We start from the raw sequence: 57,671 nt of genomic DNA on the forward strand, positions 1-57,671 counted from the left end.
AAAATATAAAATATGATTATAAATCAATATGATAAGTTATTTTGGTGCAATGGAATGTTATTATTGTGTTAATGCTATGCCTCAGCATAAATAGCGTGCTTCAACGGGGAAGTAAAGGGCGATAATAATAGTGGGGATAGATAACAAGATATTCTGCATGATTATGCAAACCATGCAGAATATTGGCAGGTTAATTCACGTCAACTTGCTTAATTTGCGGGTCTTTGCGGATGGTGAGCGTAGAGCCCATTGACGCAGCAATAATCGCGCCCAGAGCCAGCGTCTGGATAAACGTCAGCGTTTCACCGAGGAAAATCATCCCAGACACCGCCGCCAGTGCAGGCTCCATACTCATCAGTGTCCCAAAGGTACGTGTAGGCAGTCGCGTTAATGCGATCATTTCCAGCGAATAGGGAAGCGCAGTTGAGAGGACCGCTACCGCTAAGCCCAACGGGAGAATAGACCAGTGCCACAGCGCATCACCTGCCTGAATGACGCCAATCGGCACAAAAACCAGCGCTGCGATTAATGAACCTACTGCGACCGTTGCCGGACCATGTTCTGCGCCTGCGCGTTGCCCGGTAAGAATATAGATAGCCCAGCAGGCACCAGCCCCCAATGCCAGCGCGGCACCGGTTAAATCAACGTGAGAAACGTCCTGACCTAACGGCAGCAGGAACCAAAGTCCGAGTACGGCCAGAGCAACCCAAATAAAATCTACCGGGCGTCGGGAGGAAAATAACGCCACTGCAAGCGGGCCGGTAAACTCCAGTGCTACGGCAATACCCAGCGGTACAGTCTGAATTGACAGGTAAAAGAGATAGTTCATCCCACCCAGAGACAAACCATAAAACAGCAGGGGAAGACGTTGCGCTTTGGCAAAACGTAAACGCCAGGGTTTAAAGAATGCAATAAGGATGAGCGTTCCCAGCGCGAGGCGCAGGGCAGTAACGCCTGGCGCACCGACGAGAGGGAACAGCGATTTCGCCAGCGATGCGCCGCTTTGAATAGAGGACATAGCTATCAGCAAAACCAAAATAGGCAACCAGACTGGCGCTTTACGTGACGACCCCGGCATCCTTTCTCCTGTCAAATGATGGTTACACACCTTCCCCACAGGACGCCGCAGATTTGCTGCGTTGCGCGTGAGTTTGTGTATAGAAAAGTAAAACAGCGAGTGTAATGGAAATACGCTCGGCTGGTTGAGTATTCGTTGAAAAAAAAATTACTGAGATCCGTACAATGGCATGAAAACGATGGATTAATAATCTGCGCGATTAGGAATCATCTGGATGAATGTGCCGTGTTGTGCGCGCAATAATGGCATAAATCATTAGAAAAGTGATGTTAATTGAAAGAGATAGCGGGTTTCTGAAATGTTCTGTTACATGAAAAGCTCCGTTAGACATCGCGAATCGCAAAGAGTTTCCCATCAGTTTTTGGTATATTTAAAACTTAAGATTTACTTGAAGCACATTTGAGGTGGTTATGAAAAAAATTGCATGTCTTTCAGCACTGGCCGCTGTTCTGGCTTTCTCCGCAGGTACCGCTGTAGCTGCTACTTCTACCGTTACGGGTGGTTACGCTCAGAGCGATGCTCAGGGCGCAGCGAACAAAATGAACGGTTTCAACCTGAAGTATCGTTATGAGCAGGACAACAGCCCGCTGGGCGTGATCGGTTCCTTCACTTACACTGAAAAAGATCGTACCGACTCGTTTGGCGATTACAACAAAACCCAATACTACGGCATCACTGCAGGTCCTGCTTACCGTCTGAATGACTGGGCAAGCGTCTACGGTGTTGTAGGTGTTGGCTACGGTAAATTCCAGGATGCAGCAACGCCTGCTGACAAACACGACACCAGCGACTACGGTTTCTCTTACGGTGCCGGTGTGCAGTTCAACCCGATCGAAAACGTTGCTCTGGACTTCTCTTACGAGCAGAGCCGTATTCGTAGCGTTGACGTAGGTACCTGGATCGCGGGTGTTGGTTACCGCTTCTAATCACTTCGGTGATATAAAAAATCCGCCTTCTGGGGCGGATTTTTTTTGCCTGTAATACAGGAAGGCGTGTCGTTGCAGGCCTGATAAGCGCAGCGCATCAGACATTATTTCGTGCCGGATAGCGGCTAAATGCCTTATCCGGCCTGGAAGGGGACTATTTGGTCTCGAAGATATCAGTGCCCAAATGGTTGTAGTCCACCTTCTGCAATTTAAAGTTGGTGATATACACTGGCCCGGCTTTTTTCTCAGAGATAAAGCGGTAGCTGTTGGTAATTTCCTTCGCGCTGATCCCCGTCCACTGTGAGAAAAAACTCAGGAAATCATTCGCCGAGCGGCGGGCTTTAATCACCCGATGCGCTTTGTCATCGCTGGACAGTACCATAAAGGGGACCTGGAAGTTCTGCTGGAACTGGTCGTCATGGGCAAGGTACTGCACCTCTTTTCCACGCTCTTTAAAGGCGAGGCCATGATCGGAGAAATAGACCATGGAGAAGCTACTGCCGCTGTTACGCAACTGCTCGTAAAGCTGGCGCAGCAGATCGTCGGTTTGCGTCATGGTGTACAGATAACAGGAGGTCTCTTTCGACTGGACGAACGTGTCATATTTCCCTTGAGTACGATCGCAGGCCTGCGGGTGAGAACCCATTAAATGCAGCACAATCAGTTGCGGCTGGGTGCGTTCGGTGGCCAGCACCTGAGCGGTCATTTTCAACAAGGCTTCATCACGGGTGTTTTTATCGGCTTCGAAGTCACCGTTTTTCAGGAAGTGCACTTCATCGGCCCGTTTCGCGATGCTGGCTATTGCCGTATCGTATTCACCGATCTGCCCCTGATTGGAAAACCACCACGTCTGGAACCCCGCGCGGTTGGCCAGCGTGACAAAGTTATCCTGGAACTGAGGCTTATTATCGACGACCCGGTTTAGCGTTAAGCCGAGCGATTTTTGCGTGGAGCCGCTGGCAGCAATGTAATCAGTAAAAATGTAGCCATTAACGGTGCTGGAAAACGGCGTGTTATCCCAGTGACCGCCAAACGCGCCTAACGCATCGCGTCGGGCACTTTCACCGATGACCACAACATAGGTGTGATATTTCGGCTTCACTCCGGTGACTGTCCAGCTGTCTTTCACGCTCGACAGCTTTGCCATGCGCTCTTGCTCGTCGAGCACTTCGTTATTGTTGACGATAACGTCCTTGGCAAAGCGGAAAACCGGGTAACCGGTATCTTTTAACTTGAAAACGCCGCCCCATGCCAGGTTTTGTACCGGAGTAACAAAGAATGCAACGATGCTAAACAGCAAACACAGGCTGTCGTACTTGTTCCAGCGACGTTTCTGCTCGTCTTTTTTACGCCGTACGGCGATAACGCCGAGCGCAAAAATAAACACGCCAACCAGGTAATTGTACCAGGGGAAGATGGTCAGGATTTCGGTCGACTCTTCCATGTTAGTCGAGTGCAGCGCCAACAACGTATTGAAGTTTGGCGAGCCGTAAGCCTGGCCGAATGGGAAATACATCGCTGCAATCAGTGAACAGATGCCAATCAGCGTTTTTTGCGCGCGCGGCGCAGTACGCCACAACAGCATCAATACACAGGTAAAGGCAACGCTATAAAGAAGGCTTAGTGGGTAGCCCAGCGCGAGGTTGATCAGCAGAGACTGTAAAAAATAAAAGCCAGTCCACGGACTAATAGCCCGGCTACGAGCAATAAGTGAATCTTTGAGGGTTAAATTCATATGCCACTGTTGCAAAAACGCCATGTGCTACCCCTGGCGCAAAGGGTCATGCCTGCCTGAGAGAGCGAGAAGAGGGAATGGGTCCGCATCCGCGAGCCGCAATATATGCAGGGCTGCGAAAAGATAGAGTGTGTGCATGAGAAGGTCAACTACTACAAAGAAATTGTTTTGAGAGGGCAACTGCAAAACAGATAAAAAGAAGGGTTATTTGGACGAAACCGATCACCGTAATCAGGTTACGACAAAAAAATGAAGCGGCGTACCGCGACGCCGCATTATTTTGCTGAGGGTTTATCCTGCTCTGGTTTGCCGTTAATCATGTCACACAGCATTGAGATCAGCATCAACCGTACTTTAAAGGGAGAGTGGCTAAACACGCGTATACACCTCTTAAATTCATTCATATAAACCTCCTGACTTCACGATCCCATCAGTCCTTGAGGGATGTCTTTATTATATACAGATATAGCACAGGCTATATTATATAGCTATTGCTAAAACGTTAATTTTTTGTGCCCGCGCAACTCTGGTTTACAATGAGCGTTCTCTAATCAGATGCTGTTAACGCGTCACAGGAACGAGGAAGCAGAATGAGTCGTCGCGCAGGTATGCCAACAACAAAAAAAGTGACGCAATTGGTGAATGTCGAAGAACACGTTGAAGGATTTCGTCAGGTCCGCGAGGCACATCGCCGTGAGCTGATTGATGACTACGTAGAGCTGATTTCCGATCTCATTATCGAGGTGGGGGAGGCGCGGCAGGTGGATATGGCCGCCCGTCTTGGGGTTTCCCAGCCGACGGTTGCCAAAATGCTTAAGCGCCTTGCCTCCGTTGGGTTGATTGAAATGATCCCCTGGCGTGGGGTGTTTTTAACTGCTGAAGGTGAGCGTCTGGCGCAGGAGAGCCGGGAACGCCATCAGATTGTGGAAAATTTCCTGCTGATATTAGGTATCAGCCCGGAGATTGCCCGTCGCGATGCGGAGGGAATGGAGCATCATGTCAGTAAGGAAACGCTGGAGGCTTTTAGTCGGTTTACGCAACAGCAAGGAACAGGCTCTGAATGAGTTTTCCTTTTCTTCGCGCCTTACAGCGCGATCGTTTTTTCCAGCTGTTAATCCTCATCGGGGTTGTTCTGAGCCTGTTTGTGCCATTTACACCCCGCACCTGGCCTGGGGCAATTGACTGGCACACAATTATTACACTAAGCGGCCTGATGCTGCTAACCAAAGGCGTGGAGCTAAGCGGTTACTTTGATGTATTAGGGCGCAAGATGACCCGCCGCTTCCACACGGAGCGTCAGCTAGCGATATTTATGGTGCTGGCGGCGGCGCTGCTGTCGACCTTTCTGACCAACGATGTCGCCTTATTTATTGTTGTTCCCCTTACCATTACCCTGAAAAAACTGTGTGCCATCCCGGTAAACCGCCTCATTATTTTTGAGGCGCTGGCGGTGAACGCAGGCTCTCTGCTGACACCGATAGGTAACCCGCAGAACATTCTGATGTGGGGGCGCTCTGGCCTGTCATTTACTGCGTTTACCTGGCAAATGGCGCCGCTTGCGGGGGCCATGATGCTGACGTTGGTGGTGCTGTGCTGGTTCAGTTTCCCACATAAAACGCTGCACTATCATAGCGGTACGCGCGCACCTGACTGGCAGCCTCGGTTGGTGTGGAGCTGCCTGGCGCTGTATATCGTCTTCCTGATGGCACTGGAGCTCAAGCTTGAGCTGTGGGGCCTGGCGATTGTGGCGGCTGGATTCATGATATTGGCTCGTCGTGTGATTTTAAGCGTGGACTGGACATTGCTGCTGGTATTTATGGCGATGTTTATTGATGTGCATTTGCTAACGCAGTTACCAGCGTTACATGGAGTAACGAGTCAGATTGGCACGCTTTCAGCACCGGCGCTCTGGTTGACGGCAATCGGCTTATCGCAGTTTATCAGTAACGTTCCCAGCACTATTTTGTTGCTCAACTATGTTCCACCGACGCTATTGTTGGCATGGGCGGTTAATATCGGCGGGTTCGGCCTGTTGCCGGGGTCTCTGGCGAATCTGATTGCTTTACGCATGGCGAATGACCGACGTATCTGGTGGCGTTTTCATCTGTATTCGGTGCCGATGCTGATATGGGCGGCGCTGGTGGGGTATGGTTTGTTGTTATTACTGTGAAAGCGGCATTGAGGCAATAAAAAAGGCGGATAATTCATCCGCCTTTTTCGTTTCAGGTATGTGCTTAGTTCAGACGAACCGGCATACCTGAGCGGTTCTGTACCGCCTGCTCAACGACGGCCTGATCGACGTCAGACTGACCGGTGATGCTGGTAATGCTCTTGTTCAGCGTAATCGGTACGATTTCGCCGCCTTCGAACTGCGCTTCAGTGGTAGACAGTGGGTTATGTACCTCAATGTAACGGCTACCGTCTGGTTCAGTGGTGGCTTTCACTGGCTCATCGATAAACTGGACGCGCGTACCGACCGGCACGTTTTCAAACAGGAATTTGATGTCATCGTTACGCAGACGCACGCAGCCATGGCTGACGCGTAAGCCGACGCCGAAGTTAGCGTTGGTACCGTGGATAGCATACAGACGGCCGATATACAGCGCGTACAGACCCATCGGGTTATCCGGACCTGCCGGAACAACGGCTGGCAGCGGTTCGCCCGCAGCACGGTATTCCGCATGCATTTTAGCGGTTGGCGTCCAGGTTGGGCCCGCTTTCTTACGTTCAACTTTGGTGGTCCAGTTGATAGGGGTGTCTTTACCTAACTGGCCGATACCGATCGGCAGAACGATGACGGTGTTGGTACCTTTCGGGTAGTAGTACAGACGCATTTCGGCGCTGTTAATCACAATACCTTCATGCACGGTATCCGGCAGGATCAGCTGCTGAGGAATGTTCAGTACGGTGCCGCCTTTTGGCAGGAAGGTATCCACACCTGGGTTAGCTTCCAGCATGTTGGACAGACCCATCTGGTACTCTGCCGCATAGTATTCCAGCGGCTGGGTGTTGCCTTCAGGAATGGTGATAACCTGGTTTTGGCCAATTAAACGACTACCATCGGTAGGCAGCGGGTACGTGACGGCTGAAGCAGTGTTACAAAAACCAACTACCGCGAGCGCCGCCGCGAAAAGCGTTGTCAATTTCATATTCATTTTTGCGAGATTCTGAAGCCAAGCAGGCTAGTGGGTTGAGATTTATGTAGTGTTGGGCACGCATTATATGTGCATTCTGAGCAACAAGGAATTCGGATGTGTACTAAATCACACTTTTTTCCTTTTGCTTTCACTTTATCTGTGCAGCATGAACGGCGCGATCTTATTGCAGACTTATGGCATAATAAGCGGTTTGTCACATATTTCTTTCTCTTTTCAGGATACGCCAGTGTTAGTTTCCAGCAACGTCACTATGCAGTTCGGCAGTAAGCCGCTGTTTGAAAATATTTCCGTCAAATTTGGCGGCGGCAATCGTTACGGCCTGATTGGCGCGAACGGTAGCGGTAAATCCACATTTATGAAAATTCTCGGCGGCGACCTCGAACCGACGCTGGGTAACGTTTCACTCGATCCGAACGAGCGCATCGGTAAGCTGCGTCAGGATCAGTTCGCCTTTGAAGAGTTCACTGTTCTCGACACCGTTATTATGGGTCACGCTGAACTGTGGGAAGTGAAGCAGGAACGCGACCGTATCTACGGCCTGGCCGAGATGAGCGAAGAAGATGGCTATAAAGTGGCTGACCTCGAAGTTCAGTATGGTGAAATGGACGGCTACTCTGCGGAAGCCCGTGCGGGTGAACTGCTGCTGGGCGTCGGTATTCCGGTAGAACAGCATTACGGCCCGATGAGCGAAGTCGCACCCGGCTGGAAACTGCGTGTCCTTCTGGCACAGGCGCTGTTCTCTAACCCGGACATTCTGCTGCTCGACGAACCAACGAACAACCTGGATATCGACACTATCCGCTGGCTGGAGCAGACGCTGAACGAGCGTGACAGCACCATGATCATCATTTCGCACGACCGTCACTTCCTGAACATGGTCTGTACGCATATGGCGGATCTGGACTACGGCGAACTGCGCGTTTATCCGGGCAACTACGACGAATACATGACGGCGGCGACTCAAGCTCGTGAGCGTCTGCTGGCTGATAACGCCAAGAAAAAAGCGCAGATTGCCGATCTGCAATCCTTCGTCAGCCGCTTTAGCGCCAACGCATCTAAATCTCGACAGGCGACCTCGCGCGCGCGTCAGATCGATAAGATTAAGCTCGACGAAGTGAAAGCCTCCAGCCGTCAGAACCCGTTCATCCGCTTCGAACAGGATAAGAAACTGTTCCGTAACGCGCTGGAAGTGGAAGCCCTGACTAAAGGATTCGAGGAAGGCCCGCTGTTTAAAAACTTTAATCTGCTGCTGGAAGTGGGAGAGAAGGTTGCCATCATTGGTGCCAACGGCGTGGGTAAATCCACCATGCTGAAAACGTTGGTTGGCGATTTGCAGCCGGACAACGGTACCGTTAAGTGGTCTGAAAATGCCCAGGTCGGTTACTACGCGCAGGATCACGAATATGAGTTTGAAAACGATCTGACCGTATTCGAGTGGATGAGCCAGTGGAAACAGGAAGGCGACGATGAGCAGGTTGTGCGCAGCTTCCTCGGTCGTCTGCTGTTCAGTCAGGATGACATCAAGAAGCCTGCCAAGGTGCTCTCCGGTGGTGAAAAAGGGCGCATGTTGTTTGGCAAGCTGATGATGCAGAAACCGAATATCCTGGTTATGGATGAACCAACCAACCACCTGGATATGGAATCAATCGAATCGCTGAACATGGCGCTGGAAATGTATCAGGGTACGCTGATTTTTGTTTCTCACGACCGTGAGTTCGTCAGTTCGCTGGCAACCCGTGTGATTGAAATTACGCCGGAACGCGTGATCGACTTCACCGGGAACTACGAAGATTATCTGCGGACTAAAGGCGTCGAATAACGTTTCCGTCTTTATGCGCGTTACAGGTGTGTTGGCTGCACCTGTAACGCGAAATACTTAGGGGGAATTGGGGTTATTACAAATTAGATAATCCCCAGCGCGCGCTTACCGTGGATATTCAGATCCTCCAGTGTAAAGCGGCCTTCCCAGTTTGTTTCATAATCCTCACGCGGGAAATCACCCGGCGACGCGCCTTTTTCCAGGGCCGCCTTCACTTTATGGGCGTAGGCCAGATTCTTCTCACACATCGGTGCGGCAGGGATGTACATCACATTACCCCAGCCCTGTTGATTTTCTACCGGCGCAACGGCGTGAATGACATCACAATGCCACCACACTGAATCTCCGGCCTCCAGTTGTGGAATGCTGGTTAACGCTTCTATCAGTAACGGGTGCCACTGTTCTGACACCGGCAATACTCTGCCTGGCGCGACGCCACACAGTTCATCATCCGGGACATCGTCCAGCAGGGGACGCAACAGCACATAAGCCATCGCTTCCGGAATAGGAACAACATGCAGTAGCCCCTGGCCTGGCAGCATATCGGACAGTGCAGTCCAACCCTGGAAAGTCCGAAACACTGAGCACTTCGTGGTGTTATCTACCGTGTACTCTTCAACATCGGTGCGATGTGCAGCATGCCACGGATCGTACTCTGCCAGCTTGCCGTTAAAGACATTGGCGAAAACACGCTGATAAGCCGGAAGCAGCCAGCGCTCCAGTGCTCCGGAGTCGGTGTGTGCGCCCAGCCCTTTTGAGGTGGTTCCTGGCGGGCGGCGGCGAATACGGTCAGGATAAATGACGCTGACATCCGGGTTAAACCACTGCTTACCGTCACTTTCAAACGTCCATAAGCGATTGAGAAAGGACTGTGCATTCGCCATCTCCTCACTCTGACGGGCCTGCATTTGCGCCTGTGACCAGTAGATCGGATAGATCTCTGGACGCGATGCGCTCAGGGTACCGAAGAAATTATCCCCTGGTCCCTTATAGCGTTCATCAAAGTGATTGCGATCCAGATAGTCCAGCATCGATTGATCCCAGCCCAAAGCCTGTTCGCGAGGGAAATGGCCTTTAATAACAGCACAACCGCGACGCTTAATGTCTTCACGCTGCTCTGCACTCACGCGACCTGCTTTGATATCGGCATATGACAACACCGGCCAGACCGCGGAACCTTGCGCTTTAAGGTCGTTGATTTCCGCCACACGGCTGGCAATGCCCTCACTAAGCTGATTGAAAATCAACTGGACGTCCCCGAGCTGTGCCCGCAGCTGCTGCTTCATCTGACGGATTGCCGCTTTGTGGTCGGCGGGCAATGTGTTGCTGGTAAAAGTAAAAGCCATAACCACCTCGCATAACTTTCATTTGAAACTTATTTAACTTACAAATGCAATATAAGTTAAAAATAAGTTAATGCAAGTTTAAAAACTTGATGGCGTGCACGAAATGCAAAAACGGTGAGAACCGGAGCAGGTACTCCGGTCGGCAGGATCAGACGTTGAAAGGGGAGGTGTTATCCAGCACGGCCTGAATCACGTTCAGTGCACCTTGATGGTTATTATCGTCGGTCTGATAACGGGCAATAAATTTGATGTTCTCGGCTGCATTGGCCATGGCGAAAGAGTAGTGCGCCATTTTCAACATTTCCGCATCGTTGCCACTGTCGCCGATGGCGACGACGTTTTGTGGTGACAGGTTCCAGCGTTTTAGCAGGCGGCTGATACCGTTGGCTTTATGTAAACCTGGAATAATCAGATCGATAAACCCAAAGCCGCTGGTGACGGGTTTCATAATACCGTCGAGAGCAGTATGCAGGTGATCGATAACCAGCGGGATTTGCTGGTCTGGTAAATTTAGCGAGAACTTGAACAGCACATCGTCGATATCCTGATAATCCTTTACGGGCTTCAGGCGATGGTAGTGTTTTGACATCAACGCCACAAAGGACTCCGGCGCATTTTCGCTAACGTAAGCGCTTTGCAGCCCACAAGCCACAAAGTTGAGCTGTTTATCTTTTAGCAGTTCACCAATGACAACTTGCGATTCATGGCGAGTCAGTTCGCCGTGAAACAGCTGTTTACCATGTTCAAACACCAATGCACCGTTCTCGGCGACAAAAGAGATCTCATCTTTGAGTTCCGGGAAAAAAGAGATGAGCTGGTAATACTGGTTGCCGCTGGCCACGACAAATTCAATGTTGCGTTTTTTCAGTTCCTGATACTGCGCCATAAATCGTACGCGATCGTACTTTTTGGCGTCGTCGAGAAACGTTCCGTCCATATCAGTGACGATAACGTTGATGGTCATACTGGCTCCTGGCTCATAACTGCGACCAGAAATATTCTAATAACAATGTGACCTGAAGCACAAATTTAATTTCGAATGAAAGTCAGAAAGCCGGGTGGCGGCTTTGCCTTACCCGGCCTACGGAGAGAGGAGTAGGCCCGGTAAGCGCAGCGCCACCGGGCGGGGGAGTTACAGCATATGTTCAGTACGGGCGATGATATCGTCCTGCGCATCCGGAGACAGCGCAGTGAAGAAAGCGGAATAGCCTGCGACACGCACCACCAGGTCACGATACTGATCCGGGTGTTTTTTCGCGTCCAGCAACGTTTCACGAGACACGATGTTGTACTGAATATGCCAGCCTTTGTGCTCTTCAAAGAAAGTCCGCAGCAGGAAAATCAGCTTCTGTTTATCAGATTCATTTTCCAGCGTGGCCGGATTCAGCTTCTGATTGAGCAGTACGCCGCCGAGAATCGAACCGGTCGGCAGTTTACCTACCGAGCCAATGACCGCCGTTGGGCCGAGGTGGTCAGTACCGGAAGCCGGGCTTGCACCCTCCGCCAGCGGCGTATGTGCTTTACGTCCATCCGGTGTTGCCATGGTTGCCGCGCCAAAGGGTACGTTTGCGGAGATGGAAGAGGTCCCGGCATAGTAGTTACCGCCAACCGGGCCGCGGCCGTAGCGCGGATTATGATACTGCTTAAGTTCGTCGATGTAAGTCTGATAAGCGCGAGCCAGCAGCGTATCAACAGTGTCGTCGTCGTTACCGTACTTTGGTGCACCGTTGATTAAACGCTGGCGCAACTGCTCGTGGGTCAGACCGTCAAAATCGTCGGCCAGTGCGGCCGCCAGTTGCTGCTGACCGATTGTTCCTTGTTCAAAGACCAGTTTCTTCACCGCAGCCAGACTGTTGCCGAGGTTGGCAATCCCAACCTGTAATCCGGATACCCAGTCATATTTTGCGCCACCTTGCTTAATGCTTTTCGCGCGCTCAATACAATCGTCTACCAGTGCGGAACACAGAATGTCATGCACGTTCTCTTCCAGCATGGTGTCGACGACATATTCAATCTCAATAGATTTACGCGTGTAGTAGCGGATCTGCGTATCCCAGGCATCCATCACCTCATCGAAATTATTGAAATTACCGGCTGAGAGCGCTTTTTCCTGTGGCAGGAACACCTTGCCGCTGGTGGCATCACGACCTCCTTCCAGCGCCGCCAGCATAACGCGGGCAAAGTTAATAAAGCTCATGCCCGTGCAGCGGTAGCCCCATTTGCCTCCCACGGCGGTTTCGATACAACCGATGGCCGCATAGTCATAGGCATCCTCGGGTTCAATGCCGAGTTTGATAAATTCCGGGATAACGATTTCATCGTTATTGAATGCTGGCATGCCAAAGCCGCAGCGGATCACCTGTACACAGGCGTCCAGGAAGTCATTACTCATTCCCGCGTGATAACGCACGCTTAGATTGGGTTGCGTCGAACGCAGGCGGCCGCAGGACTCCAGAATGGCGTAGGAAAGTGGATTGACGGCATCCACCGCCTGACCATTGACCAGATTCTGACCACCAATGGTGACGTTCTGATACAACGGGCTGCCCGCCGAGGCTTTCGAGTGAGAGCCGGAGCGGATTTTGTTCACTTCCAGCAGCTTCAACCAGCAGCTGTGCAGCAGCTCAATGGCGTGCTCGCGGTCTAGGCTCTGGTTCAGCTCAACGTCGCGACGGTAGTACGGATAGAGATATTGGTCCATTCGGCCAAACGATACTGAGTGACCATTGGACTCAATCTGCAGGATCAACTGAATGAAATAGCACAGTTGCAGCGCCTGCCAGAAGGTTTTTGGCGGTTCGTGGGCGATCGTCTCGCAGTTTTCCGCTATGGTCAGCAGTTCATCACGACGGCTGGCGCGAGTTTCTGTGGACGCCATTTTACGTGCCAGCGTGGCAAAACGCTCAATGTGCAGGCTGACGGCCTCCAGCACAATATCAATTGCTTTCAGGAACTGTTCGCCATGGAGATCTTCAAGGCGGGTCAGATTGATGCGGGAACGGCGCTCATCAACTTTGTGGCGCAGGCCATCAATCCCTTTTTCCAGTAGCAGCGGGAAGTTCACCGCCAGGTGCGCATCCCCGGAGGTCATATTGCCCTCGGCTTTGATAATGCCGGTTTCCAGCAGCCCTTTTTGCTCGTCGGTAAACATCCCGTAGCAGCGATCCTGAACGGTCTGACCCCTCCACCACGGACACACTTCGTGTAATACGCGTTTATTCTCCTCGCTTACCGCGAAGCCTGCGCCCGGTCTGTCGGCGAGGTCGTCGATCTCTTTTTCGATCCACGACACGGTATATTCCGGGAAGATGGGGGCGGCGCGCACTTCGCTTGCCTGGTTGCCGATGATCAACTCGTCATGTTTGATCCAGATAGTGCGCTCCGCCAGGTGATGAGCCAGTGCCAGCGCACGACGTACCGGGATGGGTTTATCCAGGTGCTGCTGGTACATCTCGGTATAGTGCTGGGCGCGTTCAGTACAAACCGGTGGCTTCACGATGTGGATCAGTGCTGTTTTATGCGCGTTGATGCGGTCGCTGAGTGTGTCCAGTTTCAGAGTCGTCATGGCGGTTATCCTCGTAGGGTCGCGGTTAAACCTTTAAGGCTGGCGTACTGCTGGGCAAATTCGAGCAGTGCAGGCGCATCAAGCGGTTTTTCCGGGGCGTTGTAGGGTTGATTGAGTAAGAGGTATTTGTTGATGCCCAACGTGTGATAGGGCAAAAAATGGATCTCATCGACGTGCAGTTCGTCGGCAGCAAAATCGGTAATAGCCTGAATATCGGCTGCGTTGGCATTGAATCCCTGAATCAGCGGTACGCGGATAATCATTTTTTTACCCGCGGCGGCCAGTTTTTTCAGATTTTCCAGCACGCGTGCGGCACGCCCATCGGTCCACTGTTTAAACGGGGCGTCAGCCACATGTTTTAAATCAGCAAGAAACAGATCGATATGGGGTAATGAAGGCGCAATATATTTCCATGGGACATGCAGACAGGTTTCGACCGCTGTATGAATACCTGCATTATGGCTGGCTTTGAATAGCTCTGACGCTAACGTCGGTTGCATAAACGGTTCGCCGCCGGAAAGGGTGATTCCACCGCCGCTGCGATCGTAAAACGGTTTATCACGCAGGACGGTTGCCATAATGTCTTCCACGCTTTTTATCTCTCCGCAGACGGTCAGCGCCTGAGTCGGACAGCAGTCGGTCAGCGCAGTGAGAGCGTCATCGGTCAGTTTTTCACGGTGAATAAGCAGGCCATTCAGCGCACGTTCAACCACTTCCGGTGCAGCCTGCGCACACAGATCGCAACCCTCGAGGCACAAACGCGCGTCATAGAGCAGATCCTGCGTGCGGGCGCGGCTTTCCGGATTCTGGCACCAGCGGCAGCCCAGTGAGCATCCTTTAAGAAACACCACGGTACGAATACCGGGGCCATCGTGAGTGGAATAGCGCTGAATATTAAAAATCATAAGCGGCCTCTTTTCTTTCGTATAAAGATTAAATTACTTTCGAATGAAAGTTATATTGACGTGCGTCAACTAACCGTGAGGTTTCGCCGTGCTACCTTTTATTCATGCTAATTATTCGTTTGAGGAAAGGTTATGGAACTCTATTTGGATACGTCTGATGTGGCCGCAGTAAAGGCCCTGGCGCGTATTTTTCCGCTGGCGGGGGTGACAACCAACCCGAGCATTGTGGCGGCAGGTAAGCAGACGCTGGACGTGCTACTGCCGCAATTGCAGGAAGCGATGGGAGGGCAAGGACGTCTGTTTGCTCAGGTAATGGCGACGACAGCGGAAGGTATGGTCAGCGATGCGCGTAAGCTACGGACGATTATTCCTGAGATTGTGGTGAAAGTGCCGGTCACAGCTGAAGGTCTGGCGGCGATTAAGTTGCTGAAGGAAGAGGGTATCCCGACATTGGGGACGGCGGTATACGGTGCGGCACAGGGGTTGTTGGCCGCGCTGGCTGGCGCAGAGTATATTGCACCCTATGTTAATCGCGTGGATGCCCAGGGTGGAGATGGCATCCAGACGGTGAACTCTCTGCAGCGCTTACTGAAAATGCATGCGCCTCACGCCAAAGTGTTGGCCGCCAGTTTTAAAACCCCACGCCAGGCGCTGGACTGCCTGCTGGCAGGCTGTGAAGCCATTACGCTGCCGCTGGATGTTGCACAGCAGTTGATTAGCTCCCCGGCTGTTGATGCTGCCGTGGCGAAGTTTGAACACGACTGGCAGAGCGCGTTTGGGCGGACGTCTCTCTGATGCTGTTGCCGGGTGGCGCTAACGCTTACCCGGCCTGCGTTCGGGCCGTTGTTGGTCGGGTAAGGCGAAGCCGCCACCCGACTTTTTTTACCGACTACAAACCTCACACCCTGGGTTACGCATCAGCTTCATTTCGCGAAACTGACAGGTCATGGCGTCATACATCACGATTTTACCGGATGCCGGTTTACCGTAGTTTGCCAGCAGCTTAATGGCTTCCATCGCCTGAAGTGAACCTATCACACCGATGAGCGGAGCCATTACACCCGCTTCTACACAGGTCAGGGCATTTTCACCGAACAGGCGACTCAGGCAGCGATAGCAGGGCTCACCCTCCTGGTATGTGAAGACCGTAATTTGTCCTTCCATGCGGATTGCCGCGCCGGATACCAGTGGAATCTTTGCGGCGAAGCAGCCGGCATTAAGCTGATTGCGGATACTGACATTATCGGTGCAGTCCAGCACCAAATCATGTTCGGCGATCAGCGCATGAATCGCGGTATCGTCGAGAAGCGCATTCACAGGCGTAATGGCGATATAGGGATTAATCCGCGCCAGTGCGTCGCGTGCCGACTCTACTTTGGGTTGGCCAATGGTTGCGTCACTATGCAGCGTCTGGCGTTGCAGGTTTGAAACGGACACGGTGTCAAAGTCGAGCAGGGTTAACTGCCCGACGCCAGCGCCCGCCAGATACTGGGTGGCAGCACAACCAAGCCCACCCAGACCCACGACCAGTACCCGCGCTTCCTTGAGCGCTTCCTGGCCTTCAAAATCGAAGCCGCGCAAAATGATTTGCCGGTTATAGCGCATCATCTCCTGGTCGCTGAGTTCCGCCATTACAGGCCTCCAAACAGGGCGTTAAACGGCTCGACCTCAACCCATTCTCCTGCTTCGACATTACCGCGATCGCGCTCCAGCACGATAAAGCAGTTGCCCAGGCTAAAGGAGCTAAAAATATGCGACCCCTGATGTCCGGTGGTGGTGACTTCCAGTTCGCCTTCTGCGGTACGCTGTAATACTCCGCGCTGAAAATCCAGACGGCCAGGCGTTTTCTTCAGGCGTGATGCGGTGCGCACACGCTGGCGTGGTGGCAGTCCGCAAGCGGTGTTACCGCTGAGTTTCGCCAGCAACGGTTGTACCAGTTGATAGAACGTGAGTGCCGCGGAGACCGGATTTCCTGGCAGGCCGCAAAACCAGCTGTTGCTTAATTTGCCGAAAGCGAACGGTTTACCCGGTTTGATGGCCAATTTCCAGAAGGCAATCTCTCCCAGCTCTTCCAGAATGGTTTTGGTGTAGTCTGCTTCACCCACCGACACGCCACCGGAGCTGATGACAACATCGGCCTGGCTGTCGGCTTCGATAAATGCGGCGCGTAGCGCGTTAGGATCGTCGCGGATAATCCCTAAGTTGATTACTTCACAGCCCAACTGTTGCAGCATCAGATGCACGGTCAGGCGATTGGTATCATAAATCTGCCCGTCGCCCAGCGGCTGACCAGGCAGTTGCAGTTCATCACCGGTGGAGAACAACGCCACGCGGACTTTACGCACAACCTGTGCCTGCGCAATACCCAACGAGGCCAGTACCGGAAGTTCTGCGGTTGTCAGGCGTGTTCCCGCCGGAAATACCACCGCGCCGTTGGCGATATCTTCACCGCGCAAACGAATATTTTGTCCTCTGCGGACGTCGGCGGTAAAACGAATACCGTCGTCAGTTTGTTCTGTCTGCTCCTGCATGACGACGGCTTCACAACCGGCAGGTACCGGGGCGCCGGTCATAATTCTAATGCAGGTTCCCGCAGGCCATTCACCATGGAAAGGCTGGCCGGCAAAGGCTTTACCTGCAACGGAGAGCGGCTGGCCGGATTGCAGGTCGGCCAAACGCACCGCATAACCATCCATTGCCGAGTTATCGAATCCAGGGACATCAATGGGAGAGACGATATCGGTCGCCAGAATACGGCCAAAGCATTGAACCAGTGGCAGCGTTTCGACGGCGGTGAGCGGGGTAATACGCGAAAGCATCTGAGAGAGAGCCGTTTCAAGCGGCATCAGTCCGGCGGTAAATTCCATGTGAAGACTCCTGCGGGGCAAAATCGAATCCGGTTATTATGTCAGAAAATGGACGCGGACAGTATGCCACCTCAGGCTTAGAATCCGATCTGCTGAAGGTTTTACACCCGAGAGTCACGCTGCAGGAAAAATGCGGTATAAACTCAATATTTCCGTTCTTTTTTGCCGTGGGGCTAAATGACGAATACGATCCCGGACTCAATTCGACGACAGGTGAATGCCGCCAGAGTGCTGATTGCACGGATTATCGAGGGCAATCTGGTTGCTATTCATTTGTATGGATCTGCTGTTGAAGGGGGATTAAAACCCCAAAGCGACATCGATTTGCTGGTTACCATCAGGCAACCGCTGGATATGCAGCAAAGAAAAGAATTGATGCAGGGTTTTCTGGAAATATCAGCACCGCCGGACAGTGCCGATAGCTATCGGGCACTGGAAGTGACTATCGTGGTCTATTCGCAACTGGTGCCGTGGCGATTTCCACCATCAAGAGAAATGCAATTTGGTGAATGGCTGCGTGATGATATTGGTGCGGGAATTTATGAGCCCGCACAGCCAGATCCTGATCTGACTATTCTGCTGACGCAAGCCCGTCAGTGCAGCATTTCGGTATTTGGTGAGTGTGCAGAGACGTTATTCCATGCTATCCCGGTACGCGATGTCTTACAGACTTTTCGTCATATTCTTGAACTGTGGCGCGAGCCGGCGGATTTACAGGGGGATGAGCGCAATATTATCCTGACGTTGGCGCGTATCTGGTATAGCGTCGTGACCGGTAATATTGTTGCTAAAGAGACGGCTGCATCCTGGTTGATACCGCAATTGCCCGCTGAACATGCCGCCATGCTGCAGGCTGCGCGTTCGGAGTATCTGGGGTTAACCACCGTGGATTGGGCCGAATCGATGCCGTCGGTTGAACGTTTTGTCGGGTACGCAAAAACACATATTGCCGGGCTACTGAAATAGTTTATCTAACCGCATCGGGAATAAGCCAGGCGTATTCGTGAACAACTGCCGCTTATTTCACCGCTATCCGTAGGTTAATAGGATTGGCTCTGTAGAAGGGGCCTTTACCTTTACATGACGTCTGCATCTTTCTATATTCAAAAATCGAATCAATAACTCACAGAAATTCTGATATTTATAACCCCGTTACCTGCCACCTTAATGGATAAAAAAAATGGGCAAAGCAGTCATTGCAATTCACGGCGGCGCAGGGGCAATAACCCGCGCAGCGCTAAGCCAGGAGCAGGAGTTGCGTTATATACAGGCACTGTCAGATATCGTTGAAACCGGTCAACGTATGCTGGAAGCGGGCCGTAGCGCGCTGGATGTTGTCACTGAGGCTGTGCGCCTACTGGAAGAGTGCCCCTTGTTTAACGCCGGAATTGGTGCTGTGTATACCCGTGATGAAACCCATGAACTCGATGCCTGCGTCATGGATGGTAATACCCTGCAAGCGGGTGCTGTTGCCGGAGTCAGCCATCTACGTAACCCGATCCTCGCGGCGCGTCTGGTGATGGAACACAGTCCTCACGTCATGATGATTGGCGAAGGGGCGGAAAATTTTGCGATTTCACAGGGCATGGAACGCGTTTCTGCTGATGTTTTCTCTACCCCTGAACGCTATGCGCAACTGCTGGTGGCGCGTGCTGAGGATAAAACGGTACTTGATCATAGCGGCACACCGCTGGACGAAAACAACAAAATGGGCACCGTCGGCGCGGTGGCGCTGGATGTTTTCGGCAATCTGGCTGCGGCGACTTCGACTGGCGGAATGACCAACAAATTACCGGGGCGGGTGGGCGACAGTCCTTTGGTTGGCGCGGGTTGCTATGCCAACAATGCCAACGTTGCGGTTTCATGTACGGGAACCGGAGAAGTATTCATTCGCGCGCTGGCGGCCTATGACATTGCGGCGCTGATGGATTATGGCGGCCTGAGTCTGTCAGAGGCGTGCGAGCGCGTGGTGATGGAAAAGTTGCCGGCGCTGGGCGGCAGCGGTGGATTAATTGCTATCGATCATGAAGGGAATGTGGCTTTGCCGTTTAACAGCGAAGGTATGTACCGCGCATGGGGATACGCTGGCGATACGCCAACCACCGGTATTTATCGGGAAAAAGGAGATAGCGTTGCCACACAGTGATGAGCTTGATGTCAGTGACGTACTGGCCGTCAGCAACCTGAATATCGCCTTCGAACAAGAGCAGCAGCGTATCAGCGCCGTACGAAATCTGTCGTTTCGCCTGAAACGTGGTGAAACGCTGGCGATTGTTGGCGAATCCGGTTCCGGAAAATCGGTAACGGCCTTGTCGCTGATGCGTCTGATTGAACAGGCGGGCGGCGAGGTAAGCTGTGATGCGATGCTGCTACGGCGGCGCAATCGGCAGGTGATTGAACTCGGCGAGCAAAGCGCAGCCCAGATGCGCCATGTGCGCGGCGCTGACATCGCGATGATTTTTCAGGAGCCGATGACGTCGCTTAACCCGGTGTTTACCGTCGGCGAGCAGATCGCAGAGTCCATTCGTCTACACCAGGGGGCCAGTCGCGAAGAGGCAATGGTGGAAGCCAAGCGCATGCTTGACCAGGTTCGAATTCCCGAATCGAAGGCCATCTTATCGCGCTATCCACACCAGCTTTCCGGCGGAATGCGCCAGCGAGTGATGATCGCCATGGCGCTATCATGCCGACCGGCGGTGTTGATTGCTGATGAGCCGACAACGGCGCTGGACGTCACTATTCAGGCGCAGATCCTGCAACTGATAAAAGTGCTGCAGCAAGAGATGTCGATGGGGGTCATTTTTATCACCCACGATATGGGGGTGGTGGCAGATATCGCTGACCGTGTGCTGGTGATGTATCAGGGTGAAGCGGTCGAAACGGGCAGCGTTGAGCAAATTTTTCATGCTCCTCAGCATCCTTACACTCAAGCGCTGTTGGCGGCTGTGCCGCAACTTGGGGAGATGCGCGGGCACGACCTTCCGCGACGCTTCCCGCTTATTTCTCTGCAGAATCCTCATCATGTTGAACCTCAAACCGAGCAGGACACGGTGGTTGAGGGAGAGCCGATTCTGCGGGTTCGCAACCTGGTGACACGTTTTCCCCTGCGTAGCGGCATCCTAAATCGCGTGACCCGCGAGGTGCATGCGGTGGAAAACGTCAGTTTTGATCTCTGGCCCGGCGAAACGCTTTCACTGGTTGGCGAGTCGGGTTGCGGTAAATCAACGACCGGGCGGGCATTGTTGCGTCTGGTGGAGTCCCAGCGTGGGGAGATTTTCTTCAATGGACAACGCATTGATACCCTGGCCGCCAGCAAGTTGCAGCCGCTGCGTCGGGATATCCAGTTTATCTTCCAGGACCCTTATGCGTCGCTCGATCCCCGCCAGACGGTGGGATATTCCATCTTAGAGCCATTGCGGGTGCACGGTTTGTTACAAGGCGATGCGGCGACAAAACGGGTCGCGTGGTTGCTGGAGCGTGTCGGGTTGCTACCTGAGCACGCCTGGCGCTATCCGCACGAATTTTCCGGCGGTCAGCGGCAACGTATCTGTATAGCCCGGGCGTTGGCGCTCAATCCAAAAGTGATCATTGCCGATGAGTCCGTCTCGGCACTGGATGTCTCTATTCGCGGGCAAATTATTAACCTGTTGCTCGACCTACAGCGGGAAATGGGTATTGCGTACCTGTTTATTTCCCACGATATGGCGGTGGTGGAGCGTATTAGTCACCGCGTGGCGGTGATGTACCTGGGGCAGATTGTTGAGATCGGCACCCGACGGGCGGTGTTTGAGAATCCACAGCATCCCTACACGCGAAAACTTATGGCGGCAGTCCCGGTTGCCGATCCATCGTATCAAAGGCCACAGCGCGTGCTGTTGTCGGATGATATCCCCAGTAATATCCGCAAACGCGGTGAAGAGATCCCCCCGGTTTCACTCCAGTTAGTGGGACCGGGGCATTATGTTGCGCGTGCGCCAGCGGAAAATGCGCTTTCGCGTTTATGACAGGCAGGCAGGGTTTAAGGAGAATAACATGGCAAAAATTGTTGCTCGTAAATGGCTGGTTGCTCTGGGGGTCGCCTCAGCGCTGGCTGCATCCCCGTCCTGGGCTGCCAAAGATGTGGTGGTTGCGGTAGGGTCCAATTTCACCACGCTCGACCCTTATGATGCCAACGACACGTTGTCGCAGGCGGTAGCCAAGTCGTTTTACCAGGGACTGTTCGGCCTTGATAAAGAGATGAAGCTGAAAAATGTGTTGGCGGAAAGCTATACCGTTTCTGATGATGGCCTGACGTATACCGTTAAACTGCGACAGGGCGTGAAGTTTCAGGATGGGACTGACTTCAATGCGGCTGCGGTAAAAGCCAACCTTGACCGCGCCAGCAATCCGGAAAATCACCTTAAACGTTATAACCTGTATAAGAATATCGATAAAACCGAGGTTGTTGATCCCGCTACGGTGAAGATTACGCTGAAGCAGCCATTCTCTGCCTTTATCAATATTCTGGCGCATCCGGCTACGGCGATGATATCTCCGGCCGCGCTGGAGAAATACGGGAAAGAGATCGGTTTCCATCCGGTAGGGACGGGGCCGTACCAGCTTGAAACCTGGAATCAGACCGACTTTGTCAAAGTTAAGAAGTTCGCGGGCTACTGGCAGCAAGGGTTGCCAAAGCTTGATACGATTACCTGGCGTCCGGTAACGGACAACAATACGCGTGCGGCAATGCTGCAAACCGGGGAAGCGCAGTTTGCTTTCCCCATTCCGTACGAGCAGGCCGCGTTACTGGCGAAGAATAAAAACCTGGAACTGGTCGCCAGCCCGTCTATTATGCAGCGTTATATCAGCATGAACGTCACGCAAAAACCGTTCGATAATCCGAAGGTGCGCGAGGCGTTGAATTATGCCATCAACCGTCAGGCGTTGGTGAAAGTGGCGTTTGCGGGTTATGCCACGCCGGCAACTGGCGTTCTTCCGCCATCGATAGCCTATGCGCAAAACTACACGCCGTGGCCTTACGATCCGGCAAAAGCACGCGAATTACTGAAAGAAGCGGGTTATCCCAACGGCTTTACCACCACGCTGTGGTCATCCCATAACCACAGTACCGCGCAGAAAGTGCTGCAATTTACCCAGCAACAGCTGGCGCAGGTGGGCGTGAAGGCTCAGGTCACGGCGATGGATGCCGGGCAGCGGGCAGCAGAAGTCGAGGGCAAGGCGCAGAAAGAAAGCGGGGTAAGGATGTTCTACACCGGCTGGTCGGCGTCTACGGGCGAAGCGGACTGGGCGCTGTCGCCGCTGTTTGCGTCACAGAACTGGCCGCCAACCTTGTTTAATACCGCGTTCTACAGTAACAAGCAGGTGGACAATGATTTAACGGCGGCATTGCAGACCAACGATCCGGCGCAAAAAGCGCAGTTGTACAAAGACGCGCAGGATATTATCTGGAAAGAGTCGCCGTGGATCCCGCTGGTGGTGGAAAAACTGATCTCGGCGCACAGTACGAATTTGACCGGATTCTGGATCATGCCTGACACCGGGTTTAGTTTTGATGACGCGGATTTGAAATAAGCTATTCATTCGGCCCCGCATGGACGGGGCCGGCGAAGGGAGTCTGATGCTCAACTATGTTTTCAAGCGCCTGCTGGGGTTGATTCCGACGCTGTTAATTGTGGCGGTGCTGGTGTTTTTGTTTGTTCACTTGCTACCCGGCGATCCGGCGCGGCTTATTGCCGGGCCGGAGGCCGATGCAGAGGTGATTGAGTTGGTACGTCGGCAGTTGGGCCTGGATCAGCCGCTGCACGTTCAATTCTGGCATTACATGACCAACGTATTACAAGGCGATTTCGGTACCTCGATGGTTTCTCGCCGTCCGGTTGCCGACGAGATTGCCAGCCGTTTTATGCCGTCGCTGTGGCTGACGATCGCCAGCATGGCGTGGGCGGTTTTGTTTGGTATGACGGCGGGGATCATTGCCGCTGTTTGGCGCAACCGCTGGCCTGACAGGTTGAGTATGACGCTGGCGGTCACTGGGATCTCTTTCCCGGCCTTTGCGCTTGGCATGCTGTTAATGCAGATCTTTTCCGTTGAGTTGGGTTGGCTACCGACCGTAGGCGCGGATACCTGGTTGCACTACATTCTCCCTTCAATCACGCTAGGGGCGGCGGTGGCGGCGGTACTCGCCCGTTTTACCCGCGCCTCGTTTGTCGATGTGCTTAGCGAGGACTATATGCGCACCGCGCGGGCGAAGGGAGTGAGTGAAACCTGGGTGGTGCTAAAACATGGTCTGCGTAACGCGATGATCCCGGTTGTCACGATGATGGGGCTGCAGTTTGGCTTTTTGCTGGGTGGCTCGATTGTGGTTGAGAAGGTATTCAACTGGCCTGGGCTTGGGCGATTGTTGGTCGACTCAGTTGAAATGCGTGACTATCCGGTGATCCAGGCTGAAGTGTTGTTGTTCTCCCTGGAATTTATTCTTATCAACTTAGTGGTGGATGTACTCTATGCCGCCATTAATCCGGCTATCAGGTACAAGTAAGGATGCGATTTTTTAACTGGCGCCGACAGGCGATTTTAAATGCGATGCCCCTCGTTAAGCCAGATCAAATACGTACGCCGTGGCATGAGTTCTGGCGTCGTTTTCGTCGTCAACATGTTGCGATGATCGCTGGGTTATTTGTGCTGGCCCTGATCCTGGTGGCCATCTTTGCCCGTTGGTTGACCCCGTTTGATGCTGAAAACTACTTCGATTACGACCGGCTGAATGACGGACCGTCGATGCTGCACTGGTTTGGCGTGGATTCGTTAGGCAGGGATATTTTTAGCCGCGTACTGGTTGGCGCACAAATTTCGCTGGCGGCCGGGGTCTTTGCCGTCTTTATTGGCGCGGCGATTGGCACGGTGCTGGGGCTGCTGGCCGGGTATTACGAAGGCTGGTGGGACCGACTGATTATGCGTATCTGCGACGTGCTGTTCGCCTTTCCGGGGATATTGCTGGCAATAGCAGTGGTGGCGGTGTTGGGAAGCGGGATTGCGAATGTGATTATTGCGGTTGCGGTATTTTCCATTCCGGCTTTTGCGCGACTGGTTCGTGGCAATACGTTGGTGCTTAAGCAACAAACATTTATTGAGTCAGCACGCAGCATTGGTGCCAGCGACGCGACCATTATCTTTAACCATATTTTGCCGGGTACGGTCTCTTCAATCGTGGTTTTTTTCACCATGCGCATCGGGACGTCAATCATTTCTGCCGCAAGTCTGTCATTCCTGGGTTTAGGGGCACAGCCGCCGACGCCGGAATGGGGAGCCATGCTCAATGAAGCGCGGGCTGATATGGTGATCGCGCCCCACGTGGCGATTTTCCCGGCGGTGGCGATATTCCTGACGGTGCTGGCGTTTAACCTGCTGGGGGATGGGTTGCGCGACGCGCTGGATCCGAAAATTAAAGGGTGAACCGTAGGCCTGATAAGACGCATCAGCGTCGCCATCAGGCGTTGCCGGATGCGGCATAAATGCCTTATCCGGCCTACGTTGGGTTACGATTATTTAAACGCGCGTGCCCCACAGGTCGTATTCATCTGCGTTCTCGACTTTCACGCGGATGATATCGCCAGGCTTCACGTTGGTTTCGCCATTCAGATATACCGCACCGTCGATTTCAGGAGCATCAGCCATACTTCGACCAATCGCGCCTTCTTCGTCAACTTCATCAACGATGACCAGAATCTCGCGGCCTACTTTCTCCTGCAAACGTTCAGCAGAGATCTGCTGCTGCAGTTGCATAAAGCGGTTCCAGCGTTCTTCTTTTACCTCTTCCGGGATTTGATCTGGCAGATCGTTGGCTCCTGCACCTTCTACCGGGCTGTATTTAAAGCAGCCGACGCGGTCAAGACGCGCTTCTTTCAGGAAGTCGAGCAGCATCTGGAAGTCTTCTTCGGTTTCGCCCGGGAAGCCAACAATAAACGTTGAACGCAGGGTCAGTTCAGGGCAGATCTCACGCCACTGTTTAATCCGTGCCAGCTGTCGGTCCACAGAACCAGGGCGTTTCATGAGTTTCAGAATACGCGGGCTGGCGTGCTGCAGTGGGATATCCAGATACGGCAGGATTTTCCCTTCCGCCATCAGCGGGATCACATCATCGACGTGCGGATACGGATAGACGTAGTGCAGACGGGTCCAGATGCCCAGTTTTGACAACTGTTCGCACAGGTCAACCATGCTGGTTTTAACCGGCTCGCCGTTATGGAAACCGGTACGATGCTTCACATCCACACCGTAAGCAGAAGTATCCTGGGAGATCACCAGAATCTCTTTCACGCCTGCATCGACCAGACGTTTAGCTTCGCTAAGAACGTCGCCAATCGGACGGCTCACCAGATCACCACGCATGGATGGAATAATGCAGAATGTGCAGCGGTGATTACAGCCTTCAGAAATCTTCAAATAGGCATAATGGCGCGGGGTCAGTTTGACACCCTGCTCTGGAACCAGACTCTGGAACGGGTTGTGCTTCGGCTTCGGCACGTAGTGATGCACGTGCTCCAGAACCTGTTCGTAGCTGTGCGGTCCGGTAATTTCCAGCACCTTCGGGTGGACTTCACGGATCTGATCGACTTTCGCGCCCAGACAGCCGGTGACGATCACCTTACCGTTTTCGTTCAGCGCTTCGCCAATGGCTTCCAGTGACTCCTGAACGGCGCTGTCGATAAAGCCGCAGGTGTTAACGATGACCATATCCGCATCGTCGTAACTTGGCACAACATCATAGCCTTCGGTACGAAGTTCGGTCAGGATGCGCTCAGAATCGACGAGGTTTTTCGGACAACCTAGTGATATAAAACCAATTTTTGCCATTTTCTTATACTGTACATTGCTCGTAATCGGGGGATTATACAGATGCCTTCACACGACATCTATATCTGATCGGCATAATACGCAGAGAATACCCATTGCGTGTTTCTGTTAGTGAAAGGTGTTTAGCGAGTCTAATTCCGGCTTTAAGTGCCACTTCTTGGCTATAGAAACTTATTATCGTAAATTTTATCTCGTCGAGCGTTATTAATGAGGTTTATTTTGAAAGAGATTGTTTTGAAGTCGAAACTTGAAATGGCTAAAACACTGTATGCTAACGGAGTGAGTTTATATTATATCTCCCTGGCTACGGGGCTGAGTTGGCGGGTATTAATGTCGGAATTAAGTTTTCTCGCCAGTCATGAAGTCATTCGAAATAAAACTGACGTTCGCAAAGCAGATTTTAAATAATTCACCTGTCTGTTACGTATCCTACAATATTATGAAAGGTAATGCCCATATGTATATTTCACCGCTTCCGGTCGCCCCGGATTCTGATGTTGATAAGCTGAGAGATGATATCGCCAATAAGCTTTTATTTACTATCGGTAAAGATCCCGCCATTGCCACGAAACGGGAGTGGTTGAATGCAACGTTATATGCTGTACGCGATCGCATGGTTGAGCGGTGGCACCGCTCTAATCGGGCACAATTCTCTCAGGATGCCCGCCAGGTTTATTATCTGTCGATGGAGTTTCTCATCGGCCGTACGCTCTCCAATGCGCTACTCTCTTTGGGCTTATATGATGAAGTCCGGAGCGCGCTGGAGGCCATGGGGCTGGATCTGGAAGAGTTGATCGACGAGGAGAATGACCCTGGGCTCGGAAATGGCGGCCTGGGTCGTCTGGCGGCCTGTTTCCTTGATTCGCTGGCAACGCTGGGCTTACCTGGATGCGGTTACGGTATTCGCTACAACTACGGTATGTTTAAACAAAATATCATCGATGGTGTTCAAAAAGAGTCTCTGGACTACTGGCTGGAATACGGGAACCCATGGGAGTTCAAACGTCATAATACGCATTATAAAGTGCGTTTTGGCGGACGCGTGCAACTGGAGGGGAATAAAGCCCGCTGGATTGAAACCGAGGATATTCTGGCTGTTGCACATGACCAGATTATTCCCGGCTATGCGACCGACACAACGAATACGCTGCGGCTGTGGAATGTACAGGTGAATAGTGAGGTCAATGCCGGGAAATTAAATCCACATGATGACTTTGCCACCGAAGTGGAAAATAAATACCACTTTGATCGGATTTCACGGGTCCTGTATCCGGATGATTCCACCGATGCAGGGCGTGAACTGCGCTTGCGGCAGGCTTATTTTCTGGCCTCGGCAACGATTCAGGATATCCTGAGTCGCCATTACCAGTTACACCGGACTTACGATAATCTGGCGGATAAAATTGCGATTCACCTCAATGATACTCACCCGGTCCTGGCGATTCCGGAGCTGATGCGTCTGCTAATTGATCATCACCAGTTCAGTTGGGATAACGCGTTTGATGTGACCTGTCAGATTTTTTCATACACCAATCACACGCTGATGAGTGAGGCGCTGGAGACATGGCCGGTCGAGATGCTGAGTCGACTTTTGCCGCGTCACTTGCAGATTATTTTCGAAATTAACGATCGCTTTCTGAAGACGTTGCAGGAGCGATATCGTGATGACAGTGAGCTGTTGAAACGTGTATCGCTCATTGATGAATCCCATGGTCGAGTGGTGCGCATGGCCTGGCTGGCAGTCGTGGTTAGTCATAAGGTAAACGGCGTGTCGGCACTCCATTCCAAATTGATGACGGAATCACTGTTTGCTGACTTTGCACGCATCTTTCCGCTGCGTTTCACCAATGTGACCAATGGTGTCACGGCTCGCCGCTGGCTGGCGCTGGCTAATCCTCCGCTTGCAAAAGTGCTGGATGAGAATATCGGTGATAGCTGGCGGACCCGGTTAATGCAGTTGGGCGAGCTGAAGCAGTATATTGATTATCCGTCGGTGAATGAGGCGGTATATCGAGCGAAACGAGTAAACAAGCAGCGACTGGCGCACCATATTGCAACACGGTATGGGGTGGTGGTGGATTCTGGTGCGTTGTTTGATGTGCAGGTGAAGCGTATTCATGAATATAAGCGGCAGTTACTGAATGTGCTCCATGTCATCACTCGCTATAACCGCATTAAAGCGGCACCGGATGCTACCTGGGTGCCGCGTGTGAATATCTTTGCGGGCAAAGCGGCGTCGTCCTATCACATGGCGAAACAGATCATTCGCCTAATTAATGATGTGGCGAGATTAGTGAATAACGATCCGCAAATTGGCGGCAAGCTGAAGGTGGTGTTTATCCCGGATTACAACGTTAGCCTGGCGCAAATGATCATTCCGGCAGCCGATCTTTCTGAACAAATATCCCTGGCCGGGACGGAAGCATCCGGTACCAGCAACATGAAGTTTGGGCTGAATGGGGCGCTAACGATCGGTACGCTGGATGGTGCGAATATAGAAATGCGTGAATACGTTGGGGAAGATAACATCTTTATCTTTGGTAATACGGCGAGTGAGGTTGATGCGCTACGTCGCGATGGCTATGACCCGCGCTGTATTTTTGAAAACGATGCGGAGTTACATCAGGTACTGACGCAAATTGGTACGGGTGTGTTCAGCCCGGAAGAGCCCGGACGCTACAGAGATGTGCTGGATTCGCTAATCAACTTTGGCGACTACTATCAGGTATTAGCGGATTACCGCAGCTATGTGGACTGCCAGGATTCGGTAGATGAGTTATATCGTTATCCCCGCGAGTGGACGACAAAGACGATGCATAATATTGCTAATATGGGGTATTTCTCGTCAGACAGAACGGTACAGGAATATGCTGACCATATCTGGCGTATCGCTAAAATCCGTGTGTAGTTATTAATGGCGACATCTGGCCTCCCGGGAATTTATCACCGGGAGGTCGTTTGTAAATCAGTCAGAATGGGTGACAGTATTTTATGGGCCGCACCATCTTTGCGTGAAGAAGAAAATACACTAAATTGCGGTAACGGAAATGGTGTGTTTATCTTTTTAAGACCATACAGATGCGCGTGTGTTTCGAATACCTTTTCCGGGATCACCCCTAAGCATTGGGTTGTGGACACAATAGTCAGTATTGCCGTAAAAGAAGAGGTCAGCAGACAACGTTCACCGGTTCTGAATTTTTTATCCACAATACTCCGGTGGTAAATTATTTTTTCATTCTTGGTATTGTAACCCACCAGATTGGCACTTCTGAACTGCTCCTCTGTAATTGCATTTCCGTATAACGTATTATTCTGCGAGGCGACAAGGACCAGTCGCATATCAGATATTTTCTGGCAGGTGATATTTCCTGATTCAACGGAAAATGTTGAAAACACCACATCGGCCTGGCGCATGTTTAATAACTCAACAATGCTCTGCTCGTTTAAATCAGCGGTGAGGTGCAGGAGGCTGATATCCGCATCGGTATTGATTATTCTGGCTGTGACATCGGGAATAACAATCGGGGAAATAAATGACTCGGTATACAGCGTTAGCCTTTTTTTCGCCGCCGGAGAGGAAAGCGGCATCAGCGTCGATAGTTTGTCGATAATTGGGATCGTATTGTCATAAAGTTCATCAGAGTAGACGGTCGGCAACAGCGCGTTTCCGCTACGGACAAAGAGATTATCTCCCATCATTTCTCGCAGTTTTCGTAGTGACTGGCTAACGGCAGAAGGTGAAATGTTCAGCATGTCAGCGACTCTGGAAATACTACCCACGCTATAGATCAAACAGAAAATTGTCAGCAAATTCAGATCGATTTTGGATAGTGTACGTATTTTTTCTGCATCACTTGCTTTTGACATACATCCCTCATAATCAGCGCTATGGCAGTAATCACTTCAGGTATAGCAAAAAATGTTCGGTATGCCAGAAACGCGATGTTTTGTGTAAGTGCAACACCTGCATTAGGCCGAAAGTTGTAACATTGTAAATTATGTTAATCAATTAGGCTTTATTGATATAGAGCATCAATTTGTGCAAAAAACAACCATACTATTAAGTTGCACCATGGTTGGAAAGAGGAGGAACAAGGTATGGTTGTTGACAGACTGAGAACCGATCTTCTCAACAAATTGATAAACGCCCGTATCGATCTTGCCGCTTATCTGCTGTTGAGAAAAGCGAAAGGCTATATGTCAGTCAGCGAGAGCGATCGTCTGCGTGATAGCTTTTTTGAACTGAATCGCGAATTGCACGATCAATCACAGCTCCACGGTATGCATCTTGATCAGGAAGAGTGGAATGCCCTTCGTCGTGCTGAAGGGGCGTTAGCCGCCACCGCTGTTTGTCTGATGAGTGGACATCATGATTGTCCGAACTTTATTGCCGTTAACGCAGAGAAACTGGAAAACTGCCTGACAACGCTGACGCTGAGTATCCAGAGTTTGCAAGCTTATTCAACGCTGGAACACATCTGAACCAGGGGGAGAGCGCTCCCCCTTTTCGTTAAGATTATGTAAAGGTGGCGGGATAATTCCCCTTGCTGGCTACGCTTTAAGCAGAGCCATTAAGGAGGTGCTATGCGTCGACTCTTTCTCTGTGTTGCCTCATTGGCGTTGCTTTCCCCCTATGCCGCTGCCGTCAAGGTGGAGGTCCTGCAAACCAAGCTCGACCACCCGTGGTCGCTGGCCTTTTTACCGGATAATCGCAGTATGCTGATTACGCTCAGAGGAGGGCAGCTTCGGCTCTGGCAACCCGATAAGGGGCTTTCCGATCCACTGACTGGCGTCCCTAAGGTTTGGGCGAATGGCCAGGGCGGCTTGCTCGATGTGGTGTTAGCGCCAGATTTTGCCCAATCCCGGCGGGTATGGCTTAGCTTTGCGGAAGCTGACAGTGAAGGGAAAGCCGGAACAGCAGTGGGCTACGGACGGTTAAGTGACAATCGTCAACACCTGCAGGGCTTCCAGACGGTATTCCGCCAAATGCCTAAGTTATCAACCGGGAACCATTTTGGCGGGCGTATGGTATTTGATGGCAAAGGTTATCTGTTTATAGGCCTTGGCGAGAATAACCAGCGCATAACCGCTCAGAAGCTGGATAAATTACAGGGCAAAGTGGTTCGACTAACAGACGAGGGCAAAATTCCACCGGATAACCCGTTTGTGAATCAGACTGGCGCGCGGGCTGAAATATGGTCGTATGGCATCCGTAATCCGCAGGGGATGGCGATGAATCCCTGGAGCGATGCGTTGTGGCTCAACGAGCATGGTCCGCGTGGCGGAGATGAGATCAATATCCCCGAGAAAGGTAAAAACTATGGGTGGCCAATCGCGACATGGGGTGTTAACTACAGTGGTTTCAACATACCCGAAGCAAAAGGCTCTATTGTGGCGGGCACTGAGCAGCCTATCTTTTACTGGGAAAAATCACCTGCAGTCAGTGGGATGGCCTTTTATAACCACGATACGTTCCCACAGTGGCGACACAAACTGTTTATTGGCGCGCTGAAAGAACAGGGGGTGATTGTGTTAAGCGTGAAAGGCAATACAGTGACGGAAGACGGGCGAATTTTGCATGACAGAGGGCAGCGAATCCGCGATGTGCGCGTCGGACCAGACGGCTATTTGTATGTATTAACCGACGAGTCCGACGGGGAATTACTGAAAGTGAGTCCCTGACAGGATTAGCTGACCGGGATCATCACGACTTTCTGGAATGCCGGGCGCTCGGTGAGCTGTTGATACCAACGTTCCAGGTGAGGGCGCGGCGTCCAGCTTAAGCCGACATTAAACAGGTTATAGATGAACGGCGCGACGGCGATGTCCGCAGTGCCAAATTCAGCGCCAGAGAACCATGCCCGGTCGGCCAGTGCGTTGTCGAGAATGGCAAACAGGTTATCGCAGACCTTCGCACCAGCCTCGATGGCTGTCTGGTCGCGTTGATCGGCAGGGGTTCTGACCAGACCAAATAAGATAACCCGATGTGCAGGGCTCAGCGTCTGGTTAGCCCAGTCCATCCATTTTTCGCCCTCGGCACGTTTCGCCGGGGCGTCAACCCACAGTCGTTTTTGCCCGTACTGGGCCGCCAGGTAGCGGACAATGGTATTGGATTCCCACAGCAATACGTCTGTTTCGTCATCGCGTAGCAGTGGTACCAGCCCGTTAGGGTTCATCGCCAGATAGTCTGCGTCATGATTTACGCCATGCTGTCCGCCAGCCAGAATTTGGCTGTACGGCAGTTCCAGTTCTTCGAGTGTCCACAATACTTTTTTTACGTTGGTCGAATTATTGCGACCCCACAGTGTAATCATAGTAACCCCGCAAATTAATTGAGCAGCGTTATGGCTGCATTCTCTATCTGACTCGCTCACATGGTGGGGTAAACCTAATATTTACGCAACAAGGCGCAAAAAAATCGTGATGAGAGCAGCGCAGCGCAGCGTTATTGCATAAACTTTAAAAACTTTACCAACTTACGGTTTCTTTAAGCTCGTTAGTGCGTTATTACTCACCGCACTTATTTTACACGTCATCCATCAGAACTTTTCTGTATGGTTGGCTGAGGCAACTTGGCCGGTTTTGTGTAAACACGGTGTGGTATGACGTGGTTTTTTGGAATGGATACTCGGGTGGCATTTATGACGCAATACTTCTCTTCCCTACGCAGCCTTGCTGCAGGTTCAGCACTGTTAATCCTTTTTGCGCCGACCGTACAGGCGGCGGAACAACCAACGGCCCCGCCGAGCGTTGACGCACGTGCGTGGATCTTAATGGATTACGCCAGCGGCAAAGTGCTGGCGGAAGGTAATGCCGATGAGAAACTGGACCCCGCCAGTCTGACCAAAATTATGACCAGCTATGTGGTCGGTCAGGCGCTAAAAGCCGGGAAAATTAATCTGAATGACATGGTTACCGTCGGGAAAGATGCCTGGGCTACCGGGAATCCGGCTCTGCGCGGCTCTTCTGTGATGTTCCTCAAGCCTGGCGATCAGGTTGCGGTGTCCGATCTGAACAAAGGCGTGATCATTCAGTCTGGTAATGATGCCTGTATTGCGCTCGCTGATTATGTTGCCGGAAGCCAGGAATCGTTTATTGGTTTGATGAACGGCTATGCGCAAAAACTGGGACTGACGAACACGACTTTCCAGACGGTACATGGCCTGGATGCCGCAGGGCAGTTCAGTACCGCGCGTGATATGGCATTGTTGGGTAAAGCGTTAATCCACGATGTGCCGGAAGAGTACGCCATCCATAAAGAGAAAGAGTTTACCTTTAATAAAATTCGCCAGCCAAACCGTAACCGCCTGCTGTGGAGTACCAACCTGAATGTGGATGGTATGAAAACGGGCACCACGGCGGGAGCCGGTTATAACCTGGTTGCATCCGCGACACAGGGCGATATGCGTTTGATCTCCGTGGTGCTGGGGGCAAAAACCGATCGCATTCGCTTTAATGAATCCGAAAAGCTGCTGACATGGGGTTTCCGCTTCTTTGAAACCGTTACGCCGATTAAACCGGATGCCACCTTTGTGACCCAACGTGTCTGGTTTGGTGATAAGAGTGAAGTCAATCTGGGCGCTGGGGAAGGTGGGTCTGTAACCATTCCGCGCGGCCAGCTGAAAAACCTGAAGGCGAGCTTTACCCTGACAGAGCCACAACTGACTGCGCCACTGAAGAAAGGCCAGGTTGTGGGGACAATCGACTTCCAGTTGAACGGAAAATCTATTGAACAGCGTCCGTTGATGGTGATGGAAGCGGTGGAAGAGGGGGGATTCTTTAGCCGGATGTGGGACTTCGTTATGATGAAATTCCACCAGTGGTTTGGTGGCTGGTTCTCTTAATTGCTGATGCCGGATGACGAGGTGATAGCATCGTCATCCGGCACAAATTCAGTACATCAATTTGATATGTTGCGCTTTGGCATACTCGACAAACGCATCATCCGGGCGGTTATCGCTAATGATGGTATCAAAGCGTTTTAATTCGCCCATCCTCGCGGGACGCACCTTCCCGAACTTGCTGTGATCAACCACCAGAACATGATACTGCGCCATCGACATCGCCCAGTGTTTAACCGGTAATTCCTCAAGGTTAAAACAGGTTGCGCCTTTATCGATATGCACGCCGGCTGCAGAATAAAAAGCGATATCCGGGCAGACGTTATTCAAGGTTTCCTGGAAATCGAGTGGCTTGAAAATAGCATTACTGGCATGGAATTCGCCGCCACATAAAATAACGCGGCACTGTGGTTTCTCCTGCAACACCAGAAACGTATTCAGTGAATAGCATATTGCGGTGAACGGTAGTTCATTATCGATCGCTTCAATGATCCACGGCGTTGTTGTTCCGCAGTCGAAGAAAACGGTCTGATGTGCCTGGACGAGGCTGGCTGCCTGCTGCGCTGCCCGACGTTTTTCATCAACCAGGCGAGATTTTTGATCGCTGATTAAATAGTGGCTGGCGCTCCGGGGTTCCAGAACAATATAGCCCCCAAGCAGTACGACCGGGGCCGTGTTATTATTCAGATCGCGACGAATGGTCATTTCTGATACACCCAGCAGTGTCGCGGCTTCTTTTAGGTGTAATTTATCGCTGCGTTTCAGCGCCTGCAGTAATTGACCAATACGCTCGTCGCGTCGAGTTTCCATAGTTCCCCTGGAGAGTAGAATACGTGCTCAGTTTCGCGCTTAATACTACTCTCTTTACCGTGGGTTAGTCACGTACCCAGCCTTTACGAATAGGCAGGGCGAAGCAGGTGCGATAGCAGGCCTGCAAACCGTGGTACAGGATTGTGCCGAATCGTTGCCAGATCATCTGGGCGCTCAGGCAGCCAATCAGACCGGCCAGTAACCCCCCCAGCATATCCAGCGGCCAGTGTACGCCGAGGTAAACACGCGACCAGGCAATCGCCACGGCGACGACCATCAACAGTGCTCCGGACCACAGGCGGTGCCAGAACAGGAAGGCCAACGCGAAGGTAAAGATAACCGTACCGTGGTCGCTCGGGAAAGAGTCATCTGCAGCATGGTGCAGGAAGTTGTAGCCGATATGATTGACGAATGGCCGGTCGTGAGGGAATAAATGCCCCATGAACCATGAAATGGTCAGACCGACTGCCAGCGCAATCGCCATTTTTATGACCAACTGGCGCTGGATGGTCACGCGGTTTTGCGGTCCCCAAAGCCAGAGAATGATCGCCAGTAGCGGTACGATGCTAATCAGATCTTTGGCAATAAAAATGGCGAGCGAGATCGTCCATTGCGCAGAGTCCGGCGTGGCGTTGATCAGGTAAAAAAGCGAGTTGTTCAGATTTTCCAGCATAACATCCAGACTCAATGTAATCGTTAAAAAGGCCCCTATTGGGGGATCATAAAATTGCTTTCAGGCGATAAAAAGCGGTCTTGTCCTATTTGTCTGTTAAATGACGCTTTTTAAGACAATTAATGAGGCTTATTGAGCATGATAGCGGCCTCAACTTAAATTAACCTTAAAACAAAAAGCTATCGTGCAATTGAGTGTAAAAATGTGCGCATTTTGCTTTCAAATCACATAATTCACTATCACCAGTACGGCGCATTTATTACACTTTGCGCGTTTTTTCATTTGTTAAGAGATTGCATGCAGAACCGTTTATCTTCAGGCGCCCGTTTGGGGCGTCAGGCATTACTTTTCCCTCTCTGTCTGGTGCTTTACGAATTCTCTACGTATATCGGTAACGATATGATCCAACCCGGAATGTTGGCGGTGGTGGAGCAATATCAGGCCGGTTTAGATTGGGTTCCAACGTCCATGACCGCTTATCTGGCAGGCGGCATGTTTTTACAGTGGTTGTTAGGGCCGCTGTCGGATCGTGTTGGTCGTCGTCCGGTGATGTTAACCGGGGTGGTTTGGTTCATTGTGACCTGCCTCGCAACGCTGTTTGCACAAAATATTGAGCAATTTACTTTCCTGCGTTTTTTACAGGGGATTAGCCTGTGCTTTATTGGCGCGGTAGGTTACGCCGCCATTCAGGAGTCCTTTGAAGAAGCGGTGTGCATTAAAATCACTGCGCTAATGGCGAACGTAGCATTGATTGCACCGCTTTTGGGACCGTTGGTTGGAGCCGCCTGGGTACATGTCCTTCCGTGGGAAGGCATGTTTGTCCTGTTTGCCGCACTGGCTGCAATCGCCTTTTTTGGCCTGCAGCGCGCGATGCCGGAAACGGCTACCCGTCTGGGCGAGAAGCTTTCCATCAAAGAGTTGGGCAAAGATTATAAGCTGGTGCTAAAGAATGTGCGTTTTGTCGCAGGTGCACTAGCATTGGGCTTTGTCAGTCTGCCATTGCTGGCGTGGATTGCGCAGTCCCCGATCATTATTATCAGTGGCGAACATCTCAGCAGCTACGAATATGGCCTGCTTCAGGTACCGATTTTTGGCGCACTGATTGCGGGTAACCTGGTGCTGGCGCGTCTGACATCACGCCGCACGGTGCGCTCGCTGATTATCATGGGGGGCTGGCCAATCTCCGTGGGATTGATCATTGCCGCCGCGGCCACGGTTGTTTCTTCTCATGCGTATCTGTGGATGACGGCAGGTTTAAGTCTTTATGCGTTTGGCATTGGCGTGGCGAATGCCGGGTTGGTGCGCCTGACGCTGTTTGCCAGTGAAATGAGCAAAGGGACCGTTTCAGCAGCAATGGGTATGCTGCAAATGCTGATCTTTACCGTCGGTATTGAGCTGAGCAAACATGCTTATCTGCTGGGTGGAAACGGCTTGTTTAGTCTGTTTAATCTGGCGAGCGGTGTGCTGTGGTTGATTCTGATGGTTATCTTCCTGAAAGATAAACGGGTAGGGAATTCCCGGGAAGGTTAAAGCCCGGTTTCCGGGCTTTGCAATCATTAGTGATGGTCGTCAATCTGATGCTCAATGACCATCCCTTCACCTACGCTGGCAACATGACGCGCATACGGATGTGCGCGGTAAACAGGGGCTGGAGTGGCTGCCGGAGCAACATAAACCGTTTGCGGGGCAGTAGTGACACTGACCGCCTGCGGAACGTTGACGGAAGAAGGAACGACCACCACTTTGTACCCGCTTGGCACATCAACAGTAACATTCTGCGCAAATGCTGTTCCTGCAAATCCCAGCAACACTGTTGCCATCAGTACACTTTTCTTCATAATTCGCTCGCCTGAAATATTCACTGGAGTTAATAATCCAGCGGGTTAATTTGAGGCGGATTATGAATAGATCATGCCATCATTTTGTTGCCGTCTGTGCTGATGCGTTAACGAGTAAAGGGCGCTTCATTTTTTAGTACACGATCTATGACATTCAGCACGCCTTCTTCGTTATTCGAACCCGCACGATATTTTGCTGCCTGAACAACAGGTTCGTGAGCGTTGGCCATTGCGAAGCTAAATCCGGCCTGGCGTAGCATCTCAATATCATTTCCACCATCACCAAATACCACGACCTCATCGTCGCTGATATTCCAGCGTTGTTGCAGCAGACGTAAACCGTTGGCTTTATGAACGCCCGGAATAATTAAATCGATACTGCCGTAACCGGTATGCACCGGTACCATAATGTCGCCAATCGCCTCATGAAGATCTGCCTGCACCTGGGGAATGCGATCGTCAGAGATATTCAGCCCAAACTTGAAGAATACATCGTTGATGTTGTCGAAGTTATCGACAAATTCAAGACGGTGATAATACATGGCAGAGATGGATTTATGCTCATCGCTGTACTGTTTCAGGGTGTAGGCGCTGTTTTTACCGCAGGCGATAATCTCGATGTCTGCGCGGGTTAGCAGATGCTCCACGATGGTCTGGAAATCGTCTTTAGCCAGTTCACCGTTAAAAATATCTTCCCCTTCGCTGACCACCCAGCCCCCGTTTTCTGCCACAAATGAGATTTCATTGGCCAGTTCGGGGAAAAAAGAGATCAGCTGGTAATACTGATTGCCGCTGGCGACCACAAAGCGGATCCCCTGCGCTTTCATTTGACGGTACTGCGCCATAAACCGCTCGCGGTTATAGGTCTTTTGGTCACTTAAAAACGTGCCATCCATGTCTACTGCAATTAACTTGATACCCATTAGCCGTTCTCCATCACAGTTGTATTTTTGACATCCGGTTTAGCCACAGCCTTCGCAACGATGGCCGCGACAAGCACCAGCGCCAGCACAACCAGCATGGCGCTGCGCAGGCCATAGTGTTCACCCAAATAACCCAGCAGCGGCGGACCGACCAGGAATGCCAGATAGCCAGTAGTCGCAACAACGCTCACGCGGGTTGGCGCATCAGGGCCGGTATCGCTGGCGGCCGAAATGGTCAGCGGGAAGCCGAGAGACGCCCCTAGTCCCCAAAGGATCACCGAGACGCCTGCCACCCATGAGCTGTCGACAAAAATGATCAGGCTGATACCGAGCGCGCCCATCAGTGCACTGGCGCGTACTACTGCCACACGGCTGTAGCGGTCGATGAACCAGCCACCGGTGAAGCGCCCGACGGTCATACCGAGCGTAAAGCCGGCATAAATCAGCGATCCGGATGTCGGGCTAAATCCATGCCCATCAACCATCAGTAAGGGAAGCCAGTCGTTGGCGGAACCTTCGGCAAACGCCATCGCCAGCACCACGACGCCAATCAGCAGCAATTGAATATCGCGATAGAATGGCAACCCTTTTTCAACGGCGTGCGAACCGTCAGTCGCATTCTTACCTGTGCCGTCGGGGATAGCCTTAATAGCGATAAAAATAGGGGTAATAGCCACCATCGCCGCCAGCAGAATATGTGCCGTCGCTGGGACGCTGACGGCGGTAAGCACCATGCCTACACCTGCGCCAGCCAGCGTTCCCAGGCTGTAAAAACCATGCATCATCGGCAGCACAGTTTTGTTCATTTCACGCTCAACCGCTGCGCCTTCGACGTTGATTGCAACTTCAGCCGCGCCAAAACTGGCGCCAAACACGCCCAGACCAAACGCAAACAGCCAGGCGGAATGCAACCATAATGCGAGGCTGAGAATTGCCATGCCCAGAACCGCGCATGACATGGTGGTGCGGATGACGTTTCGTGTGCCAAATCGTTTCACCAGCCAGGCCGAACAAAGAATGCCGCTCATCGAGCCAATTGAGAGTCCAAACAACACCGCACCCATTTCGGCGGTGGAAATAGAGAGGATATCTCGGATGGCAGGGGTACGCGTCGCCCAGGAAGCCATTAACAAACCTGGTAAAAAGAAGAACGTGAAAAGAGCCCACATACGGCGTCTTAAGGCTTTGCGTGATGAGATGCCAGTCATGAATTCGAGCCAAAGAAAAGAGGGAAGAAGACAACATTAGCAAGGTTGTGTACATTTGTACACAAATGCAAAAAGAGGTAATGCAGTGCGACGCGCGAACGACCCACAACGACGGGATAAAATAGTCCAGGCCACGCTGGATGCGGTTATAATCCATGGTATTCATGGGGTTACACACCGGAAAATCGCCATGATTGCCGAGGTACCGCTGGGCTCAATGACCTATTACTTTTCGGGAATAGATGAGCTTTTAATGGAGGCATTCGCGCGTTTTACTGACACCATGTCTGTGCAATATCAGGCATTTTTTGCCGGTGTTGAAAATGCGTCACAGGCCTGCCATGCCATTACCGATATGATCTATAGCTCCCAGGTCACGACGCCTGGCAATATGGAACTCATGTACCAATTGTATGCGTTTGCCAGTCGTAAACCGGCGTTAAAGACGGTTATGCAAAACTGGATGTTACGCAGTCAGCAGACGCTGGAACAGTGGTTCGAGCCGGTAACTGCACGCGCGCTGGATGCGTTTCTTGAAGGTATGACGCTGCATTTTGTCACGGACAAAAAACCGCTATCGCGGGAAGATATTCTGATGATGGTGGAACGCATTGCTGGCGTGCCGCAGAAGTAAAATCATTAGAATGGCTTGTCGAGGCGGGAAATCGCCTGACGTAAAAAGTCGATGACTTTCATCGCCTCTGTTGTCAGCGGTTGAGCCGCTGTTTTTACCGTCCCGACGTCCATCCAGGTAATAAAATCATCAATTGTTCTGTGCATGACGCGCAGGCCATCCAGTGACCACGGGCGATAAACCAGATCAGATAAAATGGTTATTCCTCTGCCTTTAGCGACCAGGCTTCTTATTGCCTCAAAAGAGTTGCTGCGAAAACAGATATTGGGCGTATAGCCACGCTGCCGCCAGTAATCGATGATCACGTCAGGGTATTTATCGGTTTCCAGCAGTAAAAACGGCTGCTTTACGACATCAGTAAGGTGGATCGAGGGCTGGCTCTGGAGCGGATGTCCAACAGACGTCCACAGGCGGCGTTGTGAACGAATGAGCGTTTCGATTTCCAGATCGGTGTCGTGGCTGATATTTGAGGTCAGGAGCAGGCAAAAATCGACTTTCTGTGCCCGTAGCGCCTGTACCAGTTCTGGTGCTGTGGCCTCATGAAATACGATCTCCAGCAGTGGGAAACGTCGTTCAATATCGTTGAGTATATCCGGGATAAGATAGGCAGAGAGCGTTTCGGCAATGCCTATACGCACTGTACCGGTGAGAATTTCGCTTCGGTCATGCAAAGCGTCAACGGCAGAGCGGCTGCTGTTGATGATGTTGCAGGCATGTGCCAGAAAGCGCTCGCCCTCGGCGGTGAGCTTCACGCCTTTGGGGTAACGTACAAATAGCTGCACGTCTAATGCTTCTTCCAGATTCCGCATGGCAATGGTCATTGATGACTGAGAAATATGGCAGCGCGCAGCAGCTTTGGAAATTTGTAATGTTTCTGCAAGTGCGATGTAAAACTCAAGTTGCCTTAGCGTGAATTTCATAGTTTTAATCTATGCACATGGATGAAAACGTTATATTAGCATTCATTCTGACACCGCCGTAGCCTTGTGGTCATACCGTACACCTGACAATAAGGCGCAAATATGCCCTATCTTTTACTCAGTCTGGCTGCCTGTTTTTGGGGTGGGAACTATGTGGTCGGCCATATATTGGTTGCCGATGTTAATCCCATCGTTTTATCTGCAGCACGCTGGATATTTACCGCATTGCTATTGATGGCACTTTATTTCCGACAGATCGCCGTGCAGTGGCCAGCGATGAGAAAATCCTTTGGTACTATCGTGTTCCTCGCGTTATGTGGTCAGGTTCTTTTCCCCTTAACGTTGTATATCGGTCTGCAATATACAACGTCGCTCAATGCGGCGATTTATATGTCCACCACACCGGCTCTCGTCCTGTTAATCAATAAGTTCTTTTTTAGAGAGCGGATCTTTGCGCGTAATATTGCTGGCGTGATCCTCAGCACCGTTGGCGTTATCTGGTTGATATCGCAGGGGGATGTGATGCATGCGCGGGTGTTTGAACACCTGAACCAGGGCGATTTCTGGACGATGGGGTCAGCGCTGAGCTGGGCGGTCTATTGCGCTTTTTTACGCATTAAACCGGTTGAGGTAAAGGGAAACGCCTTTGTCGCCGTGAGCGCCCTGCTAGGCGCGATGGTGCTTATTCCAGTATTGGCTCTGGAGTTGATACACAATGGTATGCCGGGCTGGAATAGCTATGCAAATACAGGCGTTATTACTGGGCTGGCATATCTTGTTATCTTTCCTTCCTGGCTGTCATATCTGTTATGGAACAAAGGGATTAGCACCATTGGTGCAACGCGCGGAGAGATCTATTCACACTTGATTCCACTGAGTGGCGGATTATTTAGCGTGATGTTTTTGCACGTCACTCTGCATTCATATCATCTGGTCAGCGCGTTGGTTATTACGTGCGGTATAGCATTGTGTTCCCGCCCGAGCGCAAAAAAAGGCTCGCAGCAGCGCACGGCGTGAAAGAGCGGTAAATTAGCTTACGGTTGCACCCCCGGTAATATTTACCACCGTAGCGGTCATTGCTCCGGCATGGTCTGAAGCCAGAAAGGCTGCAACCTCAGCGATTTGTGCAAGCGTAGGCAGGCGTCCGATCATGGTGCTTTGTGCTGCACCGCCTAACCATTGTTCGACGGTTAAACCCATTGATTGCGCTTTAGCGGTGAAAATCTCCCCGGTATAGGAACCGGCCGCTACCGCGTCCACAATCGCATGCGAGCGCACGCCGACGACGCGAATGTTTATCGGTCCCAGTTCGCTGGCGAGTGCTTTAATAAAAGCCTCTGTTCCCGCACAGCCGACAATATGGCCGAGATGCCCAGGCATCGCCATCGGGGCCGCGGGCGCGACAACGGTGAGAATGACGCCCGCTCGATTGCCGCCCATGTGCGGCGTTACGGCTTTTGCGATATTGAACTGCGCCGAAAGGAAAGGGGTGATACCGCTCATAAACTCAGAGAGGGATAATGCGTCGATGCGCTTGCCTTGTTCATGCATAAAGCCGGTCGCGTTAACCACCACATCAATTCCACCGATTTGCTGTACCAGGCGGGTAACTTGTGTTGAGGTGTCGTGCTCGTCGAGCACATCGGTGATAAACGTATCGACAGTACCCCCTGCCATTCGCAGGCGACTGGCCGCCAAATCAAGCTTTTCCTGACTGCGCGCGCCCAGGTACACATGGGCACCTTCGCGTGCCATGGCCTGCGCAACCGCACTACCAATAGCCCCGCTGCCGCCGAAGATCACTGCGACTTTGTCAGTAAGTAACATTGCTAACCCCTATTATGGAAACAGCACAGTTTAAAAGTATGTGCCATAACCGGCATGCTGCAAATTAGAGGGGGAATGGGTGATAAAGAGGTGACGAGAGGTAAATTTCAGGCAACAAAAAAACCATTTATGTAAACGGGTTAGTAAAAACAACGGCTTGTAAGATAATCAATTAGTTAGTTTGGTGGTGAGAGGTGGCGACTACGGGGCATTGCCAACCGCTGCCGCCACTAAAGTTTAACTAACAAATGTCATAAGAGTGCGCGTATTAAAATACCACAACACCTTTGACGGGAGCGCCTGCACCACGGATTTCGCCGCTTCCATAAGAGACGACTTTCCCGTTTTCAAAGGTAACGTAGTAATCACCCTTATCCCATCCCCAACCAGATGTTAACCGGTTGCTGTACTGGATTTGTTCGCTGTTACCTTTAACTGCATCACCATCAGGGGTTCCAAGCAAATCAATTACTTGTTGTTTTGTCATGCCAACCTGAACATTGTGAATTTTTTCACCAGTAGTACAGCTTGCTAAAACTGCTACGGTAAAGCCGATCATCATTAATTTTTTGAAGTTCATTTTCAGTCTCTATGGATTGTGAGCAGTAATTATTTACCAACCAAAATTATGTGATATTGATCACGCACTAGATGATTCAATTATTCCCTGGCTCATTTTTGATTGTCTGCACAAGAGGAACCCTCTGGCTCTTTGCTGATCAAAATGCTGCGGTTCTTTTTGCCCTTAGTTCTGACACCTGTAAGGTGTGTTTCGGTGGTTCAGGTAATCCAGGTTGTCATTTTCACGTATTAATGGCATTCCATTTGTATGCAGAATCACGTCGTTAAAAGATCCCATACCGGCGTAAAGTCCCTTCAGGGAGTGCTGTCGCCACACATGAAGTAAGCGATTGATTGGAAGGGGTATGAATTTCAGGCAACAAAAAACCCATCAACCTTGAACCAAAACGGCGGGGTTGATGGGCTCCACAAATTGGGGACATCAAAGAAAAGCAGTGGCAATAGTTATGACTGACGCCTTTAAGAAAAGTTCTGCTTACCTGCAAAAAATTTTCATTAAAAGCAAAAAAACAGTTCTAACCAATGCCAGGCCAGATGATGACAATGAGTGTCCCTGCCAGCGTCAACAGAACGTTAGCAATCGCGTATGTGCCCGCATAGCCTAAAGCGGGAATGTTGCTACGCGCGGTATCGCTGATGATTTCCATTGCTGGTGCACAGGTACGTGCCCCCATCATTGCCCCGAACAGCAGGGCCCGGTTCATGCGCAATACGTAAGCCCCAAACAAGAAACAGATGATCACTGGAACCAGGCTGACAATCAGACCCGAAATTAGCATCTGGCCACCCACTGCGCCGAGGCCATTACCAATGCCGCTACCTGCGCTCAAACCGACACCAGCCATAAAGACCATCAGGCCAAACTCTTTGACCATGTTCAGCGCACCTTGAGGGATGTAGCCAAACGTTGGATGGTTAGCACGCAGGAAGCCCAGCATAATTCCGGCGAAGAGCAAACCAGCCGCGTTGCCGATACCGAAGCTGAAGTTACTGAACTGGAAGGTGATCATCCCGATCATCAGGCCAATAATAAAGAACGCGCAGAAAGCCAGCAGATCGGTCACCTGGCTGTGAATTGAAATAAAGCCGATACGATCGGCAATCGTTTTTACGCGGCGCGCATCGCCACTGACTTGTAATACATCGCCTTTATTTAGTACGACGTTGTCGTCAATGGGCATCTCGATCTGGCTGCGGATCACGCGGTTCAGGAAGCAGCCATGATCAGTCAGCTTCAACTGAGCCAGACGACGACCTACGGCATTGTGGTTTTTCACCACAATCTCTTCGGTAACGATACGCATATCGAGCAGATCGCGATCGAACACCTCTTTTCCATTACGGAAGCTGGGGTCGAGGCGGGCATGTGCATCCGGATAGCCCACTAAGGCAATTTCATCGCCCATTTGCAGCACTGCGTCACCGTCCGGGTTGGCCAGAATACCGTTGCGGCGGATACGCTCAATATAACAACCAGTCTGGCGGTAGATGCCCAGCTCGCGCAGATTTTTCCCGTCAGCCCATGCAACCAGCTCTGGGCCGACACGGTAGGCGCGGATCACCGGCAGATAAACCTTACGGTTGGCGTCTGTGTCCAGCCCGCGCTCACGCGCAATTTGTTGGGCGCTGGTTTGCAGATCCTGATGCTGCAGTTTTGGCAGATAGCGCGCACCCACAATCAGACTGACCAGCCCAATCAAATAGGTGAGGGCGTAACCCAGGCTCAGGTTATCAAGGGCGGTGGATAGCTGTGTACCTTCCATTCCTGAATGGCGCAAGGTATCGCCCGCGCCGACCAGAACGGGTGTAGAGGTCATTGAACCAGCCAACATGCCTGCCGTCAGGCCGATATCCCAGCCAAATAGCTTACCCAGCCCCAGGGCGATCAGCAGTGCACTACCGACCATCACCAGCGCAAGCATCAGGTAATTTTTGCCATCGCGAAAAAAAATCGAAAAAAAGTTGGGACCGGCTTCAACCCCGACACAAAAAATAAACAGCATAAAGCCAAGATTTAATGCGTCAGTGTTAATACTAAAGTGCTGCTGACCTAATAATAGGGAGACCACTAAAACGCCAATGGAATTACCGAGTTGGACTGAACCCAGGCGTAATTTACCCAGACACAGGCCCAGAGCCAGGACCACAAATAATAACAGGATGTAATTCCCATTTAACAAATCTGCGACGTTTATATTCACGGAGGCTAACTTCTTGTTTACTAGTAAGCTATTGAAAGAAATGGCAATTTACGCTAATGTTTTTGCCAGAAATTAAGGGGCGACAGCATCGTACACAGCCCCAAATAATGCAGCACGACAATATATGCGGCTAGTTTAATCTCATTACGTATCAACGGCTATAAGAATCGTGTGGGTGTGTTTTTGGCATGGAATGCCGAGTAACTTTATCTGACTGGACGCCTGCGGGCGAAAAGAGTGTTCGATAGAGAGGGTGTCAGGAGGAACGATTGAAACATAAGCAAAGTTGGGCGGGTGCGATCTGCTGCTTTGTGCTCTTTATTGTAGTGTGTCTTTCATTAACGATGAATATGAAAGGTGCATTTAGAGCGGCTGGGCATCCTGAGGTCGGGTTGTTATTTTTTATACTGCCTGGCGCTGTGGCAAGCTTTTTCTCCCACCGTCGGGAAGTGCTCAAACCCCTTCTTGGTGCAATTCTGGCAGCGCCGTGTTGCTTGTTGCTGATGCGGTTCGTTTTTATGCCGACGCGTTCGCTGTGGCAAGAGCTGGCATGGTTGTTTAGCGCAGTGTTTTGGTGTGCGCTTGGCGCATTGTGTTTTTTATTTATCAGTAGTTTATTCAACCAGCGTCAGCGGCGGAAAAAAAACTGATGACGCCCTCCAGCGGAGGGCGTAGAAACAGCTATCAGGCGAACAGATTCATATTCTCTTTTGCCCACGCTTCAAAATCCGTGCAGCCGCCGATGTGTTGTTGATCAACGAAAATCTGCGGAACGGTCTCAACTGGCTTACCTACCGTTTTTTCCAGATCTGCTTTAGTAATTCCTTCGGCATGGATATCAATGTAGCGGAAGTTAAAATCGTCATGCTCATTGCTCAATTTTTCTGCTAATTCTTTTGCGCGCACGCAATACGGGCACCCTGGGCGACCAAAAATAACGGCAAACATCTCTATCTCCTCGAACTTATCAGGCCGGATGGCGAATGTTGTTATGATGCCGCGATTTGTGACGGATGGAAAGCAGGTTCAGCCTGTTGCTTTGATATCCTTAGTCTATGCCGCATTTTTGTTAAACATGGGCAGTCGGAACGTTTTACACTAAGCGCCATTTATCGGGAGGCACCTATGCGCACAGTGGGCGTGTTACCCAAAAGCGTATTGATTCTGGAAATCATCGGGATGATTTTGTTATCGCTGGCGCTGCTGTCGCTTAACGATTATCTCACTTTACCCGCACCGCTAAACGGGCCATTGGCCTGTGTGGTAATGATATTTCTGGGTGTACTGTTGATGCTTCCCGCCGCAGTGGTATTGATGTTGCGCATTGCGCAGCTGTTGGCACCGCAGCTGATGTCGCGTGCTCCCGACGCTTCTTCCCATTCAGCCAGAGAAAAAAAAGATGACTCCAACCATTGATTTAATTCGCAGCCACCGTTCCATTCGCCATTTCACCGATGAAGGTATTTCCGATGCACAGCGGGAGGCGATTATTGCTGCCGCTCAAGGAACATCAAGCTCAAGTTTTTTGCAGTGCACGACGATAATTCGTATTACCGATCAAAATCTGCGTGAGTCCCTGGAGACATTATCGGGTGGACAAAAGCACGTCGCACAAGCCGCCGAGTTCTGGGTTTTTTGTGCTGATTTTAATCGCCATTTGCAGATTTGCCCCGAGGCGCAACTGGGGCTGGCTGAGCAACTCTTGCTTGGCGTGGTTGATACGGCGATGATGGCGCAAAATGCGTTGACAGCGGCTGAATCACTGGGTCTCGGTGGTGTGTTCATTGGCGGCCTGCGTAACAATATTGAGCCGGTAACGGAATTACTGAAGCTGCCGAAACATGTTTTGCCGCTGTTTGGCCTGTGTCTCGGCTGGCCTGCGGATAACCCGGACATCAAGCCCCGGCTGCCAGCAACACTGGTGGTGCATGAAAACCAGTACCAGCCGCTCGATCAGGATGCATTGTCGCAATATGATGAACAGCTTGCGCAGTACTATCTGACCCGGGGTAGCAACACGCGTCGCGATACCTGGAGCGATCATATTCGCCGCACCATCATTAAAGAAAGCCGTCCCTTTATCCTGGAATATTTACATAAACAGGGATGGGCGACGCGCTAAAGCGTTTAACCCAGTGTATGATACGCCAGCTTTTACCAGGTCTTTTAGAGAGGTGCAGGGTGAAAATTGCCATTTTGTCCCGGGATGGAACGCTCTATTCTTGCAAACGCCTGCGTGAAGCGGCGATGCAACGCGGTCACCTGGTTGAAGTTATCGATCCTCTTTGTTGTTATATGAACATTAGCCCGGCGGCGTCTTCTATCCATTATAAAGGCCGTCAGCTTCCCCATTTTGACGCGGTCATTCCACGAATTGGCTCAGCTATTACCTTCTACGGTACGGCAGCACTACGCCAGTTTGAGATGCTGGGTAGCTACCCGCTGAATGAATCAGTAGCGATTACCCGCGCACGCGATAAGCTGCGCTCGTTGCAACTGTTAGCGCGACAGGGAATTGACCTGCCGATTACCGGAATAGCCCACTCGCCGGACGATACCAGCGATATGATTGATATGGTCGGCGGTGCACCATTGGTGGTGAAGCTGGTGGAGGGGACTCAAGGGATCGGTGTGGTATTGGCCGAAACGCGCCAGGCCGCAGAGAGCGTAGTGGATGCATTTCGTGGTCTGAATGCCCATATTCTGGTCCAGGAATATATCGAAGAGGCGAAGGGGCGAGATATTCGCTGTTTCGTGGTGGGCGATGAGGTGGTTGCGGCTATTGAGCGGCGGGCTAAAGAGGGCGATTTCCGTTCTAACTTGCATCGCGGCGGAGTTGCCACTATTGCCAATATCACGCCGCAGGAAAGAGACATTGCGCTTAAAGCGGCCCGCACGATGGGGCTTGACGTTGCTGGCGTCGACATCCTGCGTGCAGAACGCGGACCGCTGGTTATGGAGGTCAACGCCTCTCCAGGGCTGGAAGGCGTGGAGAAAACCACTGGGATAGATATTGCTGCGCGAATGATCCAATGGATCGAACGTCATGCTACTCCTGAATTTTGTCTTAAAATCGGCGGCTAAACGCATTATCGATAGCGATCGTGGTATGACACGGTCTTTTTGCGTAAGCTGTGCCGGTAATTTTTTCATCAATAGAGGTCACACATTATTATGACATCACTGGTCGTTCCCACTCTGGATACGTTGCGTCAATGGCTCGACGACCTGGGCATGAGTTTTTTTGAATGTGATACCTGTCAGGCGCTGCATCTACCACACATGCAGAACTTCGACGGCATTTTTGATGCAAAAATTGATCTGGTGGATAACGTCATTCTGTTTTCCGCGATGGCGGAAGTCAGACCTTCAGCGTTGCTACCGTTGGCCGCCGATCTGTCCGCTATCAATGCGAGCTCGCTGACGGTAAAAGCCTTTCTGGATATGCAGGATGATAATCTGCCAAAGCTGGTGGTTTGCCAGTCTTTATCCGTTATGCCGGGTGTGACGTTTGAACAGTTTGAATGTTTTGTGCGTCAGAGCGAGGAACAGATATCGATGGTGATCCTTGAAGCCGGGGCACATCAGTTATTGTTTAACGCCGAAGAAGACGGGCAAAACAGCAACGCAGAGGTTCATTTCCTCCACTAATAGTTCCTGAATATGGGGACCTATAGCGCAGCCGCTGCCAGAGCGGTTGCGTATTTCACGTTTTTATTCTGCATTTAACCTTTTCTTAAAGAATTATTCACTTCGATTCCGCCCCTTCCGCTTTACGTCATAGACAAAACCTGCATAAAAAATTGATAAAAGACGTTTTTTTATCTGGGCTATATCCACAATTCCTGGCTAAAGTTATTCTTGCAAGGCTTGTAAACGTCACCGTTCAATTTGCCCATTATGAGCTATCTGTAGCTGTATGCATGTTGAATGAGTCAGCGGATATCAGCGAGCAATAGCGGCGGGGAGAGAGACCACTCTTTCATTGATGCCGCATGAAATAATATGCACGTTTCTTGCATATCATTAGAGTGTGACTTTTTTGTTCGTTTGTTAACGAACTTTCAGAAGGAAAGAGATTATGACCGCCTTAAATAAAAAATGGTTATCAGGCCTGGTTGCAGGTGCTCTGATGGCCATCTCTGCCGGCACGCTCGCTGCTGAACAAAAAACACTGCATATTTATAACTGGTCTGACTATATTGCTCCGGACACGGTGGCTAATTTTGAGAAAGAGACCGGCATTAAAGTCATTTATGATGTATTTGACTCCAATGAGGTGCTGGAAGGTAAGCTCATGGCTGGCAGCACCGGTTTTGACCTCGTTGTCCCGTCAGCCAGTTTCCTCGAACGGCAACTGACTGCGGGTGTATTCCAGCCCCTGGATAAGAGCAAACTGCCTGGCTGGAAAAACCTCGATCCTGAACTGCTGAAACTGGTGGGTAAACACGACCCAGACAATAAGTTTGCTATGCCGTATATGTGGGCAACCACCGGTATTGGCTACAACGTGGATAAAGTTAAAGCGGTGCTGGGTGCGGATGCCCCAGTTAACAGCTGGGATTTGATCCTGAAACCGGAGAATCTGGAAAAACTCAAAAGCTGCGGTGTCTCTTTCCTCGATGCGCCTGAAGAAGTGTTTGCTACTGTGCTGAACTATTTGGGTAAAGATCCAAACAGCACTAAAGCGGATGATTACACTGGGCCGGCAACCGATTTGCTGTTGAAACTGCGTCCGAATATTCGTTATTTCCACTCCTCGCAATACATTAACGATCTGGCAAATGGTGATACCTGTGTAGCGATTGGCTGGGCAGGGGATGTATGGCAGGCCGCAAACCGCGCGAAAGAAGCGAAAAATGGCGTCAATATCTCCTTCTCGATTCCAAAAGAGGGGGCGATGGCGTTCTTTGATGTGTTCGCGATGCCTGCAGATGCGAAAAACAAAGACGAAGCCTACCAGTTCCTCAATTACTTGCTGCGCCCTGATGTGATTGCGCATATTTCCGATCACGTGTTCTACGCCAATGCTAACAAAGAAGCGACGGCTCTGGTCAGCCCGGAAGTTCGTGATAACCCAGGTATCTATCCGCCGGCGGACGTACGCGCGAAACTGTTCACACTGAAAGTTCAGGATCCGAAGATCGATCGTGTACGTACCCGTGCCTGGACGAAGGTGAAAAGCGGGAAATAACCCGATGTTCGGGGCACGACCCGGCGGTGCTTGTGCCTGCCGGGGATGTCGCGATCCCGAACACACAAAACCCGGCAATACGCACCAATAAGGTGCGTTATTTGCACCGTTTCTTTGTTTTATGCCGGAGAGCACTTGAGTGAATGATGCAACCCCACGCCCACAAGCGAAAATCCGTAAGGCGCTGACCCCGCTGCTTGAAATTCGCAACCTGACGAAGTCATTTGACGGTCAGCATGCTGTCGATGACGTCAATCTCACTATCTACAAAGGCGAAATATTTGCCCTGCTTGGTGCGTCTGGTTGTGGTAAATCAACCCTGCTGCGCATGCTGGCGGGGTTTGAGCTGCCAACCACTGGGCAAATCATGCTGGACGGTGTCGATCTGGCGCACGTTCCACCTTATCTGCGTCCAATTAATATGATGTTTCAGTCCTATGCTCTGTTTCCACATATGACGGTGGAACAGAATATTGCCTTTGGACTCAAACAGGACAAGCTACCGAAAGCGGAAATCGCTAGCCGGGTGAATGAGATGCTCGGGCTGGTGCACATGCAGGAGTTCGCCAAACGTAAGCCGCATCAGCTTTCAGGCGGCCAGCGTCAACGTGTGGCGCTGGCCCGGAGCCTGGCCAAACGCCCTAAGCTGCTGTTACTGGATGAACCGATGGGCGCTTTGGATAAAAAACTGCGTGACCGCATGCAGCTGGAAGTGGTTGATATTCTTGAGCGAGTAGGGGTGACCTGCGTGATGGTGACGCACGACCAGGAAGAAGCCATGACCATGGCGGGCCGTATAGCCATCATGAACCGCGGAAAATTTGTGCAGATTGGCGAGCCGGAAGAGATCTACGAGCACCCGACTACCCGCTACAGCGCTGAATTTATCGGTTCGGTAAACGTTTTTGAAGGGCTGCTAAAGGAGCGTCAGGAGGACGGTCTGGTGATTGATTCTCCGGGGCTGGTGCATCCGCTAAAAGTGGATGCTGATACTTCCATTGTCGATAACGTACCGGTGTATGTCGCGCTTCGTCCGGAAAAAATCATGCTCTGTGATGCACCGCCGCCGGATGGCTATAACTTTGCGGTGGGCGAGGTGGTGCATATTGCCTACCTGGGTGATTTGTCGGTGTACCACGTACGTTTAAAAAGCGGCCAAATGCTGAGCGCTCAGCTACAAAATGAACATCGTTATCGTAAAGGATTACCAACCTGGGGTGACGAAGTCCGTTTATGTTGGGATGCAGACAGCTGTGTGGTGTTGACGGTTTAAGGAGTAAAGATGAGTACACTTGAACCTCCGGCACGTGCCGAAAAAGCGAGCCGTTTCACGCTGTATATGTCGCAGTTGCAAATGAAACATGGTCGCAAGCTGGTGATCGCGCTGCCGTATGTGTGGCTGGTTCTCCTGTTTTTATTGCCGTTTCTGATTGTCTTCAAGATAAGTCTGTCAGAGATGGCCCGGGCGATACCGCCATACACAGACCTTGTGGCATGGGCCGATGGTCAGCTCTCTATTACGCTCAATTTAGGTAACTTCCTGCAACTGACGGATGACCCGCTCTATTTCGATGCTTATCTGCAGTCTTTGCAGGTCGCGGGGATTTCGACGATCTGCTGTCTGTTGTTGGGGTACCCACTGGCGTGGGCCGTGGCACACAGTAAGCCTTCTACACGCAATATTTTGCTGTTGCTGGTGATCCTGCCTTCCTGGACCTCTTTCTTGATTCGCGTCTATGCCTGGATGGGGATCCTGAAAAATAACGGGGTGCTGAACAACTTCCTGATGTGGCTGGGCGTTATCGATCAGCCATTGACGATCCTACATACCAACCTGGCGGTTTATATCGGTATTGTTTATGCCTATTTGCCCTTTATGGTGCTGCCGATTTATACCGCACTGACGCGCATTGACTATTCGCTGGTGGAGGCGGCATTGGATCTAGGCGCACGGCCATTGAAAACCTTTTTTAGCGTGATTGTGCCGTTGACCAAAGGCGGGATTATCGCCGGTTCAATGCTGGTGTTTATCCCGGCAGTAGGGGAATTTGTTATTCCGGAACTGCTTGGGGGGCCGGACAGCATTATGATCGGCCGTGTGCTATGGCAGGAGTTTTTCAATAACCGCGACTGGCCGGTGGCGTCTGCTGTTGCCATCATCATGTTGCTGTTACTGATTGTGCCAATCATGTGGTTCCATAAGTATCAGCAGAAAAGCGTGGGGGAACACGGATGAATAATTTGCCGGTCGTCCGCTCGCCGTGGCGGATCTTTATCCTGGTCGTGGGGTTTACGTTCCTGTACGCCCCTATGCTGATGTTAGTTATCTATTCGTTTAACAGCTCCAAGCTGGTGACGGTGTGGGCGGGTTGGTCAACACGCTGGTACGGTGAACTTTTCCACGATACTGCAATGATGAGTGCCGTCGGCATGAGTTTAACGATTGCTGCCTGTGCTGCGACGATGGCAGCCATTCTGGGTACGATTGCTGCCGTAGTGATGGTTCGTTTTGGCCGTTTTCGTGGTTCGAATGGTTTCGCCTTTATGATCACCGCGCCGCTGGTCATGCCGGATGTCATTACCGGTTTATCATTGCTGTTGCTGTTTGTGGCCCTCGGACATGCAATTGGCTGGCCAGCCGATCGCGGTATGTTGACCATCTGGTTGGCGCACGTCACCTTCTGTACGGCGTACGTAGCGGTGGTGATCTCCTCGCGTTTGCGCGAACTGGATCACTCCATTGAGGAAGCGGCGATGGATCTCGGTGCGACGCCGCTGAAGGTCTTTTTCGTCATTACGCTGCCGATGATTATGCCGGCGGTCATTTCCGGTTGGTTACTGGCCTTTACGCTGTCACTGGATGATTTGGTTATCGCCAGCTTTGTTTCTGGCCCTGGGGCGACAACCTTGCCAATGCTGGTATTTTCCAGTGTGCGTATGGGGGTTAACCCAGAGATCAACGCACTGGCGACGTTGATCCTTGGCGTGGTAGGAATTATCGGATTTATCGCGTGGTATCTGATGGCGCGAACAGAAAAACAACGGATACGCGATATCCAACGTGCAAGACGCGGCTGAAAAAACTAAAATCTGCCAATCTGTCTATACGGCGCAGCTGTGGTGGTTGCGCCGTTTTCATGGAAGACGACGCGTTGGGATTTTTTAAGAAATCATCCACATCACATGCTCGCTTAAACGTCCCTGCTTTGGTGCAGGTGGCGGCGCTGGCTATCATCATGATCCGCTGTCTCGATCTGTTGATGATTTTTAATACGCTTGGTTTTCGTGGAACCAGTGAGTTTATTCATCGCAGTGTGCAGACCTGGAATTTGACGCTGGTATTTCTGGGCAGTCTGGTGCTGCTGTTTATCGAAATTTTCTGCGCATTTTCGCTGGTCAAAGGACGGAACTGGGCGCGCTGGGTCTATCTGCTGACCCAGGTTATCGCTAGCGTCTATCTGTGGGCGGCTTCGCTGGGCTACGGATATCCGGAACTGTTCAGTATTGCGGGGGAGTCCAGACGTGAAATCCTGCATACGCTGGTGATGCAAAAATTGCCGGATATGCTGGTGTTGCTACTGCTGTTTATTCCTGCGTCTAGCAGGCGGTTTTTCCGTTTGCAATAACGCGCATACCCTAAATAATTCGAGTTACAGGAAGGCGGCAAGTGAATGAATCCCCAGGAGCTTACATAAGTAAGTGACTGGGGTGAGTGAGCACAGCCAACACACCTGTAACTTGAAGTATGACGGGTATATAATCTTCGCCCCCTGTTAATTTGTAGGTTTTTGTATGCAGTGCGCACTTTATGACGCCGAACGCTGCCGCTCTTGTCAGTGGATAACGCAGCCCATCGCCGAACAACTCTCTGCAAAAACAGCCGATCTCCAGCATCTGCTGGCCGATTTTTCGGTCGGGGAATGGTGTGCGCCGATCGGTGGTGCGGAAAACGCGTTTCGAAATAAAGCCAAAATGGTGGTCAGCGGCAGCGTGGAAAAACCATTGCTGGGCATGCTGCATCGCGACGGTACACCTGAAGATTTGTGCGATTGTCCGCTGTATCCCGCATCTTTTGCACCCGTATTTTCCGCGCTTAAGCCGTTTATCGCTCGGGCGGGGCTGACGCCCTATAACGTAGCGCGCAAACGCGGGGAACTGAAGTATCTGTTGTTAACGGAAAGTCGGTTTGACGGCGGTATGATGCTGCGTTTTGTCCTGCGTTCTGACGCAAAACTGGCACAGCTGCGCGCGGCGCTACCGTGGCTGCAGGCACAACTCCCACAGTTAAAAGTGATCACTGCCAATATTCAGCCGGTGCATATGGCGATTATGGAAGGGGAGACAGAAATCTTCCTGACCGAACAACAGGCGCTGGCGGAACGCTTTAACGATGTACCGTTGTGGATCCGCCCGCAGAGCTTCTTCCAGACCAATCCGGTGGTAGCGGGGCAGTTATATGCCACGGCGCGTGACTGGGTGCGTCAGCTTCCGGTTAATCACATGTGGGATCTGTTTTGCGGCGTCGGGGGTTTTGGTCTGCATTGCGCTACGCCGCAGATGAAACTGACGGGTATTGAAATCGCGCCAGAGGCGATTACCTGCGCGAAGCAGTCAGCGCAGGAGCTTGGGTTGCAGAATCTGCATTTTCAGGCGCTGGATTCAACTCAGTTTGCTACCGCTCAGGGCGAAGTACCGGACCTGGTGCTGGTGAATCCGCCGCGTCGCGGGATTGGAAAGCCGCTATGCGATTTTCTCTCCCGCATGGCACCGCGTTTTATCGTTTATTCCAGCTGTAATGCGCAAACCATGGCGAAGGATATTCGCGAGTTGCCAGGGTATCGCATTGAACGCGTCCAGCTTTTCGATATGTTCCCCCACACCGCGCATTATGAAGTGTTAACGCTGCTTAGCCGACAATAACTGCCATGCCTGACGGCGCTTTGCTTATCAGGCCTACGGAGATATGCGAGACTGTAGGTAGGATGACAAATCAATAAATACATTACCGCATTACATTTTTCTGGTGCTCGCGCGAACTTGTAACGTTGATGGTAATTCAATGGCTTTATCTGTCGATTTACCAGCCAGAAGATCAAGCAACGTTTTTCCTGCGAGAGTTCCTGTTTCACTCCATGGGAACTCGACGGCAGTCAGAGACGGTGAGCAAACAGCGGCAAGAGTACCGCCACTCAAGCTAGCTATTGCCAGGGAGTTGGGTACTTTTTGCCCCGCACCGTGGCAGGCCATAATGCACCCGCAGGCAATTTCATCAGATGTACAAATCAACGCATCCAGCTCTGGCCAGGTGATACGAATATCTCCCAGCAGATTTAAACCGGTCGTTATGCCTGCTGGTAGGTGAGAAGTCACCACGCGATGCGGGGAGTGGTTAACCGAGAGCATGGCGCTGTTCCAGCCGCTCAGCACCTGGCGAAACATAATATTATTGGAGGCGGTGCAGAGCAGGCCGATATTTTTATATCCGCTCTGCGCAAGGGAAGTGACCAGCTTTTTAATGGCCGCAGCGTAGTCAACGCCGATGCTGACCCAGCTAGCATCGCGATTGATAGCACCAATCTCAACCACCGGTACGCCGGTATTACTTATCATCTGCGAACAACTGCTGATGTTATCAATATTAAACTGAACAATCGCCGCCGGGTTGTAGGCGAGTATTTGTGCAAAGGCTTTTTCTTCGCTTTGCCCACCCTGGCCGGACTCGATAAACATCATGCTGTAGCCCTGGGTCGCGATCACCGTCTGCAGCGTTTCGGAGACGGCAAGAAATCCAGGGGAGGAAAAAGAAGGCACCACGCCCATTACCAGACTGGAGTCAGCAGAGGCGAGGCTGCGGGCCTGCAGGTTTGGCACATAGCCCAGTTCGTTAACCGCCGCTTCAATCCGGGTGCGCAGTTCAGGGTTCACTTTTTCAGGCATGCGTAACGCGCGTGACACCGTCATCGTGCTAACGCCGACCAGTTTTGCTACTTCGGCGAGCGTAATTTTACCGGTGTTTTTCCTGCGTTTCTCTCTCGCGCTATCGTCTGCTTCTAACGTCTGCACTGATATCCTCCTTTCGCCTGTCTGGGCAGCCATTGTAAATGATGTTTAGCGTTTTGCGCATTGCCCAACTGCAAAGTAATGATAAGTATGGTTAATAAAGTTAGCGGTAACAATAAATTTAACATTATTGTCGTGTTAGCGCTAACTTTGCGAGAGAGATCACGGTAAGACGTGAAGGCATTCCTCTATAGTAGGTTCACTTTCAACGCTATCGGAGTATTTATGATCACGACCTGGTTACCACCGGAGAATATCCAGATTGTGGATTCAGTCTGTGACTGGAAACAAGCCATTACGTTAGCGGCACAACCTTTATTGGAGAAAGAAGCGATTACTCAGGCTTATATTCAAGCCATTTTTAATAGCCATCAGGAACTCGGTCCTTATTATGTTTTAGCGCCTGGTCTGGCGATGCCTCATGCTCGTCCGGAACAGGGGGGAATTAAAAACGGCTTATCGCTTTTGCATATTAAAAAAGGTATTTCATTTGACTCGCAAGACAATGATCCTATTTATGTGGTGATTATGTTGTGTGCGATTTCGGGAAATGAGCACATTAATATGATCACCGCCCTTGCGGATATTTTTAGCAATGATGAGAGACTATCAGCATTGCTGAAAGCATCCTCAATGGAAAAAATTCAAGCCGTTATCAACGGATAGTGAGGTAAAGATGAAAAAAATTCTGATTGTGTGTGGTAACGG

At 51.4% G+C, this 57,671-nt stretch carries 56 protein-coding genes (1 of these 56 running past the window's edge); 31 read left to right on the plus strand and 25 right to left on the minus strand.

All coding sequences use genetic code 11. The features are described 5' to 3' along the window. Positions 1–190: 190 nt before the first annotated feature. Positions 191–1,078, minus strand: a complete 888-nt coding sequence (gene rhtA, locus NNO02_RS07150; RefSeq protein ID WP_271454490.1) for a threonine/homoserine exporter RhtA — start codon at positions 1,076–1,078, stop codon at positions 191–193. Between the two features lie 410 nt (positions 1,079–1,488). Between rhtA and ompX the strand changes: the two genes are divergently transcribed. Further along, positions 1,489–2,004, plus strand: coding sequence for an outer membrane protein OmpX (gene ompX, locus NNO02_RS07155; RefSeq protein WP_048212190.1), 516 nt, complete (start codon positions 1,489–1,491; stop codon positions 2,002–2,004). Between the two features lie 154 nt (positions 2,005–2,158). Here the strand turns inward: ompX and NNO02_RS07160 are convergent, their stop codons facing one another. Then, a complete protein-coding gene (locus NNO02_RS07160) occupies positions 2,159–3,739 on the minus strand; it encodes a phosphoethanolamine transferase (protein ID WP_271449738.1) in 1,581 nt (526 codons plus the stop codon). A gap of 275 nt (positions 3,740–4,014) precedes the next feature. Further along, a complete protein-coding gene (gene mntS, locus NNO02_RS07165) occupies positions 4,015–4,143 on the minus strand; it encodes a manganase accumulation protein MntS (protein ID WP_137384317.1) in 129 nt (42 codons plus the stop codon). Positions 4,144–4,329: 186 nt separating this feature from the next. Between mntS and mntR the strand changes: the two genes are divergently transcribed. Next, a complete protein-coding gene (gene mntR, locus NNO02_RS07170; RefSeq protein ID WP_271454491.1) occupies positions 4,330–4,803 on the plus strand; it encodes a manganese-binding transcriptional regulator MntR in 474 nt (157 codons plus the stop codon). Next, positions 4,800–5,909: an anion transporter gene (locus NNO02_RS07175; protein WP_271454492.1), complete on the plus strand. Its 1,110-nt coding sequence runs from the start codon at positions 4,800–4,802 to the stop codon at positions 5,907–5,909. Before mntR ends, NNO02_RS07175 begins: the two co-directional genes overlap by 4 nt. A gap of 64 nt (positions 5,910–5,973) precedes the next feature. On the opposite strand, the gene ldtB is transcribed toward NNO02_RS07175, so the two are convergent. Further along, complete coding sequence (gene ldtB / locus NNO02_RS07180) at positions 5,974–6,894, minus strand: L,D-transpeptidase (RefSeq protein WP_126318723.1); 921 nt, start codon at positions 6,892–6,894, stop codon at positions 5,974–5,976. A gap of 229 nt (positions 6,895–7,123) precedes the next feature. Between ldtB and NNO02_RS07185 the strand changes: the two genes are divergently transcribed. Next, entirely contained in the window at positions 7,124–8,716 is a 1,593-nt protein-coding gene (locus NNO02_RS07185; RefSeq protein ID WP_137384314.1) for an ABC-F family ATPase, read from the plus strand. A gap of 83 nt (positions 8,717–8,799) precedes the next feature. Here NNO02_RS07185 and NNO02_RS07190 read toward each other — a convergent pair whose 3' ends face one another. The 4 genes from NNO02_RS07190 to NNO02_RS07205 all read right to left on the minus strand — a co-directional run bounded on the left by NNO02_RS07190 (position 8,800) and on the right by NNO02_RS07205 (position 14,532). Then, positions 8,800–10,062, minus strand: a complete 1,263-nt coding sequence (locus NNO02_RS07190; RefSeq protein WP_271454493.1) for a DUF1479 domain-containing protein — start codon at positions 10,060–10,062, stop codon at positions 8,800–8,802. A 148-nt stretch (positions 10,063–10,210) separates the two neighbouring features. Beyond that, positions 10,211–11,026 (minus strand): Cof-type HAD-IIB family hydrolase, encoded by an 816-nt coding sequence (locus NNO02_RS07195; protein ID WP_271440605.1) that lies wholly within the window; start codon positions 11,024–11,026, stop codon positions 10,211–10,213. Between the two features lie 168 nt (positions 11,027–11,194). Then, on the minus strand, positions 11,195–13,627 hold the full coding sequence (locus tag NNO02_RS07200) for a glycyl radical protein (protein ID WP_271454494.1): 2,433 nt from the start codon (positions 13,625–13,627) through the stop codon (positions 11,195–11,197). Between the two features lie 5 nt (positions 13,628–13,632). Beyond that, the gene (locus NNO02_RS07205) at positions 13,633–14,532 is read right to left on the minus strand and encodes a glycyl-radical enzyme activating protein (protein ID WP_271454495.1); all 900 of its coding nucleotides are present in this window, start codon (positions 14,530–14,532) and stop codon (positions 13,633–13,635) included. A gap of 132 nt (positions 14,533–14,664) precedes the next feature. Between NNO02_RS07205 and fsa the strand changes: the two genes are divergently transcribed. Next, entirely contained in the window at positions 14,665–15,327 is a 663-nt protein-coding gene (gene fsa / locus NNO02_RS07210) for a fructose-6-phosphate aldolase (RefSeq protein WP_271454496.1), read from the plus strand. An 87-nt stretch (positions 15,328–15,414) separates the two neighbouring features. Here the strand turns inward: fsa and moeB are convergent, their stop codons facing one another. Together moeB and moeA are read right to left on the minus strand one after the other, a co-directional pair. Beyond that, positions 15,415–16,164 (minus strand): molybdopterin-synthase adenylyltransferase MoeB, encoded by a 750-nt coding sequence (moeB, locus tag NNO02_RS07215; protein WP_271440609.1) that lies wholly within the window; start codon positions 16,162–16,164, stop codon positions 15,415–15,417. After that, positions 16,164–17,399 (minus strand): molybdopterin molybdotransferase MoeA, encoded by a 1,236-nt coding sequence (gene moeA, locus NNO02_RS07220; RefSeq protein WP_271440610.1) that lies wholly within the window; start codon positions 17,397–17,399, stop codon positions 16,164–16,166. Before moeA ends, moeB begins: the two co-directional genes overlap by 1 nt. 177 nt (positions 17,400–17,576) lie before the next feature. Between moeA and NNO02_RS07225 the strand changes: the two genes are divergently transcribed. The 6 genes from NNO02_RS07225 (at position 17,577) to gsiD (ending at position 24,851) form a co-directional block, all read left to right on the plus strand. After that, on the plus strand, positions 17,577–18,365 hold the full coding sequence (locus tag NNO02_RS07225) for an aminoglycoside adenylyltransferase family protein (protein WP_271454497.1): 789 nt from the start codon (positions 17,577–17,579) through the stop codon (positions 18,363–18,365). 214 nt (positions 18,366–18,579) lie between these two features. Further along, positions 18,580–19,545: a beta-aspartyl-peptidase gene (gene iaaA, locus NNO02_RS07230; RefSeq protein ID WP_271454498.1), complete on the plus strand. Its 966-nt coding sequence runs from the start codon at positions 18,580–18,582 to the stop codon at positions 19,543–19,545. Further along, on the plus strand, positions 19,532–21,403 hold the full coding sequence (gene gsiA, locus NNO02_RS07235) for a glutathione ABC transporter ATP-binding protein GsiA (RefSeq protein ID WP_271440613.1): 1,872 nt from the start codon (positions 19,532–19,534) through the stop codon (positions 21,401–21,403). Before iaaA ends, gsiA begins: the two co-directional genes overlap by 14 nt. A 28-nt stretch (positions 21,404–21,431) precedes the next feature. After that, complete coding sequence (gsiB, locus tag NNO02_RS07240; RefSeq protein ID WP_271454499.1) at positions 21,432–22,970, plus strand: glutathione ABC transporter substrate-binding protein GsiB; 1,539 nt, start codon at positions 21,432–21,434, stop codon at positions 22,968–22,970. A gap of 46 nt (positions 22,971–23,016) precedes the next feature. Continuing rightward, entirely contained in the window at positions 23,017–23,937 is a 921-nt protein-coding gene (gene gsiC / locus NNO02_RS07245) for a glutathione ABC transporter permease GsiC (RefSeq protein WP_137384302.1), read from the plus strand. 2 nt (positions 23,938–23,939) lie between these two features. After that, on the plus strand, positions 23,940–24,851 hold the full coding sequence (gsiD, locus tag NNO02_RS07250) for a glutathione ABC transporter permease GsiD (RefSeq protein ID WP_137384301.1): 912 nt from the start codon (positions 23,940–23,942) through the stop codon (positions 24,849–24,851). A 93-nt stretch (positions 24,852–24,944) separates the two neighbouring features. Here gsiD and rimO read toward each other — a convergent pair whose 3' ends face one another. Further along, entirely contained in the window at positions 24,945–26,252 is a 1,308-nt protein-coding gene (gene rimO, locus NNO02_RS07255; RefSeq protein WP_271449699.1) for a 30S ribosomal protein S12 methylthiotransferase RimO, read from the minus strand. A gap of 457 nt (positions 26,253–26,709) precedes the next feature. Between rimO and glgP the strand changes: the two genes are divergently transcribed. Then, entirely contained in the window at positions 26,710–29,160 is a 2,451-nt protein-coding gene (gene glgP, locus NNO02_RS07260) for a glycogen phosphorylase (protein ID WP_271454500.1), read from the plus strand. Between the two features lie 35 nt (positions 29,161–29,195). On the opposite strand, the gene NNO02_RS07265 is transcribed toward glgP, so the two are convergent. Then, the gene (locus NNO02_RS07265; protein WP_271454501.1) at positions 29,196–30,119 is read right to left on the minus strand and encodes a LysR family transcriptional regulator; all 924 of its coding nucleotides are present in this window, start codon (positions 30,117–30,119) and stop codon (positions 29,196–29,198) included. A 231-nt stretch (positions 30,120–30,350) separates the two neighbouring features. Here NNO02_RS07265 and bssR point away from each other — a divergent pair, with 231 nt between their 5' ends. Both bssR and NNO02_RS07275 read left to right on the plus strand, forming a co-directional pair. Next, a complete protein-coding gene (gene bssR / locus NNO02_RS07270) occupies positions 30,351–30,734 on the plus strand; it encodes a biofilm formation regulator BssR (protein ID WP_202039054.1) in 384 nt (127 codons plus the stop codon). A 102-nt stretch (positions 30,735–30,836) separates the two neighbouring features. After that, entirely contained in the window at positions 30,837–31,934 is a 1,098-nt protein-coding gene (locus NNO02_RS07275; protein ID WP_271454502.1) for a PQQ-dependent sugar dehydrogenase, read from the plus strand. 5 nt (positions 31,935–31,939) lie between these two features. On the opposite strand, the gene NNO02_RS07280 is transcribed toward NNO02_RS07275, so the two are convergent. After that, positions 31,940–32,566 (minus strand): glutathione S-transferase family protein, encoded by a 627-nt coding sequence (locus NNO02_RS07280; RefSeq protein WP_271449695.1) that lies wholly within the window; start codon positions 32,564–32,566, stop codon positions 31,940–31,942. A 327-nt stretch (positions 32,567–32,893) separates the two neighbouring features. Between NNO02_RS07280 and dacC the strand changes: the two genes are divergently transcribed. After that, positions 32,894–34,096, plus strand: coding sequence for a serine-type D-Ala-D-Ala carboxypeptidase (gene dacC, locus NNO02_RS07285; RefSeq protein ID WP_137384369.1), 1,203 nt, complete (start codon positions 32,894–32,896; stop codon positions 34,094–34,096). A 48-nt stretch (positions 34,097–34,144) separates the two neighbouring features. On the opposite strand, the gene deoR is transcribed toward dacC, so the two are convergent. Together deoR and ybjG are read right to left on the minus strand one after the other, a co-directional pair. After that, positions 34,145–34,903 (minus strand): DNA-binding transcriptional repressor DeoR, encoded by a 759-nt coding sequence (gene deoR, locus NNO02_RS07290; RefSeq protein ID WP_048212169.1) that lies wholly within the window; start codon positions 34,901–34,903, stop codon positions 34,145–34,147. A 64-nt stretch (positions 34,904–34,967) separates the two neighbouring features. After that, positions 34,968–35,576, minus strand: a complete 609-nt coding sequence (ybjG, locus tag NNO02_RS07295; RefSeq protein ID WP_271454503.1) for an undecaprenyl-diphosphate phosphatase — start codon at positions 35,574–35,576, stop codon at positions 34,968–34,970. Positions 35,577–35,873: 297 nt separating this feature from the next. On the opposite strand from ybjG, the gene NNO02_RS07300 reads away from it, so the two are divergent. Then, the gene (locus NNO02_RS07300) at positions 35,874–37,106 is read left to right on the plus strand and encodes an MFS transporter (RefSeq protein WP_048212167.1); all 1,233 of its coding nucleotides are present in this window, start codon (positions 35,874–35,876) and stop codon (positions 37,104–37,106) included. A gap of 26 nt (positions 37,107–37,132) precedes the next feature. Here the strand turns inward: NNO02_RS07300 and NNO02_RS07305 are convergent, their stop codons facing one another. The 3 genes from NNO02_RS07305 to NNO02_RS07315 all read right to left on the minus strand — a co-directional run bounded on the left by NNO02_RS07305 (position 37,133) and on the right by NNO02_RS07315 (position 39,545). Continuing rightward, positions 37,133–37,414: a hypothetical protein gene (locus NNO02_RS07305; protein ID WP_271440620.1), complete on the minus strand. Its 282-nt coding sequence runs from the start codon at positions 37,412–37,414 to the stop codon at positions 37,133–37,135. Between the two features lie 107 nt (positions 37,415–37,521). Beyond that, complete coding sequence (locus NNO02_RS07310; RefSeq protein WP_271440621.1) at positions 37,522–38,337, minus strand: Cof-type HAD-IIB family hydrolase; 816 nt, start codon at positions 38,335–38,337, stop codon at positions 37,522–37,524. Further along, positions 38,337–39,545, minus strand: a complete 1,209-nt coding sequence (locus NNO02_RS07315; RefSeq protein WP_271454504.1) for an MFS transporter — start codon at positions 39,543–39,545, stop codon at positions 38,337–38,339. The genes NNO02_RS07310 and NNO02_RS07315 overlap by 1 nt, the downstream gene beginning before the upstream one ends. An 85-nt stretch (positions 39,546–39,630) precedes the next feature. Here NNO02_RS07315 and NNO02_RS07320 point away from each other — a divergent pair, with 85 nt between their 5' ends. After that, the gene (locus tag NNO02_RS07320) at positions 39,631–40,179 is read left to right on the plus strand and encodes a TetR/AcrR family transcriptional regulator (protein WP_271440623.1); all 549 of its coding nucleotides are present in this window, start codon (positions 39,631–39,633) and stop codon (positions 40,177–40,179) included. A 5-nt stretch (positions 40,180–40,184) separates the two neighbouring features. Here NNO02_RS07320 and NNO02_RS07325 read toward each other — a convergent pair whose 3' ends face one another. Continuing rightward, positions 40,185–41,099: a LysR family transcriptional regulator gene (locus NNO02_RS07325; RefSeq protein WP_271454505.1), complete on the minus strand. Its 915-nt coding sequence runs from the start codon at positions 41,097–41,099 to the stop codon at positions 40,185–40,187. A gap of 102 nt (positions 41,100–41,201) precedes the next feature. Between NNO02_RS07325 and NNO02_RS07330 the strand changes: the two genes are divergently transcribed. Then, entirely contained in the window at positions 41,202–42,116 is a 915-nt protein-coding gene (locus NNO02_RS07330) for a DMT family transporter (RefSeq protein ID WP_271454506.1), read from the plus strand. Between the two features lie 12 nt (positions 42,117–42,128). Here NNO02_RS07330 and NNO02_RS07335 read toward each other — a convergent pair whose 3' ends face one another. The 4 genes from NNO02_RS07335 to NNO02_RS07345 form a co-directional block, all read right to left on the minus strand. Next, positions 42,129–42,926: an SDR family NAD(P)-dependent oxidoreductase gene (locus NNO02_RS07335; RefSeq protein WP_271454507.1), complete on the minus strand. Its 798-nt coding sequence runs from the start codon at positions 42,924–42,926 to the stop codon at positions 42,129–42,131. 268 nt (positions 42,927–43,194) lie between these two features. Further along, complete coding sequence (gene bamE / locus NNO02_RS07340; protein ID WP_052951303.1) at positions 43,195–43,506, minus strand: outer membrane protein assembly factor BamE domain-containing protein; 312 nt, start codon at positions 43,504–43,506, stop codon at positions 43,195–43,197. Positions 43,507–43,671: 165 nt separating this feature from the next. Continuing rightward, complete coding sequence (locus NNO02_RS23840; protein WP_442867894.1) at positions 43,672–43,824, minus strand: DUF6966 domain-containing protein; 153 nt, start codon at positions 43,822–43,824, stop codon at positions 43,672–43,674. A 199-nt stretch (positions 43,825–44,023) separates the two neighbouring features. After that, the gene (locus NNO02_RS07345; RefSeq protein ID WP_040233921.1) at positions 44,024–45,709 is read right to left on the minus strand and encodes an aspartate:alanine antiporter; all 1,686 of its coding nucleotides are present in this window, start codon (positions 45,707–45,709) and stop codon (positions 44,024–44,026) included. Positions 45,710–45,978: 269 nt separating this feature from the next. On the opposite strand from NNO02_RS07345, the gene NNO02_RS07350 reads away from it, so the two are divergent. Continuing rightward, on the plus strand, positions 45,979–46,359 hold the full coding sequence (locus tag NNO02_RS07350; RefSeq protein ID WP_271440627.1) for an inner membrane protein YbjM: 381 nt from the start codon (positions 45,979–45,981) through the stop codon (positions 46,357–46,359). A 34-nt stretch (positions 46,360–46,393) separates the two neighbouring features. Here NNO02_RS07350 and NNO02_RS07355 read toward each other — a convergent pair whose 3' ends face one another. Next, entirely contained in the window at positions 46,394–46,657 is a 264-nt protein-coding gene (locus tag NNO02_RS07355) for a GrxA family glutaredoxin (protein ID WP_005123606.1), read from the minus strand. 177 nt (positions 46,658–46,834) lie between these two features. On the opposite strand from NNO02_RS07355, the gene NNO02_RS07360 reads away from it, so the two are divergent. The 10 genes from NNO02_RS07360 (at position 46,835) to rlmC (ending at position 55,823) form a co-directional block, all read left to right on the plus strand. After that, the gene (locus NNO02_RS07360; RefSeq protein ID WP_271440628.1) at positions 46,835–47,125 is read left to right on the plus strand and encodes a YbjC family protein; all 291 of its coding nucleotides are present in this window, start codon (positions 46,835–46,837) and stop codon (positions 47,123–47,125) included. Continuing rightward, on the plus strand, positions 47,109–47,831 hold the full coding sequence (gene nfsA, locus NNO02_RS07365) for a nitroreductase NfsA (protein WP_271454508.1): 723 nt from the start codon (positions 47,109–47,111) through the stop codon (positions 47,829–47,831). Before NNO02_RS07360 ends, nfsA begins: the two co-directional genes overlap by 17 nt. A gap of 59 nt (positions 47,832–47,890) precedes the next feature. After that, entirely contained in the window at positions 47,891–48,793 is a 903-nt protein-coding gene (gene rimK / locus NNO02_RS07370) for a 30S ribosomal protein S6--L-glutamate ligase (protein ID WP_271454509.1), read from the plus strand. A 90-nt stretch (positions 48,794–48,883) separates the two neighbouring features. After that, positions 48,884–49,360 carry a YbjN domain-containing protein gene (locus NNO02_RS07375; RefSeq protein ID WP_202039038.1) on the plus strand — a complete coding sequence of 159 codons (477 nt, stop codon included), beginning with the start codon at positions 48,884–48,886 and terminating at the stop codon, positions 49,358–49,360. Positions 49,361–49,790: 430 nt separating this feature from the next. Next, positions 49,791–50,903, plus strand: coding sequence for a spermidine/putrescine ABC transporter substrate-binding protein PotF (gene potF, locus NNO02_RS07380; RefSeq protein WP_048212156.1), 1,113 nt, complete (start codon positions 49,791–49,793; stop codon positions 50,901–50,903). A gap of 139 nt (positions 50,904–51,042) precedes the next feature. After that, on the plus strand, positions 51,043–52,176 hold the full coding sequence (potG, locus tag NNO02_RS07385) for a putrescine ABC transporter ATP-binding subunit PotG (RefSeq protein WP_061067606.1): 1,134 nt from the start codon (positions 51,043–51,045) through the stop codon (positions 52,174–52,176). A gap of 9 nt (positions 52,177–52,185) precedes the next feature. After that, positions 52,186–53,139 carry a putrescine ABC transporter permease PotH gene (gene potH, locus NNO02_RS07390; protein ID WP_005123598.1) on the plus strand — a complete coding sequence of 318 codons (954 nt, stop codon included), beginning with the start codon at positions 52,186–52,188 and terminating at the stop codon, positions 53,137–53,139. Beyond that, entirely contained in the window at positions 53,136–53,981 is an 846-nt protein-coding gene (potI, locus tag NNO02_RS07395) for a putrescine ABC transporter permease PotI (RefSeq protein ID WP_271440632.1), read from the plus strand. Before potH ends, potI begins: the two co-directional genes overlap by 4 nt. Before the next feature lie 59 nt (positions 53,982–54,040). Further along, entirely contained in the window at positions 54,041–54,529 is a 489-nt protein-coding gene (locus NNO02_RS07400; RefSeq protein WP_271454510.1) for a YbjO family protein, read from the plus strand. 166 nt (positions 54,530–54,695) lie between these two features. Beyond that, positions 54,696–55,823: a 23S rRNA (uracil(747)-C(5))-methyltransferase RlmC gene (rlmC, locus tag NNO02_RS07405; RefSeq protein WP_271454511.1), complete on the plus strand. Its 1,128-nt coding sequence runs from the start codon at positions 54,696–54,698 to the stop codon at positions 55,821–55,823. 90 nt (positions 55,824–55,913) lie between these two features. Here the strand turns inward: rlmC and NNO02_RS07410 are convergent, their stop codons facing one another. Then, positions 55,914–56,966, minus strand: coding sequence for a LacI family DNA-binding transcriptional regulator (locus NNO02_RS07410; protein ID WP_194210996.1), 1,053 nt, complete (start codon positions 56,964–56,966; stop codon positions 55,914–55,916). A gap of 222 nt (positions 56,967–57,188) precedes the next feature. Here NNO02_RS07410 and NNO02_RS07415 point away from each other — a divergent pair, with 222 nt between their 5' ends. Both NNO02_RS07415 and NNO02_RS07420 read left to right on the plus strand, forming a co-directional pair. Beyond that, positions 57,189–57,629, plus strand: coding sequence for a PTS sugar transporter subunit IIA (locus tag NNO02_RS07415; RefSeq protein ID WP_271454512.1), 441 nt, complete (start codon positions 57,189–57,191; stop codon positions 57,627–57,629). A gap of 10 nt (positions 57,630–57,639) precedes the next feature. After that, the coding region annotated (locus tag NNO02_RS07420) for a PTS sugar transporter subunit IIB (RefSeq protein WP_271454513.1) crosses the window boundary (this coding region is incomplete at its 3' end): on the plus strand, positions 57,640–57,671 show 32 of its 239 nt. Its footprint extends 207 nt past the window's final position.

Source organism: Citrobacter sp. Awk 2 (assembly GCF_028069815.1).
Taxonomy (GTDB): Bacteria; Pseudomonadota; Gammaproteobacteria; order Enterobacterales; family Enterobacteriaceae; genus Citrobacter.

What these genes read in the sequence shown, in the direction of transcription:
- rhtA (WP_271454490.1), bottom strand. Translation starts at nt 1,078, where the DNA reads ATGCCGGGGTCGTCACGTAAAGCGCCAGTCTGGTTGCCTATTTTGGTT.
- ompX (WP_048212190.1), top strand. Translation starts at nt 1,489, where the DNA reads ATGAAAAAAATTGCATGTCTTTCAGCACTGGCCGCTGTTCTGGCTTTC.
- NNO02_RS07160 (WP_271449738.1), bottom strand. Translation starts at nt 3,739, where the DNA reads ATGAATTTAACCCTCAAAGATTCACTTATTGCTCGTAGCCGGGCTATT.
- mntS (WP_137384317.1), bottom strand. Translation starts at nt 4,143, where the DNA reads ATGAATGAATTTAAGAGGTGTATACGCGTGTTTAGCCACTCTCCCTTT.
- mntR (WP_271454491.1), top strand. Translation starts at nt 4,330, where the DNA reads ATGAGTCGTCGCGCAGGTATGCCAACAACAAAAAAAGTGACGCAATTG.
- NNO02_RS07175 (WP_271454492.1), top strand. Translation starts at nt 4,800, where the DNA reads ATGAGTTTTCCTTTTCTTCGCGCCTTACAGCGCGATCGTTTTTTCCAG.
- ldtB (WP_126318723.1), bottom strand. Translation starts at nt 6,894, where the DNA reads ATGAATATGAAATTGACAACGCTTTTCGCGGCGGCGCTCGCGGTAGTT.
- NNO02_RS07190 (WP_271454493.1), bottom strand. Translation starts at nt 10,062, where the DNA reads ATGGCTTTTACTTTTACCAGCAACACATTGCCCGCCGACCACAAAGCG.
- NNO02_RS07195 (WP_271440605.1), bottom strand. Translation starts at nt 11,026, where the DNA reads ATGACCATCAACGTTATCGTCACTGATATGGACGGAACGTTTCTCGAC.
- NNO02_RS07200 (WP_271454494.1), bottom strand. Translation starts at nt 13,627, where the DNA reads ATGACGACTCTGAAACTGGACACACTCAGCGACCGCATCAACGCGCAT.
- NNO02_RS07205 (WP_271454495.1), bottom strand. Translation starts at nt 14,532, where the DNA reads ATGATTTTTAATATTCAGCGCTATTCCACTCACGATGGCCCCGGTATT.
- fsa (WP_271454496.1), top strand. Translation starts at nt 14,665, where the DNA reads ATGGAACTCTATTTGGATACGTCTGATGTGGCCGCAGTAAAGGCCCTG.
- moeB (WP_271440609.1), bottom strand. Translation starts at nt 16,164, where the DNA reads ATGGCGGAACTCAGCGACCAGGAGATGATGCGCTATAACCGGCAAATC.
- moeA (WP_271440610.1), bottom strand. Translation starts at nt 17,399, where the DNA reads ATGGAATTTACCGCCGGACTGATGCCGCTTGAAACGGCTCTCTCTCAG.
- NNO02_RS07225 (WP_271454497.1), top strand. Translation starts at nt 17,577, where the DNA reads ATGACGAATACGATCCCGGACTCAATTCGACGACAGGTGAATGCCGCC.
- iaaA (WP_271454498.1), top strand. Translation starts at nt 18,580, where the DNA reads ATGGGCAAAGCAGTCATTGCAATTCACGGCGGCGCAGGGGCAATAACC.
- gsiB (WP_271454499.1), top strand. Translation starts at nt 21,432, where the DNA reads ATGGCAAAAATTGTTGCTCGTAAATGGCTGGTTGCTCTGGGGGTCGCC.
- gsiC (WP_137384302.1), top strand. Translation starts at nt 23,017, where the DNA reads ATGCTCAACTATGTTTTCAAGCGCCTGCTGGGGTTGATTCCGACGCTG.
- gsiD (WP_137384301.1), top strand. Translation starts at nt 23,940, where the DNA reads ATGCGATTTTTTAACTGGCGCCGACAGGCGATTTTAAATGCGATGCCC.
- rimO (WP_271449699.1), bottom strand. Translation starts at nt 26,252, where the DNA reads ATGGCAAAAATTGGTTTTATATCACTAGGTTGTCCGAAAAACCTCGTC.
- glgP (WP_271454500.1), top strand. Translation starts at nt 26,710, where the DNA reads ATGTATATTTCACCGCTTCCGGTCGCCCCGGATTCTGATGTTGATAAG.
- NNO02_RS07265 (WP_271454501.1), bottom strand. Translation starts at nt 30,119, where the DNA reads ATGTCAAAAGCAAGTGATGCAGAAAAAATACGTACACTATCCAAAATC.
- bssR (WP_202039054.1), top strand. Translation starts at nt 30,351, where the DNA reads ATGGTTGTTGACAGACTGAGAACCGATCTTCTCAACAAATTGATAAAC.
- NNO02_RS07275 (WP_271454502.1), top strand. Translation starts at nt 30,837, where the DNA reads ATGCGTCGACTCTTTCTCTGTGTTGCCTCATTGGCGTTGCTTTCCCCC.
- NNO02_RS07280 (WP_271449695.1), bottom strand. Translation starts at nt 32,566, where the DNA reads ATGATTACACTGTGGGGTCGCAATAATTCGACCAACGTAAAAAAAGTA.
- dacC (WP_137384369.1), top strand. Translation starts at nt 32,894, where the DNA reads ATGACGCAATACTTCTCTTCCCTACGCAGCCTTGCTGCAGGTTCAGCA.
- deoR (WP_048212169.1), bottom strand. Translation starts at nt 34,903, where the DNA reads ATGGAAACTCGACGCGACGAGCGTATTGGTCAATTACTGCAGGCGCTG.
- ybjG (WP_271454503.1), bottom strand. Translation starts at nt 35,576, where the DNA reads ATGCTGGAAAATCTGAACAACTCGCTTTTTTACCTGATCAACGCCACG.
- NNO02_RS07300 (WP_048212167.1), top strand. Translation starts at nt 35,874, where the DNA reads ATGCAGAACCGTTTATCTTCAGGCGCCCGTTTGGGGCGTCAGGCATTA.
- NNO02_RS07305 (WP_271440620.1), bottom strand. Translation starts at nt 37,414, where the DNA reads ATGAAGAAAAGTGTACTGATGGCAACAGTGTTGCTGGGATTTGCAGGA.
- NNO02_RS07310 (WP_271440621.1), bottom strand. Translation starts at nt 38,337, where the DNA reads ATGGGTATCAAGTTAATTGCAGTAGACATGGATGGCACGTTTTTAAGT.
- NNO02_RS07315 (WP_271454504.1), bottom strand. Translation starts at nt 39,545, where the DNA reads ATGACTGGCATCTCATCACGCAAAGCCTTAAGACGCCGTATGTGGGCT.
- NNO02_RS07325 (WP_271454505.1), bottom strand. Translation starts at nt 41,099, where the DNA reads ATGAAATTCACGCTAAGGCAACTTGAGTTTTACATCGCACTTGCAGAA.
- NNO02_RS07330 (WP_271454506.1), top strand. Translation starts at nt 41,202, where the DNA reads ATGCCCTATCTTTTACTCAGTCTGGCTGCCTGTTTTTGGGGTGGGAAC.
- NNO02_RS07335 (WP_271454507.1), bottom strand. Translation starts at nt 42,926, where the DNA reads ATGTTACTTACTGACAAAGTCGCAGTGATCTTCGGCGGCAGCGGGGCT.
- bamE (WP_052951303.1), bottom strand. Translation starts at nt 43,506, where the DNA reads ATGAACTTCAAAAAATTAATGATGATCGGCTTTACCGTAGCAGTTTTA.
- NNO02_RS07355 (WP_005123606.1), bottom strand. Translation starts at nt 46,657, where the DNA reads ATGTTTGCCGTTATTTTTGGTCGCCCAGGGTGCCCGTATTGCGTGCGC.
- NNO02_RS07360 (WP_271440628.1), top strand. Translation starts at nt 46,835, where the DNA reads ATGCGCACAGTGGGCGTGTTACCCAAAAGCGTATTGATTCTGGAAATC.
- nfsA (WP_271454508.1), top strand. Translation starts at nt 47,109, where the DNA reads ATGACTCCAACCATTGATTTAATTCGCAGCCACCGTTCCATTCGCCAT.
- NNO02_RS07375 (WP_202039038.1), top strand. Translation starts at nt 48,884, where the DNA reads ATGACATCACTGGTCGTTCCCACTCTGGATACGTTGCGTCAATGGCTC.
- potF (WP_048212156.1), top strand. Translation starts at nt 49,791, where the DNA reads ATGACCGCCTTAAATAAAAAATGGTTATCAGGCCTGGTTGCAGGTGCT.
- potH (WP_005123598.1), top strand. Translation starts at nt 52,186, where the DNA reads ATGAGTACACTTGAACCTCCGGCACGTGCCGAAAAAGCGAGCCGTTTC.
- potI (WP_271440632.1), top strand. Translation starts at nt 53,136, where the DNA reads ATGAATAATTTGCCGGTCGTCCGCTCGCCGTGGCGGATCTTTATCCTG.
- NNO02_RS07400 (WP_271454510.1), top strand. Translation starts at nt 54,041, where the DNA reads ATGGAAGACGACGCGTTGGGATTTTTTAAGAAATCATCCACATCACAT.
- rlmC (WP_271454511.1), top strand. Translation starts at nt 54,696, where the DNA reads ATGCAGTGCGCACTTTATGACGCCGAACGCTGCCGCTCTTGTCAGTGG.
- NNO02_RS07415 (WP_271454512.1), top strand. Translation starts at nt 57,189, where the DNA reads ATGATCACGACCTGGTTACCACCGGAGAATATCCAGATTGTGGATTCA.